General features: G+C 53.9%; 67 protein-coding genes (2 of these 67 only partly in view). 30 read left to right on the top strand and 37 right to left on the bottom strand.

Features of this window, described 5'->3' with window-relative positions:
- The 4 genes from AB4Y96_RS09595 to uvrB all read left to right on the top strand — a co-directional run.
- Positions 1-596 carry the 3' portion of a mandelate racemase/muconate lactonizing enzyme family protein gene (locus AB4Y96_RS09595; protein ID WP_441916958.1) on the top strand. The gene continues 601 nt to the left of window position 1, outside the view, so the window shows 596 of its 1,197 coding nt (coding positions 602-1,197); its start codon lies off the left edge, out of view; it ends in the stop codon at positions 594-596.
- A gap of 140 nt (positions 597-736) precedes the next feature.
- A complete protein-coding gene (locus AB4Y96_RS09590) occupies positions 737-1,906 on the top strand; it encodes an alpha/beta hydrolase (protein ID WP_441916956.1) in 1,170 nt (389 codons plus the stop codon).
- Positions 1,907-2,045: 139 nt separating this feature from the next.
- Positions 2,046-2,303, top strand: a complete 258-nt coding sequence (locus tag AB4Y96_RS09585; RefSeq protein WP_091877980.1) for a SemiSWEET family sugar transporter — start codon at positions 2,046-2,048, stop codon at positions 2,301-2,303.
- Positions 2,304-2,449: 146 nt separating this feature from the next.
- The gene (uvrB, locus tag AB4Y96_RS09580; RefSeq protein ID WP_441916953.1) at positions 2,450-5,272 is read left to right on the top strand and encodes an excinuclease ABC subunit UvrB; all 2,823 of its coding nucleotides are present in this window, start codon (positions 2,450-2,452) and stop codon (positions 5,270-5,272) included.
- Between the two features lie 253 nt (positions 5,273-5,525).
- Here the strand turns inward: uvrB and AB4Y96_RS09575 are convergent, their stop codons facing one another.
- Positions 5,526-6,104 carry a TetR/AcrR family transcriptional regulator gene (locus tag AB4Y96_RS09575; protein ID WP_441916951.1) on the bottom strand — a complete coding sequence of 193 codons (579 nt, stop codon included), beginning with the start codon at positions 6,102-6,104 and terminating at the stop codon, positions 5,526-5,528.
- Positions 6,105-6,221: 117 nt separating this feature from the next.
- Between AB4Y96_RS09575 and AB4Y96_RS09570 the strand changes: the two genes are divergently transcribed.
- Entirely contained in the window at positions 6,222-7,526 is a 1,305-nt protein-coding gene (locus tag AB4Y96_RS09570) for an MFS transporter (protein WP_441916949.1), read from the top strand.
- Between the two features lie 24 nt (positions 7,527-7,550).
- On the opposite strand, the gene AB4Y96_RS09565 is transcribed toward AB4Y96_RS09570, so the two are convergent.
- Positions 7,551-8,108 (bottom strand): CGNR zinc finger domain-containing protein, encoded by a 558-nt coding sequence (locus tag AB4Y96_RS09565; RefSeq protein ID WP_441916947.1) that lies wholly within the window; start codon positions 8,106-8,108, stop codon positions 7,551-7,553.
- Positions 8,109-8,230: 122 nt separating this feature from the next.
- Here AB4Y96_RS09565 and AB4Y96_RS09560 point away from each other — a divergent pair, with 122 nt between their 5' ends.
- On the top strand, positions 8,231-9,118 hold the full coding sequence (locus AB4Y96_RS09560; protein WP_441916945.1) for an alpha/beta fold hydrolase: 888 nt from the start codon (positions 8,231-8,233) through the stop codon (positions 9,116-9,118).
- A gap of 355 nt (positions 9,119-9,473) precedes the next feature.
- Entirely contained in the window at positions 9,474-10,991 is a 1,518-nt protein-coding gene (locus AB4Y96_RS09555; protein ID WP_441916944.1) for a helicase HerA domain-containing protein, read from the top strand.
- Between the two features lie 6 nt (positions 10,992-10,997).
- Here the strand turns inward: AB4Y96_RS09555 and AB4Y96_RS09550 are convergent, their stop codons facing one another.
- Entirely contained in the window at positions 10,998-11,693 is a 696-nt protein-coding gene (locus AB4Y96_RS09550) for an HAD family hydrolase (protein ID WP_441916942.1), read from the bottom strand.
- 140 nt (positions 11,694-11,833) lie between these two features.
- Between AB4Y96_RS09550 and AB4Y96_RS09545 the strand changes: the two genes are divergently transcribed.
- From AB4Y96_RS09545 to AB4Y96_RS09530, 4 genes are all read left to right on the top strand, one after another.
- A complete protein-coding gene (locus AB4Y96_RS09545) occupies positions 11,834-12,742 on the top strand; it encodes a lipid kinase (RefSeq protein WP_441916940.1) in 909 nt (302 codons plus the stop codon).
- Positions 12,743-12,869: 127 nt separating this feature from the next.
- Positions 12,870-13,697 carry a transglycosylase SLT domain-containing protein gene (locus tag AB4Y96_RS09540; RefSeq protein WP_441917016.1) on the top strand — a complete coding sequence of 276 codons (828 nt, stop codon included), beginning with the start codon at positions 12,870-12,872 and terminating at the stop codon, positions 13,695-13,697.
- Between the two features lie 426 nt (positions 13,698-14,123).
- Entirely contained in the window at positions 14,124-14,339 is a 216-nt protein-coding gene (locus tag AB4Y96_RS09535; RefSeq protein ID WP_091877989.1) for a cold-shock protein, read from the top strand.
- Between the two features lie 357 nt (positions 14,340-14,696).
- Positions 14,697-15,131, top strand: coding sequence for a BA14K family protein (locus tag AB4Y96_RS09530; RefSeq protein ID WP_091877990.1), 435 nt, complete (start codon positions 14,697-14,699; stop codon positions 15,129-15,131).
- Between the two features lie 54 nt (positions 15,132-15,185).
- Here the strand turns inward: AB4Y96_RS09530 and AB4Y96_RS09525 are convergent, their stop codons facing one another.
- The 3 genes from AB4Y96_RS09525 to AB4Y96_RS09515 all read right to left on the bottom strand — a co-directional run bounded on the left by AB4Y96_RS09525 (position 15,186) and on the right by AB4Y96_RS09515 (position 17,328).
- Positions 15,186-15,827, bottom strand: a complete 642-nt coding sequence (locus tag AB4Y96_RS09525) for an MBL fold metallo-hydrolase (RefSeq protein ID WP_441916938.1) — start codon at positions 15,825-15,827, stop codon at positions 15,186-15,188.
- A gap of 118 nt (positions 15,828-15,945) precedes the next feature.
- Positions 15,946-16,257 (bottom strand): hypothetical protein, encoded by a 312-nt coding sequence (locus tag AB4Y96_RS09520; protein ID WP_091877992.1) that lies wholly within the window; start codon positions 16,255-16,257, stop codon positions 15,946-15,948.
- A 180-nt stretch (positions 16,258-16,437) separates the two neighbouring features.
- Positions 16,438-17,328: a branched-chain amino acid aminotransferase gene (locus AB4Y96_RS09515; protein WP_441916936.1), complete on the bottom strand. Its 891-nt coding sequence runs from the start codon at positions 17,326-17,328 to the stop codon at positions 16,438-16,440.
- 338 nt (positions 17,329-17,666) lie between these two features.
- Here AB4Y96_RS09515 and AB4Y96_RS09510 point away from each other — a divergent pair, with 338 nt between their 5' ends.
- From AB4Y96_RS09510 to AB4Y96_RS09490, 5 genes are all read left to right on the top strand, one after another.
- The gene (locus tag AB4Y96_RS09510) at positions 17,667-18,170 is read left to right on the top strand and encodes a MarR family winged helix-turn-helix transcriptional regulator (RefSeq protein ID WP_112525781.1); all 504 of its coding nucleotides are present in this window, start codon (positions 17,667-17,669) and stop codon (positions 18,168-18,170) included.
- Positions 18,171-18,241: 71 nt separating this feature from the next.
- Positions 18,242-18,943, top strand: a complete 702-nt coding sequence (locus AB4Y96_RS09505; protein ID WP_441916934.1) for a response regulator — start codon at positions 18,242-18,244, stop codon at positions 18,941-18,943.
- 173 nt (positions 18,944-19,116) lie between these two features.
- On the top strand, positions 19,117-20,412 hold the full coding sequence (locus AB4Y96_RS09500; protein ID WP_441917014.1) for an ATP-binding protein: 1,296 nt from the start codon (positions 19,117-19,119) through the stop codon (positions 20,410-20,412).
- Between the two features lie 86 nt (positions 20,413-20,498).
- Positions 20,499-20,822 (top strand): type II toxin-antitoxin system RelE/ParE family toxin, encoded by a 324-nt coding sequence (locus tag AB4Y96_RS09495; RefSeq protein ID WP_441916932.1) that lies wholly within the window; start codon positions 20,499-20,501, stop codon positions 20,820-20,822.
- Positions 20,815-21,123: a helix-turn-helix domain-containing protein gene (locus tag AB4Y96_RS09490; RefSeq protein WP_441916930.1), complete on the top strand. Its 309-nt coding sequence runs from the start codon at positions 20,815-20,817 to the stop codon at positions 21,121-21,123. Before AB4Y96_RS09495 ends, AB4Y96_RS09490 begins: the two co-directional genes overlap by 8 nt.
- Here AB4Y96_RS09490 and AB4Y96_RS09485 read toward each other — a convergent pair.
- Both AB4Y96_RS09485 and AB4Y96_RS09480 read right to left on the bottom strand, forming a co-directional pair.
- Positions 21,120-21,455: a tRNA-binding protein gene (locus AB4Y96_RS09485; protein WP_112525787.1), complete on the bottom strand. Its 336-nt coding sequence runs from the start codon at positions 21,453-21,455 to the stop codon at positions 21,120-21,122. The two genes, AB4Y96_RS09490 and AB4Y96_RS09485, sit on opposite strands and share 4 nt — an antisense overlap.
- Before the next feature lie 23 nt (positions 21,456-21,478).
- Complete coding sequence (locus AB4Y96_RS09480) at positions 21,479-21,979, bottom strand: YbjN domain-containing protein (RefSeq protein WP_091877999.1); 501 nt, start codon at positions 21,977-21,979, stop codon at positions 21,479-21,481.
- A gap of 573 nt (positions 21,980-22,552) precedes the next feature.
- Here AB4Y96_RS09480 and AB4Y96_RS09475 point away from each other — a divergent pair.
- Positions 22,553-22,726 carry a hypothetical protein gene (locus AB4Y96_RS09475; RefSeq protein ID WP_162730319.1) on the top strand — a complete coding sequence of 58 codons (174 nt, stop codon included), beginning with the start codon at positions 22,553-22,555 and terminating at the stop codon, positions 22,724-22,726.
- A gap of 70 nt (positions 22,727-22,796) precedes the next feature.
- On the opposite strand, the gene AB4Y96_RS09470 is transcribed toward AB4Y96_RS09475, so the two are convergent.
- Complete coding sequence (locus tag AB4Y96_RS09470; RefSeq protein ID WP_091878000.1) at positions 22,797-23,120, bottom strand: accessory factor UbiK family protein; 324 nt, start codon at positions 23,118-23,120, stop codon at positions 22,797-22,799.
- A 163-nt stretch (positions 23,121-23,283) separates the two neighbouring features.
- Between AB4Y96_RS09470 and lgt the strand changes: the two genes are divergently transcribed.
- Genes lgt through AB4Y96_RS09450 form a run of 4 tightly spaced genes read left to right on the top strand, consistent with a single transcriptional unit; the run spans position 23,284 to position 27,228 of the window.
- Positions 23,284-24,135: a prolipoprotein diacylglyceryl transferase gene (lgt, locus tag AB4Y96_RS09465; RefSeq protein WP_091878001.1), complete on the top strand. Its 852-nt coding sequence runs from the start codon at positions 23,284-23,286 to the stop codon at positions 24,133-24,135.
- Positions 24,132-25,226, top strand: coding sequence for a class I SAM-dependent methyltransferase (locus AB4Y96_RS09460; RefSeq protein WP_441916926.1), 1,095 nt, complete (start codon positions 24,132-24,134; stop codon positions 25,224-25,226). Before lgt ends, AB4Y96_RS09460 begins: the two co-directional genes overlap by 4 nt.
- A gap of 53 nt (positions 25,227-25,279) precedes the next feature.
- Complete coding sequence (gene pgeF / locus AB4Y96_RS09455) at positions 25,280-26,074, top strand: peptidoglycan editing factor PgeF (RefSeq protein ID WP_441916925.1); 795 nt, start codon at positions 25,280-25,282, stop codon at positions 26,072-26,074.
- Between the two features lie 2 nt (positions 26,075-26,076).
- Positions 26,077-27,228 (top strand): M24 family metallopeptidase, encoded by a 1,152-nt coding sequence (locus tag AB4Y96_RS09450; RefSeq protein WP_441916923.1) that lies wholly within the window; start codon positions 26,077-26,079, stop codon positions 27,226-27,228.
- A 379-nt stretch (positions 27,229-27,607) separates the two neighbouring features.
- On the opposite strand, the gene AB4Y96_RS09445 is transcribed toward AB4Y96_RS09450, so the two are convergent.
- Positions 27,608-28,489: a DUF2971 domain-containing protein gene (locus AB4Y96_RS09445; RefSeq protein WP_441916921.1), complete on the bottom strand. Its 882-nt coding sequence runs from the start codon at positions 28,487-28,489 to the stop codon at positions 27,608-27,610.
- A 1,132-nt stretch (positions 28,490-29,621) separates the two neighbouring features.
- On the opposite strand from AB4Y96_RS09445, the gene AB4Y96_RS09440 reads away from it, so the two are divergent.
- Together AB4Y96_RS09440 and AB4Y96_RS09435 are read left to right on the top strand one after the other, a co-directional pair.
- On the top strand, positions 29,622-30,209 hold the full coding sequence (locus tag AB4Y96_RS09440; RefSeq protein ID WP_441916919.1) for a hypothetical protein: 588 nt from the start codon (positions 29,622-29,624) through the stop codon (positions 30,207-30,209).
- 298 nt (positions 30,210-30,507) lie between these two features.
- Positions 30,508-31,002, top strand: coding sequence for a hypothetical protein (locus AB4Y96_RS09435; protein WP_441916917.1), 495 nt, complete (start codon positions 30,508-30,510; stop codon positions 31,000-31,002).
- A 10-nt stretch (positions 31,003-31,012) separates the two neighbouring features.
- Here the strand turns inward: AB4Y96_RS09435 and AB4Y96_RS09430 are convergent, their stop codons facing one another.
- The 9 genes from AB4Y96_RS09430 to AB4Y96_RS09390 all read right to left on the bottom strand — a co-directional run bounded on the left by AB4Y96_RS09430 (position 31,013) and on the right by AB4Y96_RS09390 (position 38,058).
- Entirely contained in the window at positions 31,013-31,321 is a 309-nt protein-coding gene (locus AB4Y96_RS09430; protein WP_441916916.1) for a hypothetical protein, read from the bottom strand.
- Positions 31,322-31,384: 63 nt separating this feature from the next.
- Positions 31,385-31,693 (bottom strand): hypothetical protein, encoded by a 309-nt coding sequence (locus AB4Y96_RS09425; protein WP_441916914.1) that lies wholly within the window; start codon positions 31,691-31,693, stop codon positions 31,385-31,387.
- Positions 31,690-32,169 carry a lysozyme gene (locus AB4Y96_RS09420; RefSeq protein WP_441916912.1) on the bottom strand — a complete coding sequence of 160 codons (480 nt, stop codon included), beginning with the start codon at positions 32,167-32,169 and terminating at the stop codon, positions 31,690-31,692. The genes AB4Y96_RS09425 and AB4Y96_RS09420 overlap by 4 nt, the downstream gene beginning before the upstream one ends.
- Positions 32,159-32,380, bottom strand: coding sequence for a DUF7940 domain-containing protein (locus tag AB4Y96_RS09415; RefSeq protein ID WP_441916910.1), 222 nt, complete (start codon positions 32,378-32,380; stop codon positions 32,159-32,161). Before AB4Y96_RS09415 ends, AB4Y96_RS09420 begins: the two co-directional genes overlap by 11 nt.
- 341 nt (positions 32,381-32,721) lie before the next feature.
- A complete protein-coding gene (locus AB4Y96_RS09410; protein WP_441916908.1) occupies positions 32,722-33,309 on the bottom strand; it encodes a hypothetical protein in 588 nt (195 codons plus the stop codon).
- 3 nt (positions 33,310-33,312) lie between these two features.
- A complete protein-coding gene (locus AB4Y96_RS09405; RefSeq protein WP_441916906.1) occupies positions 33,313-34,323 on the bottom strand; it encodes a gp53-like domain-containing protein in 1,011 nt (336 codons plus the stop codon).
- Positions 34,323-34,613 carry a hypothetical protein gene (locus tag AB4Y96_RS09400; protein WP_441916904.1) on the bottom strand — a complete coding sequence of 97 codons (291 nt, stop codon included), beginning with the start codon at positions 34,611-34,613 and terminating at the stop codon, positions 34,323-34,325. Before AB4Y96_RS09400 ends, AB4Y96_RS09405 begins: the two co-directional genes overlap by 1 nt.
- A 58-nt stretch (positions 34,614-34,671) precedes the next feature.
- Complete coding sequence (locus AB4Y96_RS09395; protein ID WP_441916902.1) at positions 34,672-37,656, bottom strand: phage tail protein; 2,985 nt, start codon at positions 37,654-37,656, stop codon at positions 34,672-34,674.
- A 6-nt stretch (positions 37,657-37,662) separates the two neighbouring features.
- Positions 37,663-38,058, bottom strand: coding sequence for a DUF6950 family protein (locus tag AB4Y96_RS09390; protein WP_441916901.1), 396 nt, complete (start codon positions 38,056-38,058; stop codon positions 37,663-37,665).
- A gap of 187 nt (positions 38,059-38,245) precedes the next feature.
- On the opposite strand from AB4Y96_RS09390, the gene AB4Y96_RS09385 reads away from it, so the two are divergent.
- The gene (locus tag AB4Y96_RS09385; protein ID WP_441916899.1) at positions 38,246-38,914 is read left to right on the top strand and encodes a hypothetical protein; all 669 of its coding nucleotides are present in this window, start codon (positions 38,246-38,248) and stop codon (positions 38,912-38,914) included.
- Between the two features lie 5 nt (positions 38,915-38,919).
- On the opposite strand, the gene AB4Y96_RS09380 is transcribed toward AB4Y96_RS09385, so the two are convergent.
- The 3 genes from AB4Y96_RS09380 to AB4Y96_RS09370 are packed head-to-tail and all read right to left on the bottom strand — an operon-like array spanning position 38,920 to position 40,941.
- Entirely contained in the window at positions 38,920-39,516 is a 597-nt protein-coding gene (locus AB4Y96_RS09380; RefSeq protein WP_441916897.1) for a DUF2163 domain-containing protein, read from the bottom strand.
- 17 nt (positions 39,517-39,533) lie between these two features.
- Positions 39,534-40,259 carry a carbon-nitrogen hydrolase family protein gene (locus tag AB4Y96_RS09375; RefSeq protein WP_441916895.1) on the bottom strand — a complete coding sequence of 242 codons (726 nt, stop codon included), beginning with the start codon at positions 40,257-40,259 and terminating at the stop codon, positions 39,534-39,536.
- Between the two features lie 28 nt (positions 40,260-40,287).
- Positions 40,288-40,941: a hypothetical protein gene (locus AB4Y96_RS09370; protein WP_441916893.1), complete on the bottom strand. Its 654-nt coding sequence runs from the start codon at positions 40,939-40,941 to the stop codon at positions 40,288-40,290.
- A 60-nt stretch (positions 40,942-41,001) separates the two neighbouring features.
- Between AB4Y96_RS09370 and AB4Y96_RS09365 the strand changes: the two genes are divergently transcribed.
- Positions 41,002-41,256 carry a hypothetical protein gene (locus AB4Y96_RS09365; RefSeq protein ID WP_441916892.1) on the top strand — a complete coding sequence of 85 codons (255 nt, stop codon included), beginning with the start codon at positions 41,002-41,004 and terminating at the stop codon, positions 41,254-41,256.
- Here AB4Y96_RS09365 and AB4Y96_RS09360 read toward each other — a convergent pair whose 3' ends face one another.
- The gene (locus AB4Y96_RS09360; RefSeq protein ID WP_441916890.1) at positions 41,257-43,680 is read right to left on the bottom strand and encodes a phage tail length tape measure family protein; all 2,424 of its coding nucleotides are present in this window, start codon (positions 43,678-43,680) and stop codon (positions 41,257-41,259) included. It lies immediately after the preceding gene.
- Between the two features lie 132 nt (positions 43,681-43,812).
- Between AB4Y96_RS09360 and AB4Y96_RS09355 the strand changes: the two genes are divergently transcribed.
- On the top strand, positions 43,813-44,490 hold the full coding sequence (locus AB4Y96_RS09355; protein ID WP_441916888.1) for a hypothetical protein: 678 nt from the start codon (positions 43,813-43,815) through the stop codon (positions 44,488-44,490).
- A gap of 113 nt (positions 44,491-44,603) precedes the next feature.
- Here the strand turns inward: AB4Y96_RS09355 and AB4Y96_RS09350 are convergent, their stop codons facing one another.
- The 7 genes from AB4Y96_RS09350 to AB4Y96_RS09320 are packed head-to-tail and all read right to left on the bottom strand — an operon-like array spanning position 44,604 to position 48,373.
- Positions 44,604-45,095, bottom strand: coding sequence for a hypothetical protein (locus tag AB4Y96_RS09350; protein WP_441916886.1), 492 nt, complete (start codon positions 45,093-45,095; stop codon positions 44,604-44,606).
- A 47-nt stretch (positions 45,096-45,142) separates the two neighbouring features.
- Positions 45,143-45,445, bottom strand: a complete 303-nt coding sequence (locus AB4Y96_RS09345; protein ID WP_441917013.1) for a phage tail assembly chaperone — start codon at positions 45,443-45,445, stop codon at positions 45,143-45,145.
- A gap of 17 nt (positions 45,446-45,462) precedes the next feature.
- On the bottom strand, positions 45,463-45,873 hold the full coding sequence (locus tag AB4Y96_RS09340) for a hypothetical protein (RefSeq protein ID WP_441916884.1): 411 nt from the start codon (positions 45,871-45,873) through the stop codon (positions 45,463-45,465).
- Between the two features lie 11 nt (positions 45,874-45,884).
- Positions 45,885-46,376 (bottom strand): hypothetical protein, encoded by a 492-nt coding sequence (locus AB4Y96_RS09335; protein ID WP_441916882.1) that lies wholly within the window; start codon positions 46,374-46,376, stop codon positions 45,885-45,887.
- A 55-nt stretch (positions 46,377-46,431) separates the two neighbouring features.
- Positions 46,432-46,851, bottom strand: a complete 420-nt coding sequence (locus tag AB4Y96_RS09330) for a DUF4128 domain-containing protein (RefSeq protein ID WP_441916880.1) — start codon at positions 46,849-46,851, stop codon at positions 46,432-46,434.
- Positions 46,851-47,333: an HK97 gp10 family phage protein gene (locus tag AB4Y96_RS09325; protein WP_441916879.1), complete on the bottom strand. Its 483-nt coding sequence runs from the start codon at positions 47,331-47,333 to the stop codon at positions 46,851-46,853. The genes AB4Y96_RS09330 and AB4Y96_RS09325 overlap by 1 nt, the downstream gene beginning before the upstream one ends.
- Positions 47,333-48,373, bottom strand: coding sequence for a phage minor head protein (locus tag AB4Y96_RS09320; protein ID WP_441916878.1), 1,041 nt, complete (start codon positions 48,371-48,373; stop codon positions 47,333-47,335). Before AB4Y96_RS09320 ends, AB4Y96_RS09325 begins: the two co-directional genes overlap by 1 nt.
- A gap of 68 nt (positions 48,374-48,441) precedes the next feature.
- Here AB4Y96_RS09320 and AB4Y96_RS09315 point away from each other — a divergent pair, with 68 nt between their 5' ends.
- Positions 48,442-48,654, top strand: a complete 213-nt coding sequence (locus tag AB4Y96_RS09315; protein ID WP_441916876.1) for a hypothetical protein — start codon at positions 48,442-48,444, stop codon at positions 48,652-48,654.
- On the top strand, positions 48,651-48,875 hold the full coding sequence (locus AB4Y96_RS09310; RefSeq protein WP_441916875.1) for a hypothetical protein: 225 nt from the start codon (positions 48,651-48,653) through the stop codon (positions 48,873-48,875). The genes AB4Y96_RS09315 and AB4Y96_RS09310 overlap by 4 nt, the downstream gene beginning before the upstream one ends.
- On the opposite strand, the gene AB4Y96_RS09305 is transcribed toward AB4Y96_RS09310, so the two are convergent.
- Positions 48,876-49,238: a hypothetical protein gene (locus tag AB4Y96_RS09305; RefSeq protein ID WP_441916873.1), complete on the bottom strand. Its 363-nt coding sequence runs from the start codon at positions 49,236-49,238 to the stop codon at positions 48,876-48,878.
- A 69-nt stretch (positions 49,239-49,307) separates the two neighbouring features.
- Here AB4Y96_RS09305 and AB4Y96_RS09300 point away from each other — a divergent pair, with 69 nt between their 5' ends.
- Positions 49,308-49,658: a hypothetical protein gene (locus AB4Y96_RS09300; RefSeq protein ID WP_441916871.1), complete on the top strand. Its 351-nt coding sequence runs from the start codon at positions 49,308-49,310 to the stop codon at positions 49,656-49,658.
- A gap of 2 nt (positions 49,659-49,660) precedes the next feature.
- On the opposite strand, the gene AB4Y96_RS09295 is transcribed toward AB4Y96_RS09300, so the two are convergent.
- The 5 genes from AB4Y96_RS09295 to AB4Y96_RS09275 all read right to left on the bottom strand — a co-directional run bounded on the left by AB4Y96_RS09295 (position 49,661) and on the right by AB4Y96_RS09275 (position 52,828).
- Positions 49,661-50,188, bottom strand: coding sequence for a DnaT-like ssDNA-binding protein (locus AB4Y96_RS09295; protein WP_441916869.1), 528 nt, complete (start codon positions 50,186-50,188; stop codon positions 49,661-49,663).
- A 2-nt stretch (positions 50,189-50,190) separates the two neighbouring features.
- Positions 50,191-50,409: a hypothetical protein gene (locus AB4Y96_RS09290; protein ID WP_441916867.1), complete on the bottom strand. Its 219-nt coding sequence runs from the start codon at positions 50,407-50,409 to the stop codon at positions 50,191-50,193.
- Between the two features lie 6 nt (positions 50,410-50,415).
- On the bottom strand, positions 50,416-50,715 hold the full coding sequence (locus AB4Y96_RS09285; protein WP_441916865.1) for a hypothetical protein: 300 nt from the start codon (positions 50,713-50,715) through the stop codon (positions 50,416-50,418).
- Between the two features lie 60 nt (positions 50,716-50,775).
- Entirely contained in the window at positions 50,776-51,927 is a 1,152-nt protein-coding gene (locus AB4Y96_RS09280; protein WP_441916863.1) for a hypothetical protein, read from the bottom strand.
- A gap of 103 nt (positions 51,928-52,030) precedes the next feature.
- A complete protein-coding gene (locus AB4Y96_RS09275; protein WP_441916861.1) occupies positions 52,031-52,828 on the bottom strand; it encodes a DUF6651 domain-containing protein in 798 nt (265 codons plus the stop codon).
- A gap of 236 nt (positions 52,829-53,064) precedes the next feature.
- On the opposite strand from AB4Y96_RS09275, the gene AB4Y96_RS09270 reads away from it, so the two are divergent.
- Positions 53,065-53,385, top strand: coding sequence for a hypothetical protein (locus tag AB4Y96_RS09270; RefSeq protein WP_441916860.1), 321 nt, complete (start codon positions 53,065-53,067; stop codon positions 53,383-53,385).
- Between the two features lies 1 nt (position 53,386).
- Here AB4Y96_RS09270 and AB4Y96_RS09265 read toward each other — a convergent pair whose 3' ends face one another.
- Positions 53,387-53,747, bottom strand: the 3' portion of a protein-coding gene (locus tag AB4Y96_RS09265) for a DUF4055 domain-containing protein (protein WP_441916858.1). Its footprint extends 1,145 nt past the window's final position; the window shows 361 of its 1,506 coding nt (coding positions 1,146-1,506); the start codon falls outside the window, past its right edge — the gene reads right to left on this strand; the stop codon is at positions 53,387-53,389.

Genomic DNA, 53,747 nt, shown 5'->3' with positions numbered 1-53,747 from the left:
GCTCGAAGGCCGACCTCCTGTTCGGTACGCACGGCCAGATGACGCCCACCAGCGCCGTAAGACTGGCAAAGCGGCTTGAGCCCTATGACCCGCTCTGGCTGGAAGAACCTGTTCCGCCTGATATGCCTGAAAACATGGCCTATGTGCAGCAACACACCTCAATCCCCGTTGCAGCGGGCGAGCGTCTGACGACAAAATACGAGTTTCAGCGGCTGCTGGTGAACCGCGCCGCCAATATCCTGCAAATGAATCTCGGGCGCGTCGGCGGCATTCTTGAAGCCAAGAAAATTGCTGGCATGGCCGAGACATTCCATGCGCAGATCGCGCCGCATCTCTATTGCGGGCCGATTGTCGGCGCTGCCAATATCCAGCTTTCCACTTGCAGCCCCAATTTCCTCATTCTCGAATGTATTCAGGCTTTCGGCGGCTTTCATGCGGAAATTCTCAAAAAGCCCATTCAATGGGAGGAAGGCTACATCATTCCGCCAACAGCGCCGGGCCTCGGGGTGGAACTGAATGAAGCTGTAGCCGAAGCCCACGCCTATGACGGCCATGAACTGCATCTGAACATGGGCCGCGACCCGTTGATCGTCTGACGAAATGGGTGGTTCCATTGTTGGAAAATTGTCACGCTGGTCAGTGATCAGCGTAGCAATTCCATGCCGATGGATGCTTTTAGGTTGCGGTGCGGTCTAAATACTGGTTCTAACTCTGGAATGCAGTTCGGAGTGCGATCATGAACGTTTCCCGCTTGTCGGCCTTTCTGCTCGTCATGCTTGTGCTGACAGGCTGTGGTGGTCGCGCCGTGCTTGGCCTTACCTCCCAGAATATCGTCAAGGCCAATGCTGCCGTGCCGTCCCCCGTGCTGAACAACAAAACGGGTCCGAAAGCGGTCATTCCGATTTTCGTTGCAACAAGCCGCGAGCGTTCGGACAATCTCTCCCTGCCCTATTCATCGAAACGCTCCGTATCGCTCAATTTTGCCCGTGTTGATGTGGGTATTCCGCCCAATCACAAAAGCGGCGAAGTGGAAAAGAGCAGCAGCAAGCCCAATCCTGCCCGCGATTTTGCCGCCACAGCCTTCCAGCCCTATGGCGATAAACGCGTCTTCGTTGACAAGATCAACGCGGAACTGGCCAAGCGCCCGGTGGGCCAGCGCGAACTCTTTGTTTTCGTCCATGGCTACAACAACAATTTTGCCGACAGCGTTTTCCGTCAGGCGCAGTTTGCCTATGATTATGGTCTTCCCGCCGTAGCGGTCCAATATTCCTGGCCATCAGCAGGTTCGCTCGGCCTTTATGTCTACGATCGCGACAGCGCCACCTATGGCCGTGATGGTCTGGCTGAACTTCTGCAACTTGCTGCATCGACCAAGGCGACAAAAATCCTCCTTGTCGGACATTCCATGGGCTCGTTCGTGGTTATGGAAGCCTTGACAAAACTGGCGCAAACCGGTCATCGCGATGTTTTCAAACGCTTTTCCGGCGTTATGCTGGCCGCGCCGGATATCGATATTGATGTGTTCAAGAGCCAGGTTGCCGATATCGGCACGCTGCCCAAGCCCTTTACCGTTCTTGTGTCCCGCGCTGACACGGCGCTCAATTTCTCCGGCCGCATTACCGGCGGGCACCCGCGCGTTGGCGATGGCAGCAGCATTGCCGTGTTGCAGAAACTCGGCATCGTCGTCCTTGACGCGTCGGATCTGGATGGCGGCTCACATGGCGTCTTTGCCAGCTCGCCAACACTGATGAATATGGTGCGGAGCGGGCAGCTGTCGCAGAAGGTACTGGATGGTGACGAAACGCCTGCCGGACAGTCCGTTCTGGCCGACGGAACCTCTGTCATAACGGGTGCCGCATCCCTTGTGATTTATCTGCCAGCCCGTCTTCTGGGTGCCGTTCAATAGTCGGCGCGCAAAAGACACGCGATCAACAATCCGCGATATAAATTTTTATCGCTGCTAGCCGGTTACGTCATGATTTCGCTGTATTTTTTCGAAGAATCCCCTCATATTTCAATTCTCTCATTTTCTGAAAGTTTATTCCGTGGATCAGCATATCGAGCTTGTGGGTAGCCTCGCTGCCTTGATCACCACCCTGTGCTGGGTTCCGCAGATCATCAAGATCGTACGGTACCGGGAGACTGGCAGTATTTCGCTGGTCACCAACGTTTCCTTGGCGCTTGGTGTCCTGCTTTGGCTGTTTTATGGCGTCATGATCAGTTCGTGGCCGGTCATCGCCGCAAATGGTGCTACGCTTCTGCTTATTCTGACCATCCTCGGGCTGAAACTGCGCTACGGTTGATCGGGTTTTCGAGCCTATAGCTCGGACTATTCCAGCCTCGCCCCTGACATTCCTACTGACAACCTTATGTCAGTAGCCTGTCGCTTCGGGTGACTTTTGCAGAGTTGGGTCTTTCCATTTCGCCGGACTCCCACCATATTCAACCCATGGTTAAATCTCCTGACAAATATAACGCAGATGGTTTCGGCGAAGCGCCGCAGTCTGAACTGGAAGGCGCACCGCTTTCCGGCTCGATCAGCGATTGGGCCAAGCAGATTTCCGAGGAAACCGCCAAGGCAAAGCCCAAACCGGTAAAGCCGAAGAAGGCAGCTGCCAAGGAAAACAGCAGTTCCAGAACGTCGCGCGGCACATCCATCGGCGGATCGAGCGATCCCAAGACGCGCGCCGCCGCCGGATTGAACCCGGTCGCAGGGCTCGATATTGCGCTTGAGGATGTGGGTAGTCTGCCGGCTGGTGGAGCAACGGCAACCGTTGCCGCCCTGTCGGCACTGATCGAAAGCGGCAATCCGCTGTTCAAGAACGGGACCGCATGGCAACCGCATCGCCCTGCCCGYCCATCGAAATCCGAAGGCGGCATCGCCATTCGCATGGAAACGGATTTCACACCATCGGGCGATCAGCCAACGGCCATCCGCGATCTTGTCTCGGGCATCGCCGATGACGACAAGACGCAGGTGCTGCTCGGCGTGACCGGCTCGGGCAAGACTTTCACCATGGCCAAGGTCATCGAGGAAACCCAGCGCCCGGCACTGATCCTTGCGCCCAACAAGACATTGGCGGCGCAGCTTTACGGGGAGTTCAAATCCTTCTTCCCCAACAATGCGGTTGAGTATTTCGTTTCCTACTACGATTATTATCAGCCGGAAGCCTATGTGCCGCGCTCGGATACTTTCATCGAAAAGGAATCGTCTATCAACGAACAGATTGACCGGATGCGCCACTCCGCCACCCGTTCGCTGCTGGAACGCGATGATGTGATCATCGTCGCGTCCGTATCGTGCATTTACGGTATCGGATCGGTCGAAACCTATACGGCCATGACCTTCGAAATGAAGATCGGTGACCGGCTCGACCAGCGCGCCCTGCTCGCCGACCTTGTGGCGCAGCAGTATAAGCGCCGCGACATGGATTTCACACGCGGTTCGTTCCGGGTGCGCGGCGATACAATTGAACTGTTCCCAGCCCACCTTGAGGACAGGGCCTGGCGCATTTCCATGTTTGGCGACGAGATTGAGACAATCACTGAATTCGACCCGCTGACCGGCCAGAAGACCGGCGATCTCAGCCAGGTGAAGATTTACGCGAATTCGCACTATGTAACACCGCGCCCGACGCTCAATCAGGCCATCAAGTCGATCAAGGAAGAGCTAAAACATCGTCTTGTCGAGTTGAACGAGGCTGGTCGCCTGCTGGAAGCCCAGCGGCTGGAACAGCGCTGTACCTTTGATCTTGAAATGCTTGAGGCGACGGGTTCCTGTGCTGGCATCGAGAACTATTCGCGCTATCTGACCGGCCGCAAGCCCGGCGAGCCGCCGCCCACTTTGTTCGAATATATTCCAGATAATGCGCTTGTCTTCATCGATGAAAGCCATGTGACCGTTCCGCAGATTGGCGCGATGTACAAGGGCGACTTCAGGCGCAAGGCAACGCTGGCCGAATATGGCTTCCGCTTGCCCTCATGCCTGGACAACCGCCCGCTGCGCTTCGAGGAATGGGACGCCATGCGTCCGCAAACCGTTGCCGTTTCCGCCACCCCCAGCAATTGGGAAATGGAAGAGGCAGGCGGCGTGTTTGCCGAACAGGTTATTCGCCCGACAGGTCTGATCGATCCGCCTGTTGAAGTGCGTCCGGCGAAATCACAGGTCGATGATGTTCTCGGTGAAATCCGCGAAACCTCGGCAAAGGGCTATCGCACGCTGGTGACCGTTCTGACCAAGCGCATGGCGGAAGACCTGACGGAATATCTGCACGAACAGGGTATTCGCGTGCGCTATATGCACTCTGATATCGATACCCTTGAGCGCATCGAAATCCTGCGCGATCTCAGGCTTGGCGCATTTGATGTTCTTGTTGGTATCAACCTCTTGCGCGAAGGTCTGGATATTCCCGAGTGCGCATTTGTTGCCATTCTCGATGCTGACAAGGAAGGGTTCCTGCGGTCGGAAACATCGCTGATCCAGACCATTGGCCGTGCCGCCCGTAACATTGACGGCAAGGTTGTCCTTTACGCCGATCACATCACCGGTTCGATGGAACGGGCCATGGCGGAAACCAGCCGCCGCCGCGAAAAGCAGGAAGCCTACAACACCGAACACGGGATTACGCCCGCCAGCATCAAGAAGAATATCGGCGATATTCTCAACAGTGTTTACGAGCGCGATCATGTTCGTGCGGATATTTCCGGCTTTACTGATTCCGGCGCGATGATGGGGAACAACCTCAAATCGCACCTCGAACATCTGGAAAAGCAGATGCGTGTGGCCGCCGACGATCTCGACTTCGAAGTGGCCGCAAGACTGCGCGACGAAATCAAGCGTCTGCGCGAAACGGAACTCGCTATTTCAGACGATCCGATGGCGCGCGAGGTGGAACTGGAAAGCCCCGTTTCCGGCCGTACCAAAGGCAGGCACAATGCCGGACGAGCCATGCACCGTGTGGTTACGGATGAGAACAGCGATCCAAACTCGCCGCTGTTCCGCAAGCCGCATCTGGATGAAATGGGCGGCGATTCCACCCGGCCTCTGGGTGGCGGTCAGTTCCGCAAGAACACGCTGGATGAGATGACCGTGGGCCGGACAGAGAAACCTGTTCGCGGCGCTGTTCCGGAAAAGCCAGCAAATCCCGGTGCCACCAACCGGAATGACGACGCCATTATCAGGCGCGAGCGCAGCGGTATCGGTTCATACGAAGATGCGAATGATGCGCGCAAGAAACGTCGTCCGGGCAAAACAGGGCGTCCGGGGCGGTAGTTTTGGGCTTATGACGGTGTGTTGCACCACTTATCGCGCGTGGTTCGACAGGCTCACCATGAGGGAGATGGGTGGGTTGCAAGGATAATCGCCAGCATTGCGGAACATCGCGAAGGTTGCAGAACTTGGTTCCCTGCAACCCTCACTCTCCCTCATGGTGAGCCTGTCGAACCACGCGGCAGGGTTATGCAATCCTTTGAATCATCGACATAAATGGCATTGATATCCCCTTCAACGGGAGATATCCCACACCCTATTCCGTCTCTCTCCCAAACGCTGCTTCACCAATCCTGTTGATTTCTTTGGCAAATTCCGGATCGTCCACCGCGTGGGACAGAACGACTGTTCCCACCAGTCCGGCCATAACAGCAATGGCTTTCTCCCGTTGCTTGGCTTTTGTATTCCCGGTCACGGCGTTGATCAGAATATCGAGCAGCGCCTTTGTTCCCTCGGTAAAGCGCGAGCGCACAGGGCCACCACGGCGGGCAATATCCGGCGCGAGAGCCGCCATCATGCAGCTGCTCATTTTGCCCTCGCCATGCGCGTCACCGGTCAGGTAGGATTTGGCAATCGCGGAAAGGGCGTTGTCAGGAGATTCCTCGGAAAGGCTCGTCCATTTGCGGACTGACAGCGCCATGGCCGCTTCGCAGGCCTCGGCAATCAGATCATCCTTTGAATCGAAATGGCCATAGAAGCCACCATGCGTAAGCCCGGCGCTTTTCATGACGTCGGCAACGCCGATTCCATCAAAGCCCTTTTCGCGGAACTGCTGCCCCGCGATCTGTACAATGCGGGCGCGGTTCTGAGCTGCCTGGTCCCTGCTGACGCGCATGAAACATTCCTTCAAAAAAACTGCATTGACAATTTATATGATGACCGTCATCAATAGTCAATGATGATGACCGTCATTTAAATCAATTGTCTATACTCGCCCATCGGGGAAACGAACATGATTTCTTCACCACTTGCCGCGACCCTCGCCCGACGCAATATCCATTATGGCTGGGTGGTCGTTGCCGTCACCTTTCTCACCATGCTTGTTACCGCGGCAGCTGTTGGCGCGCCGGGCGTACTTATAGTGCCACTCGAAAAAGAGTTCGGCTGGACCACGGAACAGATCGCAACCGCCTTTTCCATCCGCCTTCTTTTGTTCGGCCTGATGGGCCCATTCGCTGCCGCTTTCATGAACTATTTTGGTGTGCGCAAAGTTGTCTGCGTGGCGCTCGCACTCATCGCCGGTGGCTCGTTTCTATCCCTCGGCATGACCGAAATCTGGCAGCTTATCCTGCTATGGGGCGTCGTGATCGGCTTCGGCACCGGCTTGACAGCCATGGTGCTCGGCGCAACCGTTGCCACGCGCTGGTTTACGGAGCGGCGCGGGCTTGTGCTTGGCATGCTGACCGCAAGCTCGGCGACCGGCCAGTTGGCCTTCATGCCACTTATGGCCTCCATCAGTGAAAATTACGGCTGGCGTGCCGCCACCATGATGGTCTGCGCCCTGCTCGCCGTCGCTGCGGTTGCGGTATTCCTGCTGATGCGCGACCGTCCATCGGATGTCGGCTTGCCGGCCTATGGCGAAAACGAAGTAACGAAAACTGCTCCGGTAACGGGTGGACTTTTGAGTCTGATCATTATGCCGATCACCACGCTCAAAGAAATCTCCCGCAGCAGCACGTTCTGGGTCCTGTTCGCTACATTCTATATCTGTGGTGCGAGCACCAACGGTCTCATCCAGACGCACTTCGTTGCTCTTTGCGGTGATTACGGCCTCGCCGCAGTGACGGCAGCCAGCGTGCTTGCCATGATGGGCTTCTTCGATTTCTTTGGCACAATCGGTTCCGGCTGGCTGTCCGACCGCGTCGATAATCGCTGGTTGCTATTCTGGTACTATGGCCTGCGCGGTGCCTCGCTGCTCTTTTTGCCTTACAGCAACTTCTCCATCTATGGCCTGTCGCTGTTCGCCATGTTCTATGGATTGGACTGGATCGCCACCGTACCGCCAACCGTCAAACTGGCAACCGATCGTTTTGGCCGCGAAAAGGCCGGTATGGTGTTCGGCTGGGTCTTTGCCGGTCACCAGCTTGGAGCCGCATCAGCTGCCTATGGCGGCGGTTTTGCCCGGACGGAATATGCAAGCTACCTGCCCGCATTTTTCACCGCCGGTATTCTCTGCTTCATCGCAGCCTTGCTCGCCTTGACCATCAAGAAAAGCAGCAAGAGCGACGTTGTCGGTGAACCAGCCATCGCGCACTAAGCGCGACGGGAACAACAAGCTATCCTATTGAGCGACGCGCGCGCGGCGACCGGCAGCTTTGGCCCGGTTGCCGCATGCCTCCATGCTGCACCAGCGGCGCGTGTGGTTCTTGCTGGTGTCATAGAACATGATGCAGCACCGCTCATTGCTGCATTTGCGGACATTCGTGTCTTCGGTGGCAACGAACCGGGCAAAATCACTGGCGATATCAGCCAGAACGCGCTCAGGCCCCTCGGTAACCGGCATCGAGCGGGTTGCCCATCCGCTTCCTGATTTTTCCAGAACTGTCGCGACAGGATGATCCGCCATGCGACGGTTGATATCGGCGATAAAAGCAGGATTAAGCGCGGTGCCCGCAGACAGATCATTTGCCGCCGCGCGCAACTGTTCCCGAAACAATCGTGTTTCAGTCAATGCCGCGTCAAAGCCATGCGTCGCATGTTCATCAGCCGGAATATCCGCCGCCCTTGCCCACTGCATAAAAGCATCGCCGCCGCCGATGAGGTCAACAAGCTCGCCGTCGATGATCTGTGTGTTGACGAAATCCAGCCAGAGGGCATTGCCCAGAAAAATGAACGACATCGCATTTCCTTTCGACTCCAAAAGTAACCATCAAAATTCGATTTGACAAGTTACTTCTTCGCGAGTAACCATTAAAACATAATTTAGACGGTGCAACGCACCACGCAACAGGAGCAAGAACGATGTCACAGTCGAACGAACATGCACGCCCGGTGATCAGTTACCGGACACAGGACGTTGATGGTCTCAATATTTTCTACCGGGAGGCAGGGCCAAAGGATGCGCCGACGCTGCTCCTGCTGCATGGTTTCCCTACATCGTCACATATGTTCCGTGATCTCATTCCATTGCTTGCCGACCGCTATCATGTGGTTGCGCCTGATTATCCCGGTTCCGGTTACAGCGATGCGCCGTCAAACAAGGAATTCGCCTACACATTCGATCATCTGTCCGATATCATTGACGCGTTCACGCAGAAGCTTGGGCTGAAGCGCTATGCAATCTACTCGCAGGACTTTGGCGGCCCCGTGGGTTTTCGTCTCGCTACCCGCCATCCGGAACGCATCACTGCGATTTTCGTCCAGAACGCCGTGGCTCATGAGGAAGGTCTGTCGGAGGGTTTTGCCACCGCCCGCCGCCTATGGGCCAATCGCAATGCTGAAACCGAAGCCGCCATGCGCAGCCATCTCACAATCGGAGACACAAAGGGCCAATATCTCTTCGGTGCAAAAGACCCGACAAGAATCAACCCCGATGCCTGGATGCATGCACAGGACGGCCTTGATCGTCCGGGTATTGCAGATGCCCAGATCGATCTGCTTTACGACTATCAGTCAAACCTCAAGCAGTATCCGCATTTTCAGGCCTATTTCCGTGACCATCAGCCGCCCATGTTGATCACATGGGGCAAGCATGATCCATTCTTCGCACTTGCCGGTGCCAAGGCCTTTGCCGAACAATTGCCCAAGGCTGAACTGCACATTTTCGATGGCGGGCATTTTTTGCTGGAAGATCATGCAGAGGAGGTCGCGGCTCTGATGCGGGAATTTCTTGAGCGCACGTTAGCCTGATTGCAAAGCTAAAGTTCGTGGTTCGTGGTTCGTGGTTCGTGGTTCGTGGTTCGACAGGCTCACCATGAGGGAGAGGGGTGATGCAAGGCTAATCGCGAACATATAATCGCAAACGTAGTAGTACAAAGTTGCGGAATTTAGCTCCCTGCAACCCACCCCTCTCCCTCATGGTGAGCCTGTCGAACCACGAACCACGCTGTATGCCAATGCAAAGCCCATTTCTCGCCATGCTGCACAAAACCATCTGTGGGTTTCCGGGGAGAAGCGACATATCGCTCGCCCATGAGCGAAAAGGAATGCTAAGGAGTTCCGCGCGGTTTATCACGCGCGGAATCACCACCGGTCTGGAGAAGCAATGAAGGTCGATATCGACATGGGGGCGGCGCCCGCAGGCGCAAAAGCCATGCTCGATCTGGAAGAGCTTCTGGCCACGCGCCTTTTGGTGCAGGGTAACTCCGGCTCGGGCAAATCCCATCTTCTGCGCCGCCTGCTCGAACAGAGCGCCCAATGGGTGCAGCAATGCGTGATTGATCCGGAAGGCGATTTCGTCACGCTCGCTGATAAGTATGGTCACGTCGTTGTTGATGGCGCGCGCACCGAGAATGAACTCACCCGTATCGCCGCCCGTATCCGCCAGCACCGGGTTTCCGTGGTGCTCGATCTTGAAGGGCTTGATGTCGAACAGCAGATGCGTTGCGCCGCCGCCTTCCTTGGCGGGTTGTTCGATGCGGAACGCGACTACTGGTATCCGATGCTTGTTGTCGTCGATGAAGCCCAGCTTTTCGCCCCGGCTGTCGCCGGTGAAGTCTCCGACGAAGCACGCAAGCTCTCGCTCGGCGCCATGACCAATTTGATGTGCCGTGGCCGCAAGCGCGGACTTGCCGGCGTCATCGCCACGCAGCGTCTGGCAAAGCTTGCCAAGAATGTCGCTGCCGAAGCCTCCAACTTCCTGATGGGGCGTACCTTCCTCGATATCGATATGGCCCGCGCCTCCGACCTTCTCGGCATGGAACGGCGGCAGGCCGAACAATTCCGCGATCTGGCGCGCGGACACTTTGTGGCACTTGGCCCTGCCCTGTCGCGCCGCCCGCTGCCCGTCACCATTGGAGCGGTTGAAACTTCTGCCCGCTCGTCTAGCCCGAAGCTGACACCCTTGCCGCGGCAAGCGGATGACGCGCATGATCTGATTTTCACCCCCGCCCCGGAAGAACGGCGACCAGTCGTGCGGCGCACGCCTCCACCACCGCAGCCAACACCAACAGCTGACATTCTGGCGCAATTGAGCCAGGCCAAGGCAATGGCCGAAGCGGAAGCACCCGCCATGACACTCTTCCCGGAGATCGATCAGGCTGAGCGCAACGGATTGATTGATGGCGTTATGCAGGAGATGCTTGGCGATCCCGATGCGGGGTTTCGCACCGACGCGGTTCTCTATCAGGATTTTCTCGTGCGCTGCCGCATTCGCCGGGTACCGGGCGAAGCGCTATCCCTGCCCGCCTTCCGCCGCAAGCTTGCCGTCGCCCGTGCCGGTATCGACGGCGAGACCGCACAGAGCGAGCCATGGCAACAGGCATTGGAACTGTCGAAAAGTCTGCCAGATGATGTGCAGGGCGTGTTTTTTATCGTGGCGCAGGCGGCGGTGACGGGAAATCCCTGCCCATCCGATGCAACGTTAGCGCGCGCTTACGGAACCCACTCGGCGCGGCGCGCCCGGCGACTGCTGACCTATTTTGAAGAACAGGGACTGGTGGTGGTCCGCACCGATTTCGCTGGTAACCGCGTTGTTGCCTTCCCGGATCTTGGCTGCGAAACGCTGGCGGGTGATCCCAACGGTCCCGATGACGGCGCGCAGCAACAGCACGCCGCCGAATAGCAATAGCTAGATTTCAGCAAGCAGAGGTGCGAGTGCACCGAGATTCTCGATTTCCCGGAAACGCGGCTCGGCAACCGGCGCATCCACATGTTCAAGCACCCAGGTCAGCCCATGCGGAACATAGACGCCCCAGCCACCCGCCTGAATGGCTGGAACCACATCGGATTTCAGCGAATTGCCGATCATCATACTGCGTTCAGGACCATCGCCATGGCGGCTGAAAATCCGTTCATAGGTAGCCCGGTCCTTGTTGCTGACAATTTCCACCGCATCAAAGAAATCACCAAGGCCTGACTGCGCGAGTTTGCGCTCCTGATCGAAAAGATCGCCCTTGGTGATCAGCACCAGCCGGTAGCGACCCGCCAGTTGTTCCAGCGTTGCTTGCACATGCGGCAGGGTTTCAATGGGATGACGCAGCATTTCGCGGCCAGCCGCCAAAATCTCATTGAGGACCGATGAGGGAATCTTGCCGTCGGTCACTTCCAAGGCGGTCTCAAGCAGCGAAAGCGTGAACCCCTTGATGCCAAAGCCATAGAGATCGAGATTGCGCCGCTCGACTTCCAGAAGCCGGTCCGAGAGGTCAGTCGCATCCGTATAGGGTGCCAGCAACGCTTCAAAATGCTTTTCCGATAACCGGAAGAACTGCTCGTTTTCCCAGAGCGTATCGTCTGCGTCGAAACCGATGGTGGTGAGGGAGGACATTTTCAAACTCTCATGCTGACATCGTATGGCGATCTGTGTAGCGCGCAGCTCAGGCAAAATCCATCCATCTTCATCCCCGCCTTGTTTCGCCACAAATGAAACCCCACCTGCGGCTGACAGCAAGCCGGAGCACCGATCTATTGACCAAAGCCAAACCGCCAAGACGCGCACTCTTTATCGTCAATCCCAATGCACGCAGCGGCAGAAAGCCAATCGATCCTATTCGCAAGGTGCTTGAAACGGGTGGACTGACCCTGATCGATGCTGCACCTGATAAAGACGAATCCATCTCCGATGTAATCCGCCGCATGAAAGATCAATGCGATCTGGTGATCATTGGCGGCGGCGACGGCACCCTGAATTCTGCCGCTTCAGGTCTTGTTGAGACCGGCCTGCCACTCGGTGTCCTGCCGCTTGGTACTGCGAATGATTTTGCCCGGACAATTGGCTTGCCACCCCTGCCCTTGAAAGCTGCGGAGCTGATCCTCACCGCAAAACCGCGTCCTATCGATCTGGGCGAGGTCAATGGCAACCTGTTTTTCAACGTCGCCAGTATCGGCTTCAGCGCGGAACTTGCAGCGGAACTAACCGAAAAGGCTAAAAAACGCTGGGGCAAGCTCGGCTATGCCATTGTCGCTGCCCGCCTTCTCGCGCGGTCACGCCTGTTCACCGCCTATGTCGAGCATGATGGTTCGGTCGAGACGATCAGGACGATGCAGGTTTCCGTCGGCAATGGCCGTCACTATGGCGGCGGCATGACGGTGGAAGAAACCGCAACAGCCGATGATGGGCGGCTCGACTTCTATAGTCTTGAAGTCGATCACTGGTGGCGGCTGCTCGGTCTCCTGCCCAGCCTGCGCAAGGGCACCCATGGACGGTGGGACGATGTTCGCGCCTTCCAGACAACGGAAGTGACCATCAAAACCAGTAAACCACGCGCCGTGAACACCGATGGCGACCTGACCACATGGACACCCGCGCATTTCCGTATCCGCGAAAAGGCAATCAAGGTTTTTGCGCCGGAAACTCCACCTGAGAACGCCGTATAGCGAACAAACAGGCAAGCCAGACTTTCGTCGGCAATTTCTCTGTGCTTTATGCTGAAGAGCATCACGAATGGGGAATGAGGGCTGGGTGAACTGGTTTTATAAGATCGCTCTGGTTGCATCATTCACTATGCTGACCGCATCAGTTGTGCGGGCGGCTGATAATCCTTCCGTATCTGTGCCGGTGCAGCCGCCCGCCCCGACTGTCAGCCAGATTTGTGCTGCCATCGCAACCCAAGCCGATGGCCATGGTGTGCCGCGCGACTTCTTTGCAAGGCTGATCTGGAAGGAAAGCCGCTTTGACGATCAGGCCTTGAGCCCCGTCGGCGCGCAGGGCATTGCCCAGTTCATGCCGGGTACGGCCAAGGAGCGGCAGTTGGAGAATCCATTCGATTTTGCTCAGGCACTCCCCGCCTCCGCGGCGCTCCTGAAGGATTTGCGCAAAACCTTCGGCAATTGGGGATTGGCTGCCGCCGCCTATAATGCCGGGCCAACCCGTGTGGCAAAATGGCTATCGAGCGGCGGGTTCCTGCCGCTGGAAACCGAAGACTATGTGCTTGATATTACTGGACGTCCGGCCGACGACTTTGCCGCTGGCGCAGAGATTGGCGCAGCGCCGCTCAATGCGAAACTGGATTTCGATGTTGCCTGCCGGCAATTACCGATCGTACGGTCTGCCACAGTTTCCATGGCACAGATCAAGCCAAAACCCTGGGGCATCCAGATTGCCGGCAACTTCCGACGCTCCGCTGCCGTGAACCAGATGGAGCGGCTTCGCCGGGCTTTTCCGGCTATTTTGAACGTGCATGAGCCCGTGATCAGCCGTTACCGTACCCCCATGGGCAGGCGTGGCATCTACGCGGTGCGCATCGGTGCTGATACCCGCGGCGAAGCCAACACGATCTGCGCCCAGCTGCATGGAGCCGGTGGCGCATGTATTGTTTTGCGCAATCGTTAGGATTGAGCCGTAAATATTTGACCATTTGGACAGTTTTACTCTTATTCCCGCTTCCACAACCTCAAATTGCAATGTCTGTCACAACCAATACACCGGTACTAGGCAACAATTTTGTGCGACCAAGTATGTCAGCTGCACAGCTGTTCGATATAGTCGCCTAAACGTTGGAAAAACTTTTGCTTGCCAAAAAACACTTATTCTAGCAGTCTTCCAGCGTTCGGGCATCTGCGAACACTGGAAGACTGGAAGAACGGCGCGCCGGAACCGCAAGAATACCGGGTCGGGAGAAATCCCGGCAATGATCGGCTCCTTTCCTGAATTCGAGACTTGCCTGCATGACTTACGCTGGATGTATTTTGCAAAAGGCGACACTACCAATCCCGCAAACCCGGAGGGGAACGCGGTAGTAAGGAAAAGGAACGGAGCATGGCACAGACCGGTACGGTCAAATTCTTCAACAGTGAAAAAGGCTTTGGCTTTATCAAACCGGATGACGGCGCGGCGGACATTTTCGTCCATATCTCCGCGGTACAGGCGTCCGGCCTCACAGGTCTCGCAGACAATCAGAAGGTTTCCTTCGATACCGAGCCTGACCGTCGTGGCAAGGGCCCAAAGGCCGTTAACATCACGGTTTCGGAATAGTTTAGCGGCGCAAGCCGTTTTGGAGCCCCCGGCTAAAATCGGGGGTTTTCCTTGAGAGTGCATACCCAACCGGTCGCGGCGATGGCTGCGCTTCCGCAACGGGAATAGATTTTGCGTGGCTTTGCCCCGAAATTACCCGCTTTCCACCCCCTCCACATATGTTTTGCCATTGATTTGCTAATATTGTCGTGTGTTGTGCCCTGAATGAAGGGAACGAAACTGTGCGGTTTCCGTTCAGCTTGCATTCATTCAGGAGCGTTTAAAACACACATCACGGCTGGCGCCCCCACGAAAGTCCAGCCCAACACGATCAGGCGGTTCGAAAGTTTCGCCAGGGATGCTTCAAAGGAGGCACAGATGTTTAAGAGTATGAAAATTGCCATTCTTGCAACAGCAGCTTTTGCAACGATTGCTGTTCCGCTTGCTTCGTCAGCATCGGCTGATGACTGGGGCTGGCGTGATCGCGGCTACTACCGCCATCATCGTGGCCACCGTGGCGGCGACGCCCTTGCTGCCGGTGCAATCGGCTTGGCAGCCGGTGCGCTGATCGGCGGTGCATTGGCCCAGCCACGCGAACCCGATGTCGTCTATCGCGATTATGATGATCGTCCTGTCTATCGCGCCGCACCGGTTCGCGTTTATCGCGAAGTCCGCCCCGCTTATTATGGCAGCGCGCAGCCATGGTCACAGTCATGGTATCGTTATTGCGCCGACCGCTACCGTTCCTTCAACCCGGAAACCGGCACATTCCGCGGCTATGATGGACGCGAATATTTCTGCAACGCCAACTGATCTCCAGTCAGTGCGACATGCAAAAGGCCGCCGGAGTGATCCGGCGGCCTTTTGTTATGTCAGAAATGGATTGGTGCGGCGCTCTTCGCCAAACCGGCCGCCAGGCCCATGCCCGCAGATAAAGCCGATATCATCACCGAGCGGAAAAAGCTTGTTCTTGATCGAGCTGATCAGTGTCTCATGGTCACCGCCGGGCAAATCTGTCCGCCCCACCGAGCCATTGAACAACACATCACCCACATGGGCGAACTTGGCAGCGCGATTGTAAAAAACCACATGCCCCGGCGCATGTCCCGGACAGTGCAGCACTTCAAAGACATGCGAGCCAAACGAAACCGTGTCGCCATCCACAAGCCAGCGATCCGGCGTGCAATTGCGCACGTCGCCCTGAAGACCATATTGCAGGGCCTTGGCTTCCATCGAGTCGAGCAGAAACTTATCCGCCACGTGCGGGCCAATAATATCGACACCGAGCGCCTCTTTCATGTCCATGGCACCAGCAGCGTGATCCACATGGCCATGGGTAATCCAGATCGCATCAATGGTGATGCCGTTGGAACGGATAGCGTCAAGTACCTGTTGATTGTCACCACCCGGATCAATCAGGACGCCGTGCTTGTCATCGCTGTCAAAAAGGATGGTGCAGTTCTGTTGAAAAGCCGTAACGGGAATAATACCGGCCTGCAATTGTCCCATTATACCTAGGTCCTATGCTCATAACGTCTCGTCAGGCACAAGACTCGTCAAAGCGTCAGCTCAAATGAAAAGGGCGGCCGATAGACCGCCCTAGAAAATCAGTTGCGTCCTGTCCTGATCAGGATTTTGCCAGCGATGTTTTGATGGCGCCGACAATTGCCGTAAGGATAAGACCGCCAACACCGCCACCGGCAACATTGCTGATGATCGAGCCGAGATCAAGCCCCGACGACGCTACTGCGTCTGTTACAGCCGCGGCACCACCGGCGCCAAGGTATTGCGTCAAGTAGCCACCCACCAGTCCACCAACGCCGCCAGCGATTGTATTGCCAGTCGGGCCAAGTGTCAGGTTTTTGAGAATGCCGCCGACAATATTACCGCCGACCGCACCTGAGATAAGTTGGATGATAAGAGGAAGAAGCGCACCCATAATTGACACCCCGTCAACGTTTCGCGCCAGACTCATGCCTGACAACTGGCATGTTGACTAAGTTTTAGGCAATGTCAAACCAGTTGATACCTCAATAAAGAGGTATCAACCGATTGTTTTCGTTAGCAAGCTTGGAAGTATCGGACAGACCGCACCTTATTTGCGGCCGGATGCTCCGAGTTATTCAGCCGCTGCTTTCTTGGGAGTTACTTCGGCGGCATAATCGTTCATCAAGTTGATTGCGATTTCGCCCACCGTGAAGCGATAAGGCCCGATCTCCGAAACAGGCGTCACTTCCGCTGCAGTACCGGTCAGGAAACACTGTTCAAAACCTTCAAGCTCTTCCGGCATGATCACCCGCTCAACGACTTCATAACCACGACGCTTGGCCAGATCGATGACCGTGCGACGCGTGATCCCATCAAGGAAGCAATCGGGCTTTGGTGTATGAATAACGCCGTCCTTGACGAAGAATACGTTCGCGCCGGTGGCCTCAGCCACCTGACCGCGCCAGTCGAGCATCAGCGCATCCGCATAGCCCTTGGCTTCAGCCGCAAGCTTGGAGATCGTGCAGATCATGTAAAGACCAGCGGCCTTTGACTTGGAAGGTGCAGTCTTTGGGTCCGGGCGGCGATATTCGGCCATATCAAGGCGAATGCCCTTGAGCTTCTGTGCCGGATCGAAATAACTTGGCCACTGCCAGATGGCGATCGCCACATTGATCTTGTTGTTCTGCGCCGAAACACCCATCGACTCGCTGCCGCGCCAGGCGATCGGACGCACATAGGCATCCTGAAAACCCTGCATCGCAAGAAGCTTGCGGCAGGCATCATTCAACTCTTCGACCGTGTATGGAACCGTGAACCCAAGAATCTTTGCCGATTCGTGCAGACGCTCCGTGTGTTCATTAAGCTTGAAGATTTCGCCGCCATAGGCGCGCTCGCCTTCAAAGACCGAGCTTGCATAATGCAGGCCATGAGTCAGCACATGAACCTTAGCATCTGCCCAGCGAACGAATTCGCCATTCATCCAGATGTAACCTTCAAGCTGATCAAATGGTACGGATGCCATGTTTTCCTCCAGGCGTTTGATTCCTGATCATTAAACGGGTTTGAGATGACGCCAATTGTTCCCGTTTCACAATTGGTGAACCGTGGCTCCCTACAGCGCCGCATGTTCGCTGAACATGCAAAGGACACTGTCCATTTCGAATAGACGCCTAATCTCTCGCGAGATCAGGTGGCAGCAACAGGCGTTTCGATAAGGAAAATGTCCCAGAAACACTTATTGGCTTTTCGTTTCATTCAAAATGTCGCCAACAGCTTGCCAAAAATTATCAGCAGTCTAAAATTAAGTCAACAAGACTGACATATTATTCGGCGACACATGAACGAGAGCGGGAGCCCTGTATGAAACCTTATACACCAGATCGGCACATTGAGACAGCCCTGACCAAGGAGGACGCAAGCCAACTTGACCTCATCGAGCTGTTTTTCTTTGCCTATCGCGACTTCACCGCCGACCCGGATCTGATTCTGGAAAAGCTGGCTTTTGGCCGCGCCCATCACCGCGTTCTCTACTTCATCAACCGCAAGCCGGGTATGACCGTGGCGGAATTGCTTGATGTACTGCAAATTACCAAGCAAAGTCTGGCAAGGGTGCTCAAGCAATTGATCGATACGGACCACGTCGTGCAGATACCGGGGCCACGGGACCGGCGGCAGCGGGAACTGTACCCCACCATGAAAGGCAGGGAACTTGCACTTGAACTTGCAGCACCGCAATCACGCCGCATTGGCAGTGCATTGGAGCAAATCGGTCTGGCTGACCGGACGGTGATCGAGCATTTCCTCAAGGCGATGGTCAATCCCAGCCAATGGCAACAGATCGACAGCCTGCCACAGGCAGGATAGTTTAGGCCGGATCGGGACGTCCGGGGACCAGGGACGGGCGTAAATGCCCGGAGAGAGAAGGAACGACATTAGTGAGTGAAGAACTTCCGCTTTCAGACGATGCGCCGCACCTGCTCATCGTCGACGACGACACTCGAATTCGCAACCTGCTGTCACAATATCTGTCAGGCAGCGGCTTTCGTATTACGGTGGCTGCCAATGCGGATGAAGCCCGGCGCAAGCTGGCCGGCATTGATTATGATCTCCTGATCCTCGACGTGATGATGCCCGGCGAAAGCGGCGTCGCGCTCACCCAGTCGCTGCGGGAGGAAAAGAACGTTCCCATTTTGATGCTGACCGCGCTATCCGAAACGGACAGCCGGATTACAGGCCTTGAAGCGGGTGCGGATGATTATCTGCCAAAACCGTTTGACCCGCGCGAGCTGATCCTGCGCATCAACAATATTCTGCGGCGCGGTGCGCCAACATCGCAGGCAAAGATCGAGCAGATCGTTTTCGGCCCCTATACCTTCGTTATCGCCAAGCGCGAACTGAAGCGTTCCGGCGAATTGATCCGCCTGACCGACCGCGAACAGGACATCATGGCGATCTTCGCCGCCCGTGCTGGCGAAACCGTGCCTCGGCACGAGTTAACAGGTCAGGAAGGCGATGTTGGCGAGCGGACAATTGACGTGCAGATCAATCGCCTTCGCCGCAAGATTGAAAATGATCCGGCCAACCCAGTTTGGTTGCAGACGGTACGCGGCGTCGGCTATAAATTGAGCGTGGAATAGAGTCCGGATCAACAAATCCGGACGGAATAACCAATGCGCGAGCGGGCACTGATCATATGGCACAAACGGACAGTGCAAAACGCGCATTGGCAGTCAGGCAGCGGCATTGGCGGCGCAGGCGCAGCACGCTGCTCGGCCCCTGGCGGAAATTTTCCCGCTGGCTGGCACAATGGATGCCGAAAAGGCTCTATGCGCGTTCGCTGATCATTATCATTGCACCCATGGTGCTGTTGCAGTCAGTCATCGCCTTCGTGTTCATGGAGCGCTACTGGCAGACGGTGACGCAGCGTCTCTCCACGGCCGTGGTGCGCGACATTTCAGGCATTATTGATGTGATGGACACCTACCCGCAGGACCCGGGTTATGAAAATCTCATCCGCATTGCACGCGAGAAACTGTCGCTCAGCATTTCGATCCTGCCGCCTGATCCCCTGCCCGCACCCGGTCCAAAGCCGTTTTTCTCCATTCTGGACGAGCCGCTGAGCGCCGAGATTACCAAGCAGATCAACCGGCCCTTCTGGATCGACACGATTGGTGATTCCGACCTCGTTGAAATTCGTATTCAACTGGAAGGCAAGGTCCTGCGGGTTTTTGCCCGCCGCAGTCAGGCCTATGCCTCAAACACCCTGATCCTGCTCGTCTGGATGTCCGGTTCAGCGCTGGTGCTGCTTGCCATCGCCATTCTCTTCCTGCGCAACCAGATTAAACCCATTCAGCAGCTGGCTGCCGCCGCCGACAGTTTCGGCAAGGGACGCGCCACACCGCCCGATTTCAAGCCGCGTGGCGCCGAAGAAGTGCGCCGGGCCGGTGCTGCGTTCATTGTCATGCGCGAGCGCATCGAGCGCCAGATTGAGCAGCGCACCACGATGCTCAGCGGCGTCAGCCACGACCTGCGCACCATCCTCACCCGCTTCAAGCTGCAACTCGCTCTTGTCGGCCACAAGGTCGATACGGATGCCATGGAGCAGGATATCGAGGACATGCAGTCCATGCTGGAAGGTTATCTCGCCTTTGCCCGCAGCGAGGCGGAGGAAGAGACAGGCACATTCAATCTGGAGCGCCTTTTTGCCAAGTTGAAGGAAGAAGGCGCCCTTTTGGAACGCGGCTTCAAATCGAACATTCGCGGCGAACCGGAAATTCAGGTCCGCCCCAACGCTTTCTCGCGCTTGATCTCCAACCTCGTATCCAATTCGTTTCGCTACGCCAAAAATGTCGTCGTCAATGCCGACCACCGGGAGGGCTGGCTGAGCATAATCATTGACGATGATGGTTCGGGTATCCCAAAGGAAATGCGCGATGAGGTGTTCAAGCCATTCTTCCGGCTGGATGAGGCACGCAACCAGGATGCCAGCGGCACCGGATTGGGGCTTGCGATTGCACTCGACATCGCCCGCAGCCATGGCGGCGATATCACCCTCGACGAAAGTCCGATGGGCGGTCTGCGCGCTGTGGTGCGCATCCCGGCCTGATTATCGATAGATCAATCGATTCTTGATTATCGATAGATCAATCGATTCTTCTTGAATAAAATACGCCATTGGCGTATTTTACTACGATGAAAATCATCCGAACCAAGCGTTACCTCAAAGATTTGAAAAGGCTTGGTGCTTCGAACGCGGATGTAGTCCGACTTGAGCACGCAATTGCACTGGACCCTTTTTCAGGCGATGTAATGCAAGGCTTGGAAGGTCTGCGAAAGATACGCTTTTCACTTGGCAACAAGGGAAAGAGCGGCGGCGGTCGCGCCATCTATTATCTGATGATTTCTGACGATCTGGTGATCATGATCTTCGCCTATCGAAAATCTGAGCAAGCAGATTTGACAGCGGATCAACGCAAGGCAGCATTGTTAATTCTAAAGGAACTGAAAAATGGCTAGCAAAGAAAATGTTTTCGGCGAAGGCATTCTTGAGGGGCTGGAAGAAGCGCTTGCCTGGAAGCGCGGCAAGATTGGACTTGAGACCGTAAACATCGACTCCATGCCAGCCGAGCGTATCAAGAAAATTCGCAAGCTCTATTCAAAATCTACCAAAGACTTTGAACGCCGCTTCGGAATTCCCGCCGCGACCATGAACAATTGGGAACAGGGCCGCCGGAAACCGGATCCGGCAGGAAGAGTACTTTTAAAAATTATCGAAGAGTCGCCTGAAGTCGCTGAAAAGGCTGCACGCGCCGCTTAAAACAGCTTGCCTCCATTCGGGACCGGTTTGCTGATAGCGGCGAGAACAACGCCGCCTTCCTCATCCGGGAAGCCAAGCGTCAGCACTTCCGACATGAATGGGCCGATCTGGCGCGGCGGGAAATTGACTACCGCCATCACCTGACGGCCCTTCAGCTCGTCCAGCGCATGGTGCTTGGTGATCTGCGCCGAAGACTTCTTGATACCGATTTCAGGACCGAAATCGATCTTGAGCTTGAAGGCTGGTTTACGTGCTTCAGGGAAAGTCTCCGCCTCGACAATAGTGCCGACGCGGATATCCACTTTCTCAAAATCGTCAAAACTGATGGTCATCAGGCCAACTCAAATTGATAGGATCAGGCCGAACCGACCGTCTCGAACAGGATGCTATCGAGCGATTCCCGTGCTGTCGAGCCTGACCAGACAACAAACTGGAACGCCTGGAAATAGGTCTCACAGGCATCGAGCGCGCTGGACAGGAGAACCTCCACCTGCTTGCTCGTTGGTTCGGCACCGCCTGATAGAAGCAGGGACTGGCGATACATGACCGCACCTTCCTGCCGCCACAGATCGAAATGGCCCATCAGCAACTGCTCGTTAATCAGCGACAGCAGTCGCATCACTTCATTGACGCGCGGTTCGCTGACCGCGATATCAAAGGCGCAGGCCAGATGCAGCGCCTCAAAATCTTCCATCCACGAGAAGGAAATCTGGTAGTCCGTCCAGTTTCCCTCGACCGTAATCGCGATTTCATCGTCCCCGGTGCGCTCGAAAGCCCATTCATTGGCATGGGCAACATGTTCAATCACATCGACCGGATGCAAATCACGCGCAATCTCTATTTCCAGAAGGCTCATCGCCACTACCTGCTCAATCGAATCTCATCTGACGCTGTGGGACCACAGCGCACCCACCCAAAGGACACACAACGCTTGAAAACTCACCGGCAGGCAGAACACACCAGCCGGACCACGGATATGAACTTGTTACCCGCCGCATGACCATCGAAACGAATCATGCTGTAATTTCAGTGTATTGATGCTGAGTCCGAGCGCCAGCCCCCTTTGGCCCAAATGGCGCGAATGGGTGTGGACAGAAGTTCCGAAAATGATTCACGAGCAGCCTTTAACTGACTCTAAGAAAACGATTTTCGGCGATTTCCACCTGTTGATAATTTGTTAAGATTTATTTTGGGGACAGCGCATTGGAATGCCGAAATACAGCAAAAAGCCCGGTGGTAACGCCCCTGCCCACCACCGCTTTTGTCAAAGGTGATTCATCGGCGCAAAAAACAGCTCACCCGGATCAAGACGAACAGGCATTCATCGGAGCCGTCGACAGGTAATTTTTGCCTCTGTCAGATATTCGTCACATCGTCGATACGCAGGCCACCTAGACTATCAATCGGTTTCATCCAAAAGGAGACGGCAATGTCCACAGAACCGAATGCGACAGTAACCGCTACCCAGAAAAACGACGATGGTCAGTGGTATTATGTCATCACTATTGACGACGAAGCGGGCGACAAGGTCGGCCCTTTCGAGACCGAAGAAGAAGCAATCGCAGCCGGTGAAGAGGAACTGGCCGATAGCGCCGAGGCTTGATCAGTCGAAATGATAAAAAGCCCCGCAATTGCGGGGCTTTTTATTTGATCTCAGACGAAACGATTACGCGTCAGTCTTTTTTGGCGCGGGTGCCAGATGCCGCAGGCTTTGCCGGCTTGGCCGCATCACCAGCGGATTTGTCTTTGCTGCCAACCAGCGCTTCAAGCGCTTCGATGCGGGCGAGCAGCGCCGTATTTTCGGCACGGGCGCGGATAGCCATTTCACGCACGGCCTCGAAATCCTCGCGCTGCACCACATCCATGGTGTTGAGCAGCCGCTCGGCCTGCCCACGGAATGCAGTCTCGACTTCGCGGCGAACACCCTGCGCTGCACCGGCGGCGTCGGTCACGAGCTTGGCCAGTTCATCAAGAACGCGGTTTGATCCATTGGTCATGGCAGATACCTCTGTTGCTTTCCCAATCAAATAATCGCCGCAGCAGGCGATTGCAAGCGAAGGTCATAATTGCACAAATGTTACCGGATAGGCGTCTTGACGCTGTTCCTGCCCTCGCGCATGGTCCGCGCCGATAAACCATGCTGATTACGGAGTGCCTATTGTGAGCGAAATTCTTGTCCCGACGATGGCCGCGATCGCATTTCCCAACATCGATCCGGTGATCTTTTCCATCGGGCCATTCTCCGTACACTGGTATGGACTAGGCTATGTGGTCGGCATTCTCTTCGCATGGTGGTACGGTAAGAGGCTCATCAGCAAGCCGCGCCTCTGGGCCAATAATACACCGCCCATGAAGCCGAATGATCTCGATGACTTTGTTCTCTGGGCGGCGCTTGGCGTGGTTCTGGGCGGGCGCATCGGCTACATCCTGTTTTACGATCTTGCCCGCTACATCCATAGTCCGCTCGATATATTCAAAGTCTGGGAAGGCGGCATGTCCTTCCATGGCGGTCTCATCGGCACCACGCTTGCCATGATCTTTTTTGCCCGCTCGCGCAGGATCAACGTCTTCAGCATGATCGACACCATCGCCGCTGGTGTGCCTGTTGGCCTTGGTCTTGTCCGCGTTGCCAATTTCATCAACGGCGAGCTCTGGGGCCGTATGACCGATGTGCCCTGGGGGATGATTTTCCCGACGGGCGGCCCTTTTGTTCGCCATCCAAGCCAGCTTTATGAGGCAGCGCTTGAAGGTATTGTTCTCTTCACCACGCTCGCTTTGCTGATTTTCTATGGCCGCAAGCTGAAAAGCCCGCGCTTTATCGGCGGCGCCTTCATCACCGGTTATGGCCTGTCGCGCATTTTTGTCGAATTCTTTCGCGAGCCTGACGCACAGCTTGGCTATCTCTATGGCGGCTGGCTGACAATGGGTATGATCCTTTCAATCCCCATGGTGCTCGTTGGTGTCTGGGCGCTTCTCACAGCCCGCAATCCGGAAGTTTCCACCGGGCGATGAAGCTGAAACAGCGCATTACGAGACAGATCGAGTTGGGGGGGCCAATCAGCGTTGCCGACTATATGGCGATGTGTCTGTTCGACAAGGATGCGGGCTATTACACCACGCGCGAACCATTCGGTCGCGAGGGTGATTTCATCACGGCGCCAGAAGTAAGCCAGATGTTCGGCGAGCTTATCGGTATCTGGTGCGTTGGTGCCTGGCAGGCGCTGGAATCGCCAGCCGAATTCGTCCTATGTGAGATCGGCCCCGGACGCGGGACATTGATGAAGGATATTTTGCGGGCGGCTTCAAAGCTTGCACCGGATTTCATTAAGGCTGCGCAGATCCATATGGTCGAGATCAGCCCGCGCCTGACCCAGATCCAGAAGGAAACGCTCGATACATCCGCGTTTGGAATCCAATGGCATGAACAGTTCGGCGACTTCCCATCCGGCCCGCTTGTGCTTGTCGCCAATGAACTGTTCGACGCTATTCCTATCAGGCAATACGTGAAGTCTGGCGGGCGTTTCGTTGACCGTACGGTGGCAGTCGATGCAACAGGCGATCTTGCATTCGCAGCTGGCTCTGGATCAATCGACACAGCGCTTCTACCTGCCGATCATGCCACTGCTCCCGATGGAACTGTTTTCGAAATTGCCCCGGCCCGCAGCGCGCTGATGCAGGAGATTGCCGAACGTGTGAACCGCGAACGCGGCTCGGCACTCCTGATAGATTACGGCCATCTGCAACAGGGTTTTGGCGATACACTGCAGGCGCTCAGCCGCCATAAATCTGTTGATGTGTTTGAGGAGCCCGGTGAGGCCGACCTGACCACCCATGTGGATTTCGCCATGCTTGATAAGGCCGCCCGTTCCGAGGGCTGCAAGACCGACGCCATGACCCAGGGCGATTTCCTGATCGCCATGGGATTGCTTGATCGAGCCGGTGCCTTGGGCAACGGGAAATCCGCTGATTTTCAAGACCAGATTCGCGCCGATGTCGACCGTTTGGCAAGCCCCACTCAGATGGGTACGCTGTTCAAGGTGCTTTGCGTTACAGAGCCGGCCACACATTTGTTTCCATTTGAATCCATAGACGGAAGCAATTGACTTCGCGTCGCTGCTCCACCACCATTCGCAGCCTTGAGAAAGAGCAATCCGGCATGATCACGTCCGAAAAACCAGTAGCGTTGCAGTCTTCCCTGCTGGGGTCCCCCGAGAAAGATCGAATCGCTCACGGGTTTTTTACCCGTATAGGCGGTGTTTCTACCGGCATCTATGCCGGACTGAATGTCGGCAGCGGTTCCAATGACAATCAGGACCACGTAGCGGAAAACCGCCGCCGTGTGGCCCAGTCGCTTGGTACTGATCTGTCGCGGCTCGTGACTGTCCATCAGGTACATTCGCCTGATGTCATTACAGTAACTGGCCCCATCAGCGGCGAGCGGCCCAAGGCTGATGCCATGGTGACGGCCACCCCCGGTATCGTCATAGGTTCGCTGTCTGCCGATTGCGGCCCCATCCTGTTTGCCGACAGGGATGCGAGGGTCATCGGTGCGGCCCATGCGGGCTGGCGCGGCGCCATTGGCGGTGTGCTCGAAAACACAATCGATGCCATGATTGCCCTTGGTGCAAAGCGCGCCAACATTCAGGCTGTGCTCGGCCCGACAATCGGCCCTGATAATTATGAGGTCGGCGCGGAATTTTACGATCAGTTTACCGGAGCCAATCCATCCAATGACCGCTTCTTTCGCGACTCGCTGAAGGAGAACCACAAGATGTTTGATCTGTGGGCCTTTATCACGACGCGACTGCAAGACGCCGGCGTCAACGCCGCGGCGCTGCAAAAATGCACCTATGCTGAAGAAGATCAGTTCTTCTCCTATCGGCGCACCACCCATCGCAAGGAACCGGACTATGGTCGCCAGATCTCGGCGATCACAATTCTAGAGGAATAATTATGGCCCTTCATTTCGAGCCCGAGGAATTTGCCGCACGCCGCGACCGCCTGATGATGGTGATGGCAGAGCAGAAGCTCGACGCCATGCTGCTGTTTGCGCAGGAAAGCATGTACTGGCTGACAGGCTATGACACGTTCGGCTTCTGCTTCTTCCAGTGCCTCGTGGTCAAATCCGATGGCAGCCATGTGTTGATGACCCGTTCCGCCGATTTGCGTCAGGCACGTCAGACCTCGAATATCGAAAATATTGTGATCTGGGCGGATCGCGACAATGCCAATCCGGCTGCGGATTTGCGCGAACTTCTCAATGACCTCGATTTGCTCGGCAAACGGATCGGCGTTGAATACCAGAGCCATGGCCTGACCGCCGCCAATGGCCGCAAGCTTGACGAACAGTTGGCCGCTTTCGGGCAGATCGTCGACGCGTCAGGTCTTGTTGACAAGCTGCGCGTGCTGAAAAGCCCTGCTGAAATCGTCTATGCGCGCAAAGCCGCAGAACTTGGCGATGAGGCCCTCAATGCGGCCCTGAAGCTCATCAAGGCAGGCGCTGACGAAGGTGCTATTCTCGCCGCCATGCAGGGCGCTATTTTCGCCGGAGGCGGCGATTATCCAGCCAACGAGTTTATTATCGGTTCGGGCGAGGACGCGCTCCTTTGCCGTTACAAAGCAGGACGGCGCAAGCTGACGAAGAACGACCAGTTGACGCTGGAATGGGCCGGCGTCTATCGCCACTACCATGCGGCGGCAATGCGCACCGTCTTAACCGGCAAGGCTTCGAAGCGTCATCTGGAGCTTTATGATGCGGCCCGCGAGGCACTTGAGGCCGTCGAGGAGGCCATGACACCGGCTTCAACCTTCGGCGATGTGTTCGATGCTCATTCCCGCGTGATGGAGGCTCACGACCTGACACGCCACCGGCTCAACGCATGTGGATATTCGCAAGGCGCCCGGTTTACGCCCTCATGGATGGACATGCCGATGTTCTATTCCGGCAATCCGGAGCGCATACAGCCCGATATGACGCTCTTTGCCCATATGATCATCATGGATTCCGACAGCGGCACAGCCATGACACTGGGCCGGACTTACCTTACAACCAATGGAGCGGCCGAGCCACTTTCACGCCAACCTCTTGACTTGATCGTAAAGTAGACAGGATTTCGTATAAGATGCTGAAAATAAACAATAAAATTGGCATCTTACCCGCACCTGCAGCGATTTAACGACCCTTGATTTCATTGACAAATCCGGGCCGTTACCCGCACCTTTTTGGACCCAAGAAGTGCGATAGAAACGACGAGCAACAACATCCTGCCTGTCAGTCTTGCTCCATTTGGTATTGGTCGTAAGAAAACCGCAGCGCTCCATGACATGGGTATCACGCTGTTTTACAGATTGGTTGAGAATAGCAAATTCAGATTGCTGGCTCGGCGGCATATCTAGGATGTCAGGGAATCGGCCGAAGGCAGCAACCCTTGAGACTCGTGAGACGTAACCACACAAAGTTGCGCCCCATAGAGGATCTAGATTTTCATTGATAGGATGATTCCGATCTTTCCACTTTTGCCTCGTTGAATTGATGAGATTTTAGAAAAGCTTCCATAGTCTTTACAGGCGTGAGATTTTTAGGTCCAAGAGTTACATGTACGATCATCGATTTATCGCTGCTATCTAGATCGAACGTACGAAAAGGCTTCAACATCTTTTGGGTAGGATGCATGCTAAAAACCATGCTGAATCCAGGAAGGAATGGCACGAAAAGCCTCCATTCAAGCTCTTCTCGAAATGCTGGGTGTTTGTATTGGAATACCTCATCTAGAATTGAGCGGATAACCTCCGAGACAAAATCACGCAATTTGTCGCGAGTTTCAGCAGCATTTTTTTCAACCTGCTCATCAGTTAGACCAGCCCTAGCCAGTAATGACGGTGTTTGATTATTAAAGGCGCCTGCATGCGAATGTCGCTCAATAAGGTCCACTAATGGGCCAAGTCTCTCCTTTGCGAGTGCCTCGTTGTATTCTATTTGAAACATCTGGCAACGCGGTCTCCCCTTGGAATTGGCAGCCCACTTCGCTAACTTTTCAACGTCAAAACCGATGCTTACTCCATGACCGTCATCCGCATAACCGCGCCATTGGCTCAACATATCGCCATCACTTGACAAGCAGAATCCTAATCCGTCGGCTCCATTATAAATGCTCTCTACGTGTTGCATTGCTTCGTTCACGTCCCATAACGCAAATCTCTGATCTGCCTTACTTCGAGACCGCTCGACGCAAGCTGCTTTCAGGACTTTAAGCGCCCAAATGCCTTCCTGTGAATCATTTGATTGGGTGAGCGATGACAATCGTAAGGTCGAATTTGATATGATGGAATGGAACGTTGCATTGCTGCAATAATGATAAATCGCCATTTAATCTCACCAGTAGGTTTCTATTATAAATATTAGACGAACAATCGACAAATGTCTTCAGTAACCCCAAACAAGCAGCTGTTGAGATACTTCTGAGCACCGTTTACGATCCCTGAAGTACAACCGAGCAGCACAGCAATTGCGCTGGAATATTCCGCCTGGGATGGCAACTGGTAGGGTGCTATGTTGGGGAATTGTACGATGTAATAGTAGCAGACTAACTTGCGATTCTTAACGCAGAGCTATCATATCAGTGAGGGTAGGGAGCCGAATCCACGACCGTCGGCATTAAAAAACGATTCGATAGCACAATAAGTTACAATTGTTCGCTTAGTGCCAAAATCATACGCATTACGACAAGTTGGTGAGATTCACCTGCGTAGAATGAATTTACCTTATATCCAGTTGATAAATTTTCTTACCTATACGTCAGAATTTTAAAGGTACTTTGTTCACTTACGGGACAGAAATTATATATATTTCGATATCTCTATTGACGTAAACGTCAAATTTTTATAGAAAATAGAACATGATTTCACCAGCTTAGGCTTATGATAAGAGAAATACACTCAACTTAAACATGGGTAAGTTGCAAATTTGTCTCGTAATGAAAAATGCAACGGAAGCATCTTTCCAACCCATGAAAGTGAGACTAGTATCATTTCAACACAGGTACGTTAGTTTCCGGTTGACTTTTTTGTGTCTAGAAGTTAACGGCCCCGTCTTTATAGAGTCACAATGACTGCCTATATAGGACGTAGACCTGTCTGTAGCATATTTCGTTAAGCTTGAAACGGCACACTACGTTTCAAGTAAACCAAGGAGCAAGTAGATGAATGAGAGCATGACGATCGACCGGCTCGACTCCATTCTCTTCAATGAGGGGAGAGAGCTTATTAACATAAAGTTTTTCCCCGGAACCGACCGCGGATTAACAGTGTCTCAGCTGCGAGATTCTGCGGCTGAGGCCTTGGATTCTGTAATGAAGGGTGGCTGTAAACACGTGCCTCCGGTAACAGGAAAGCAAGCGGCAAGACTTGAGGATTTTTAATTCTTTAGTTAAAGCTTGATTTCGAGCATAGAATCATAACGGCTCAAGTTTCATACTTGGGCCTTTTTTTTGACTGATGTGATGCGTAAGAAGCTGATTGATACATTTGCTGGCCGAATTGAACTGCCGATCGAGGTGACAGAAGCCAGCGATGTGCTGGTCAATTTTGGTATTCAAGATGAGATAATTCTTTCGCCAGCCGATACAGATCCCGGCAAAGTGCGGGGAATATTCTATCAGTTCACCAAACATCCAGCTGTTTATGCTGCTCCTCACCTCGTTACACTTATCGTGTATAGCCAAAATGTCGATCTTGGCTGGCAGCGTCTTATTTGTTGCAAAGAACTAATACACCTTTGTGACGGTAAAGATGAACGCACTGATAAAGTGGAAGAAGTCTCAAGCCTCGTCGAAAAACTTCTTGGTCCACTGTCAACTGAGGATTACGGATTGGCCGACTTGATGGCCGCCGTAGATAAATTGGCTATTTACCAAGCTTTAGCTATCTTATTTCCTCTGGCAGCGAGAGATGTAGCGATCCTAGCGATGGACGCTGGAGAGCGAACTATTGACGAAATCGTGGAGTGGGTACAACTACCTCCTAAGCTCGTGGAGCTAGTTTTAAGTGAAGAATGGCCCGGCCTGATGGAAGCGATTGTTGATTGCTAAAACGGACAATTTTTACTATCCACGCACAAGATCGAGAGAGCCAGAACTGGTTCTCCTCCGATACGAGCCACCGTTAAAGGCTCATGGAACCCGCAGCCCCCATTAATCACAAACACTACAAACCCCAAGATCATCGCTGACACGAACAGCCACATGATCTTTGTCAGAACGCCGTTCACCTTCTCAATTTTCTTATCCCGACCATTGAATCTGTTGTCCACGTTCTTTCGCAGATAAAAAGGTGGTTAGTGTAACGCAGATGAAATTTTCTTTGTTTGACGGGGGAGTCACAATTTCAATGAAAGTCATTGCCTTGCTGGCGATCGCTGCTTTGTTAGTGGCAAGCCCCTCAGTTGCCGCCCGTATTGTCGACCCTGAGCAGAGCGCCAAGTGCGATAAAATGGCCGCGAAAATCGTGGACGCGCTAGGCGCAACTGTCACAGAAAGACGCCTTGGCTACTACGCGTTAAAGATCGAGAGTTTTGAAAAGCTTGGTTTTGTCTGTGACAGAACCAGCGAGTTAAGGCAATTTGATGGAATTGAAATCTCTTACGATGAAGGAAACGCGCCACCAAACGCATGGTGGAGTATCCTCGGTATAGCGGGTGAAGCATTCTCGGGGTTAAAAAAACGAGACGTCGTCGAACTTGCAAAATCCTGTCTCGCTGACGCGAAGAATGAACAGTCTTACGGAAACGTATCTCGCCCGAAGATTGCGATTGAATGCCAACTTAGTACAAAAACAGGCGAGCCGTTGTTTGTACGGATATTTCCAAAAGCAGAACAAGATTGAACAGACCTAATTAGAATTGCTGCCTTTTTCCCGGAGCTAACGCGGCCAATACTGCATCAAGGCGCCTATTGGTTTCTCGCGTCCCCTCCCGCATTTCATCGCGTAGTTCCTTGATCGCATCATCGGTCCGCGTCTGCTGCCCATCGTGATCTACACGGCGCACATACTCGTCGCGAACACGATTGATCCGGTCATGGAGCGCATTGTCTCCTGCCTCGCGCGAGGCTGTGAGTGAGCGAAAGGCAGCGATAATTGTCCCGCCCAGGAAGGTGAACAAGCCCGCAGAGATGCCGATAAGCCACTGTATATCTTTGTCCATCACCAGCACTTCCTTGTTCTGCCGAATGCATTGTGTGCGGCGATGCCCTGCCCCGCCGGAACGTCATTTCCCGCTAGGTAGACCGCTGTTGCCGGTTTGACTGTGATCCTTTGCCAGCCCGCGCAACTCGGTGGTGCATTCGTCTGGCATGCCGCCAAGCTCGATACACAGAGCAACAGCGTCGAGAGAATTGATAATCTCATTGGTTTTTGCCCTTTCCTGATAGGCTTGAGCTGCATCAATGGCAGCAGTGATTGCAGCCTGTTCAACGCCAGCGTTCTTTCCATAGAAATAGATGGGAGCAGATGCGATCAGAGCGCCGAGAATGGCGCCGACGATCACTTGCCAGTATTTGAGCGCCGCGAGGATCATCGGCTGATCCCTTCAAGGCACAGCTTCTTTTCGTCCATGCGGCGATTGATCAGCCCCTGCACTTTCCGCCCGCCTGCATTGACGTAGAGCATCAACGCGTTGCACGCCCCGCGCAGATCCCCGGCATTGGCAAGGCGCGCCATGCTGGATCGGCAGAAGGTCGGAACACCGATGTTGTACGAAGCGGACAGGAACGCGACGTAAGGCTTGGCAGGAATCGCGTCAGGCGCTTTGAGACAAGCTCGCATGCCCGTCTCATAGTCGACCAACGCCGCGCCGAACTGTTCTCTGCATTGCGCCGGCGTGTACTGATCACCCAGCTTCACGCCGCGCGTCTCGCCAAAGCACACCGTGGGTATGCCGACGATATCGAGATAGGCTTTCGTCTTCATACCTTCCTTGCCGCCGATGAAGCTCACTGCGAGCGCCCCGGCGACGGTCAGGCCGATACCAGCCTTTTTCAACCTACTTGTCATTGGAAAGTCCTTTCTGCGCCACGAGGCGCGCGATAAAGGCAGCTGCGACCGTGATCAGGGTCAGAACCGCAAAGATGCCGGGAGGGATTGGGAGAACGCCGTCAAGCAGCGGCAGTATCGCTTCAACGCCTGACAACAGGCCAGCAAGGATCATCAGACGGATGGACCACGCACAGCGCAGTACACCCCGCCAGTTGTGGACGGGTTTCATGGTCATTCTCTTGTTTTGAAAGAAACTCGGCTATCAGGAAGTCAGGAAGGCCCAAATGGAACCACTGCAGGCGAATACCGTTTATCCAATTCAAACATTGGAGGTAATTCAGATGCTTACAGCAGCAGTACTATGGTGGTTGGGTGTTCCGCTTATAGTTGTGATTCTGATATTCTTTTTCTTCTTGCGGAGGCGATGAGCCCCGGCCCCGACTGTGGAACCAATCTCAGATCAGGGGCGTTTGAAATCTAGCGAGTAGCATGGAAACCCCCGTTGACGGCCACTCGTAGAGACCCGGCGATGAACTGAAGACGCGTGGCCGGGTCTCGCTTTTCCCCGAATTAGAGCGTGCTCGCTGCGGCAAAGAACTCATCAATCTGGGCTGACGTGAACGATAATGCGTCAAAACCGGCTAGCAGCATTTCATCACTTCGAAGAAATGATCCACTGTCCGCATAAGCCGCGCGCGTGCGAACATCCTGTGCGGAAACCCAAACCTCAACCTGTTCAAGCAAGCCCGCATCGATGAGTTGCAAGCGGAATTGACGGCGTGAAAGCCTATCTGGAATGACAGGCGGTACGGGCGGCGGATCGTAAACCACCACTTTGCCATCAACCCATCTGCGCCGCCCGCTATTGCTGATCAATTCCTGCCATTGTTCATCGGTGATTTCAATTGCATCTACAGGTATCAAGCAATCTGGATTGGCCACATGCCCCACGACAGGCGGAATTTGCTCCGGATCATCTTCCGTACCAACGATGGGAGCGGATGGGTTGGCTTCGTCGTCGGTTGGTTCGGGTACAGGGCCATATCGATTGCGCTGCGGCCATGGGCCAAAGACCGGTGAAAGCCTGCATCCATGGACATCTTCAGAATAAAAAGCCGTTGGCAAACCGTCATCGGTGAAGATTGCAAATTTGAGCATAATCTAGAATCCTACAGCCATGAAAATGAATGGAAGGTTGCCCTGTGCTGTTACTGAACCCGCATTAATCACACGGCATCTGGCATCAAACGATGCAGAGATAACGTTTGAGGACGTAATTTGATAAGTGAACGCTGGCGTTCCGGGATTGTATGTGGTCATGCAAGAAACTGCTGCGCATATCGTTGGAAATGCAATCGGGAATGGTTGCGCAAAATCGGTGGCAGCGTTGTTCACCGATCCCCACTGAACGATCAAGCCCGACGGGAATCTGTAATAGCCATTCCCAAGAAGGCTTTTGGTAATGCCAAGCGCTGCTAAAGCGGTATTGCCGTCAGTTGCCGCAATTAGCGTCTTAATGAATGTAGAAATGCCAAGGGTGGTTTGCGCTGCACTCGCATTTGCATCGTCAAGCAATGTCCGCGCATATGACGTCAAATCAGTCAAAGTGGCAGAAGATGCCCCATTGAGATAAGGCAGCTTGTCGGCAGCGGCTGTGCCAGCGATATTGACAGATGCACGGCCCGCCGCCGTGAAGTCAGTCAGCGCCATGGTCGCCGTACCCGTACCATACGGCAACTTGTCAGATGCCATGGTCAGGCCGAGGAATGAACGTGCCCACGCCTTGAATGCAACTGTCGCCATCGTGGCCGAGCCAGTGAAGTACGCAATCGTATCTGTTGCGGCAGTTAAACCGGCAAAAGCTGTCAGCAAAGGCTGTGTCAATATCTTTCGCACAGCTGCAAGCATGACCGAGTAGCGGGAACTGTCTGGCTGCCAACGGATATAGTAGCTCGATCCGGCAGGAAGTGTGGCACCGCGCCAGTTATCCTTGAGCGTGATTGATGTATCGCTGTTGACCGTGTCAATACGCGCGCCGGGATAACCATCACTTGCGAATAGATCACCCGCGCGGATTTCGTCGGTGCTCCAGAACGTACCGACACCGGTAACGATCTTTGTACCCACTGTGACTGAGGCTGTACCAGCGGTGATATCAGGATTGTCAGCCATCAGTGCGCCTTTCCTGTTTTCTCGACAGGTGTTGCCCTGGAGAGTTCGGCGATTTCACCACGCACCTCTTCAAGGCCCTTGTTGGCAAGGTCGAGCTTGTCTGTGAGGTCTTTTGTCACTTGCTGCTCACGCCGCAGAGCGGCGCGGAGAATGACGACACGCGTTTTGTAAAATTCAATCAGCGCGTAGGCTTCTTCGGCTTCATCAACGAGGATGATCGCGGGCTCACTCGGCGCCACCATCTCCTCAATGCTTTCGACTGATGGTGCATTTTCGTCTTGTTTTGACATAGGCTCTCCTCCCCGCCGTGGCGGGTGACTGTCGAAGTTTGAATGTTGAGATGAGTGGTTAGCGCTTCCACCAAAGGGCGGTCAGCGTGACATTGAAGATGTTGGTGTTTGGATTACCAGGTAGCGGCCCGAGACCTTGGGTCATTTTCGCCTGAAACGTATTACTGCCAGCCGAGTTCTGACCGAAGAAGAAGTCAATGGCAGCCATTGGAGTGTTCGGGTTGTTGATCACAAAGGCCTTTGAATAGACTGTCACACCAGTCGTCGTGTTGATGACCGAAATCTCGTAGGTCGTTGCGCCGCCAGCAAATGGGCTGAATGAACCGGACCACTGAATTTGCATCAGTGATCGATTGGGAGCCAGCATGTCAGAAGCAGTCAGATTGACGACATGATTCCCGGTGCCACCAATTGTATCATTGTTGACCGTTCCGCTGGCCGTGGTGAAGCCCGTCACGCTGTTGATGCCAAGATTGCTTGTGCCGACAATCAGATTGCCGATCACTGCTTCGCTGATGTCGACCGCACCTAAAGAAGCCGACAACGACACCAGTTTGTTGACCCGCAACTCATCGGCAAAGAGAACGCCACCCTGAATAATAAATGGTCGACGCTTTGCACCAGCTTGCACCACATAGAACGTGTCGGCGGTTATGCCGACTTCACTGGTGCCACCAGCTATCGCGCTTAGAAACAAGGCCGCCTGCGATGCTGGACCAGTACCATTCGCCGCAACACTCAATCCAGCAGTTGATTGCGCTCCAGCCTGAGTTGCCACCTGTTCAAATCTGAGAATTCCATTGGCGTAGAAGTTACCAACACGAGCTTCGGTCACATTGACCCGATTGGTAACAGCGGCAAGGCCCGTACCCGGATCGTAAACAGTTGCCGACAGTGTGTCCGTTATCTGGGAAAGCGCATCGAGCCCCTTCGATGGATCATTCACGCGAGCCGTTAACTGGACAACCTGCAACACCGCAGCCGCAGTATCTGACGCAACGACTGTGATCTGATCTGAAAAGCTGGCACTGAATGCGCCAACTGTTGCCGTGATTTCCTTTCGGTCATCAAACGATTGAGCGCCAGCCTCTGCTACCAGATCATTTAACCGCTGACGCTCTTCATCCCCAAACCGGATAGATTTGCCAATCCAGTCAAGTTTGGCATTCAGGCGCTGCAGGACGCCGTCGACGACACCCGGCATATAGACAGTTTCACGGCTGGTCTTGATGGTTGTGGTGATCCAAGGAGTATAGGTCTTGAAACGATCCGGAACCGTCGTAATTGTAGCTTGTGCGTCATAGAACACACCGGACTGCACATCCTTTGAGGTGATGAAACCTGCTCGACCTGGCTCGTCGCTGCCTAATTCGGGCTCCGAGGACTTATCGTGAAACTCAACAGTTGTTCCGGTAATGCGATAGGAAAAACGAACTTCCGTTATTGTTGGATCGTCGGGCGCTTGCCAGTCAAACCGAAGTGCGGGTTTTTCAAAACCATCCTCACCATTGATCACCCCGACTTCCACTTTGAAATCTTGGATTGTCGAAAGGATTGACGGATTGATCGGCGGTGACGGCGGAATAATGATCGGACCCGGATCAATGTCGCCGTCTGAATAGATATCTGCGCCAGTCTCAGAAAGCACGAGAGTGAATAGGAAACTCTCATCGGATCGCCATTCCGTGATCAGCCAAGTCTTGCCGTCAAACGTAACCCACTCGCCCTCCTGTACCTTCAAGCCAACGCGGCGACTGACAGGAACTGTCGCCTGTCCGCCCTTGCGGTTCTGTCGATATCGAATGTTCAGCAGATACTGGCCGATATCCGGGTCGGAAACCTGCAGGAAGTCATTAGAAGTCTGCCTGCGCCTTCCGTCAGCGGCAATGTCTGCGTTCACAACAATAGGCTTCAAGCTTTCCGCACCCCACTGGCTTTCGGGCGAGGTAAACTGACCGGACATCATGTTGTACATTTCAAAGGCGGATTTGCGCTTGCTGACTTCCTGCGCACGGTCAATCGGGATATCCGCTGCGGCAATGTCCAAGACCGGGATTTGCGGTGCGCCGGGGATGACACCCGACAGACCACGACGGTTTAGACCGTAGCCCGCCATGGCGTCATCGAACTCTTTCAGGATTTCGGTATGATCATCGTCACCCTGAACATAGATGGCGCTTTGATAGGTCGGCTTGCCCTTCCTGATGGTGTCACTGACATTCATTGCGGCGAAATAGGACGATAGGTCGAGCTGTCCCATCGACTTACCTTCGCCGATCAACGTCCGGCCTGAAACCTGACCCTTGAGGCCAATCTGATAGTTCAATCGTTGCACAGCAGGGTTTTTGCTGAATTCCCAAGTTGCAGGGTTGTCGAGCCGGTGCGAACCCGAACCGCCTGCGACTGTGCTGTCTTTTCGCGGATCGTAGAGACGGAGGCCACGCAGGATAAAGCTGAACTCGGGCGGTCCCTTTTCGAACTTGTCCGCATTGTATTCGCGATCAATAGCGACGTAGCAAAGACCTGCGCAAACACTCGTGGCCTGCCACTTCCGACCGAGAAGGTTTGTGACTGATACAAGTTTGGTATCAACACCCTGCCCCGGACGGCCATCATAGAAACGGATCGTGATCTTGTCGTCAAAGCCATCGACGCCAAAGCATGCTGTTTCGTTGCCAGTGACAGGCTTGGGCACCAGCGTCTTTTTCTCACCATAGAAATAGATGCCGTCGAGCCCATCGCACCAGCCGTTCGACAGCACATAGATATCACTGTTGAACTTATTTCCTTTGCCATACTTGGCATAGAATATCCGGTGGCCTTTCGTCATACCGGTGCCGAACATTGCGCCAACTGGCACATCGGCGCCGTATTGGATTTCGCCTTGAACCGCTGAGTATTTGCGCTGCTTTGGCCGGTTGAGATAGCTGAACGCCAGCTTGGCGCCAAAGGCAAGCGCACCCGAAATGAGCGTGGTCGCTAATGCCGAGCCAGCAAAAAGCGCGGCGCTGATTGCACCGGCAATGGCAGTAAAAATTGGCATGAATGCTTATCCTGCGCGGAACGCTGCGATGCAGTCGCTCAGGTTGTGATAGGACTGGCCATGATCGGTCTTGGTGACGAACCGTGAGCCGAGACAAATCCCGACGTGCTCATGGGGACCAAGCTGAAGGATAACAATGTCGCCCATACGAGCAGCAGCGGGCGCACACGGCTCCACAATCGTTTCGAAGAACGTGACGAGTGACTTATGACCGCGCTTGCGCAGTGCTTTCTGTGCGCCAAGGATCGTTCTGTAATCCTTGGAATAAGTCTTCCGGTGATCGGTTTTCGCAAGTGCATCGATCATGGCAATACCGAGAAAGAAACAATCCGCTATGCCGTAGGTATACGGCTTCGCCATCTCCGCACGAAGCGTAGCTGCAACAATCTCAAATCTGGTCATGGAAGGTATCTTTCTTGCGAGAGCAGCCAAACAAACGATCAGAGTTCCGTCTGGACACTCCCCATGAGAATGCTAAACTTTGTTCATGGGTACATCAAAGACCGTAGACGGACGGATATTCTTCCCCGGCAATCCTTGGCCTCAGGGCCACCGGATTGTTTCATGTAAATGGGTTGGAGCGGTGGACATGGTGTTGCGCGACGGAACGGAAAATGAGTACGATCCGGTTTTGGCAATTGGTTTTGATCTCGTCACAGCGAAGTATTATGAAGCGGACGGTACACATATCGTTGCCGAAGAAGATGATGACGTCGACAGTGATTGGGAATCCAAAATTGCCTGGAACAACTATGGCTCTTGTTGGATGGGGATGAGCCAGTCGAGCTCAAGTCCCGGTATCATTGTTTCCGATGGGACAGTGCCGTTCGATTTCAGATTGCCGGAATACTCGTTCGAAGCGGACCCTCTACCTATCAATTGGGACAACTATTTTGATTGTCAGACATTCGGAACCTACCTTCTGGGACATGATGCAGTGGCAGACCATCGGATTCATTTGCACAATCGACAAGGCGACGATACCTACACGTTGGAATGGGGCGGTCGCATAGCCTTGGCATATGGAGGTGAGACGGAGTTTAAGTACAATTTCAATGCCATAGTGAGCGGTGTGGCGCTGGACGCCATCAGTCTGTGGGCTTTTGACAGGACCATCGCACGTGATTATTACGGCATAGATCTTGATGTGTCGCTGACACCTGAGGCTTACCTTGCCCCATTTGTAAAAGCTCCTGAACGCTTCAGCTTCGAAAAGCGAAACGGCACTCTATATGCGGTGCCGAAAACTAATATATAAGCCACTCAACCAGATTTTTGGCCCCATTCAACCGGCTGGCTACCGGTGACGGATGCGTATTCTAGACAAGTATCTGTCGAGAGGTTGTCGAACTGCTGCTCTTCCTGAGACCGTTTTACCTGTGTCGAGCCGCGCGCCGAACGCCCCGGCGGCTGCAAGTCAATGGAAAGCGTAAGATTGCGTTCGCCGCCTTCCGAAATCGCGCTTTTGTTGAACTTTACCTTGTCGATTTCATAAATACTCGATGCGAGTACGCCCAAGACCTGATCGGTAGCTGGATCGCCGCAAAGATGGGCAATGATCACAGGAGCATTGAGGTAGTTGAATTCCTCGATCTTCGCGATGGCATCATTCACATCAGCGGTCGGGATGTTGGAGAAGGTAATCGTCCGAGTGGTAACTGCCACGCCAAGCGCGCTGCTCATTGACCCCGCAGAAAGAAACCTGTTCGGAATGTAGGTCAGGCCGTTGTAAGTGAACGGACGTCCTCCCCGGTGATAACCCACGGTTCTTCCGGGGAGATCAAAGCGGATCAGATCGAGGCGGCGGATTTGCCCGCCATCGACGGCCGCCTGAACGGCAGGATCAAGCACTATACTCATCTATTTTCCAATAAAGGTTATGGTGTCTCAGGCAGGTCAAAAACGACTACGTCGTCCATCAATTCTCTTGCTCGAGCAACAATTTCTCCACACGGATTTGCGATCATCGTGCAACCAAAACTGAGCCATCCATCAGCGTTTGTACCCACGACATCAGAGGCAATGACCCACGTTCCTGTGTTACGCGCTGTCGTTTGAAACTGTTTAAGGGCTGGCTCACGCCATAAAGGGGCTTTGTGAGGACGGAGCATCATATTCATTGGACAACAAATGATTTGTGCACCTTGATGTACAAGCATTTTTGCAGCATCCGGATAATCAAGATCTTTGCAGATGTTCACACCAAATTTCCAGCAGCCTGATTTCCAAACAGGGAAAGCTGTTCCTGGCAGACACCCATTCTCTCTCGGATGGCTTTTCGCATAATTTCCTAATAGGCGTCCCTCCCCGAACACAAATGCACTATTGAAAACACCTTCCTGTCGCCGTTCGAAATAACCAAGTACCGCCTTTGTTTTCCCTGTAGAACGCTGAACAATATTCTCAATTATGGGATCATCAATCGACAAGGCACGATATTGAGTGAGTTCCTCGGAATATGAGTGTCCCTGTAAGAAGGACTCCGGAAAAACTGCAAGATCAATGCCCTCATTTTCTGCCCACCGCAGATCGGCAAGCACAATTTTACTCGTGGCCTCAGGGTCATCAAAGATGGCGGTTCGTTGAAATGCTGCAATTCTCAAGTTTCATCCTCGGTTTTGCGACTCAGGCTCAAGCGTAGAATACCTCAGTTGCCGAGAAACTTGGTTCACGCGCAGCCCATGATTTCGGCCCCTGCCAGCTACCGGGATCAATCTGCATAGTGCAGGATGGCTTTTCGAAATGAACAGTGCAAGGCAGTGTGAAGGTTTGTAGGTCGAGTGCATACTTGATCGGTAATGTGCAAGTGCCGGATGCGTTTGCTGTCGCAGCGGAAGTGATCGCATGAAGAGAGCGCACTGTGGGCGTCTTGCGAATCTCAACATAGTCACCAGGTGAAAGCCTGAAACCCGCCGGAAGACCGCTGACTGTGATCAGAAGCGTATTCAATATGGATTGAAGTACCGCATCTCCATTGAAAGCACCGCCGCCCTGTTTTGTGCCAGACAGCGGCTTTCCGGTGTCCATCAGAACAGGGCGTGGGCGCATTGCATCGTAGGCCGCGAAAACCTCGCCATCATCCCCGGCCTGCATCATGAATGCGCGCATCTGGCCTTGCTCGATATCGGTCAGAGCGCCAAGCCGGAAACTTGCCGTCCAATATGGCGTGCCGAACGTCTGAGATTCAGTCTTGCGGCTCTCCATACGGTTCGTATCGCGTGGACGAACCGGCTTGAAATCACATTCAACGAACTTTGAAGAAGGCAGCGTGATCAAGGTAGGCATTGGCACTCCCGTGAGATAGTTTGGCTGTTATTGACGGCGGAATCACCAAATGAGGATCAGATGACTATTTCCAAAGTTCGATTGAAGAAAATCGTACCCTTGAATGACCGGTACAACGCTGAGTTTGAACTCGCTTACAAAGATGCTTCGCTCGGGCAGGAATATTTTTCCAGTATCATCATCGGTATTCCGTTGAACCCGGAACTGACCTACGCAGAAATATCGACCTATGCATTTGATAAGCTGTGCGACGTTGTCCGTTCATGGTCTACCATCAGCGACGATGTCGTGTTTGACTTGATCGAAACAGCCTAATTATCGAGGATTGCCACCAGCATTATACAGGTCCTCACGTTGCCGTTCGCGTTCGGTCACAACCTGCACAGCAGCGTTTTGCCCTTCCGATTGAGCAACATTTTTAACGTATGCTTGAAGGTTTCCATCGTTGTCGACCGACACACCAACTGTCACACGCATGTTGCCTGACTGATTGCTGTTCGCAGCAGCGCCAGTGCCAGCGGAGACTCCGAGGCGACCAGAACTATCCCGCTTGAGCGGCATGATTGCTTCTGGACCTGCTTCGCCCATAAGGCCCGTTCCATTGGCAAACTTGAACAACGTCGGGCTGTTCACAATGGAATTGGAGAATGCACCGCCCTTAGCGAAAGCTTGCACGCCGCCCGAGAAGGCACCCCCATCAGCCATTCGCATTCCGGCCCAAGGATCGGATGAAGCAGAGGAACCGCTTCCACCGAATAGACTACCGAGGAAACCAAGAATTCCGCCGCCGCTACCAGAATCGGCAGTACCAACCTGAAACAAGGCATCAAGCACATCGTTGAGCAGTTTATCGGTGATCTTATCCAACACGCTGAGTGCTGCATCGCCGAGACTTTCGAAGACTGACTTTCCGCTCTCGATGCCTTGAATGAACGTCGACGCAAAGTCACCGGCAAGTGCACGGGCTTCCTTCAATTTCTCATTTGTACGGATCAGCCCAGCTTCATAGGAATCGAAATCTACCGGCAGCCCTGCGCCTTTGAGCGTAGATGCGATTGTCTGGTCAATTGGTGATCGGAACATCTGCTGCCGTTCGAACATGAGATCGGCCTGAAGTGTGGCTTTTGCAGCGGCAGTAGCATTCTTTTCGTATGCGTCTACCTGCTCAAGGAGCGCTTTCGTTTGATCTTCAGTGAGTGAGCGACCCTTTGCTTGGCTCTTCTGAAGCAAGTCAAGTTTGAACCTGAGCGTGTCTTGGGCAATTCCGGTAAGACCGGCCGTGTCGGCCTCAAGTTTGCTCTGTTCCACACGATCCTGTGCAGACTTCAATAGTCGGTCATAGGCTTGTTTGGCAGATTCGATTTCGCGGGCTGCTTTGGCCGCTCCCACGTCCTTTGGAATAGCGAAAGACTCTTGGTTTGGCTTGTCGGCCGGAATGGGAGTATTTTCCATTCGCACCTGTTCATCAATACGAGCAAGGGCATCCTGATATGCTTGATAGGCAGAATCCTTATCCTCGCGATTGGAAGCGCGATTGACCGCAACTTCGTACTGATATTTGGCGAGTTGCCTATCATCGAGTTTTGGCAGCGAGATGCCTGCCAGTTCGCGCATCGCTGCTGTGAATTGGCTGATCTGCTCAATTTGTGCCGCGGCGACACCGCCAAGGAGTCCTATCGTTGCACGCGCGGCAGCCGCCTTCTGTTCAGCACCTTCTAATGCTCCAGCCAATTTGATTGTTTCATCACCAATCTTCGTAAGACCAGCCGGATTAGTATCCACGATCTGATTGACCTGATTGTAGAATTCCTGAAAGTCTGGCCGACCCGCAGCAACTTCAGTGCGCAGGCGCTTGATAGCATCTTCAAACGGTTTGAATCTTGTCGCGACACCGTCGTAACTGGCGCCACCGGTAATTGCAGAGCTGAGAAGAACCTCGCTGGAGAAAGCTCGCGCGGCGTCTTTCGCAGCCTTTTCCAGTACTCCGGTTTGCTCACGAGCATTCGCAGCAAGCAAAGACGTGCTTTCCTCGGTGTAACGCTTAAGTCCCTCGGTCGCTCCAGGCCAACGATCTGCAATTTTCTGGATGAGTTCTTGATGCTTTTCCAAGGCCTCATCGACAGTCATGAGCGATTTGGGTGCCAATAGAGCATACGTTCCTGCAGCCACACCAGCGGCAGCTATTGCTGCTGTTACAAGCGGAAATCTGGTTGCCAAACCCACAATGCCCTCGCCAAGGGCTTTTAACGACCCGCGCAGGCCACCCGGCCCCTCTTCCAGAGCGCTGTAAATCTGACCAGCTTGAGAAGCGAATATCTGCATTGCCGGGGCGCCAAGTGCAAACATCGTAATGACGTCATTGCCTTGGCGAGAAAGGTTCAACAATTGGTTTGCTGTCAGTTTCGAAGAATTGCCGACACGCCCAAGGGATGAATTTGCATTGTCGAGTTGCTTGCTGAACGCGCCAAATTCCGATGCGTTGCCAATGCCTGATCGAAAGTTTAGCGCTTTCAATACCCGCGCGGAAAAGCTCTCGGCTTCGGATGCAGTTTCTCGCAGTTTCTGAGTTATTGGCCCGGTTCCGATAGCGACCTTAGACAAAGCAGCCGGAGCAGTTGTACCAAGTTTATTGACGGCCTGCTCAGCAACTGCAGAACTTGCAGCCAATTTATCCAGATCAACGGTGGCGCGCACGGCTGGCCCGCTGTCAACGGCCAAGCCAAGACTTGCTATGGTCATCTATTGATCCTTTAACTGTGTCAGATATCCTCCACCGAATTCGCTTCGGTGCGGCCCTGAACAAGATGATAAACTATCGGGGAATGGCAACGTTCAAGCGTTGATCAGCTCCATCCGTGAAGGGATACAAACATGAACCGAACTGAGTTTGAGGATCGTTTGTTATCGGCAATTGAGGTGCTGAAAACCCTTAGCCCTCAACAGTTCTACGATGAAAAATACGATGAGTATCATCCCGTGCGAAAGGAGATCGCGATCCTCATACAATCGCTCGAAATTGATCCCGCTGTCCTAGCTGCATTTCTGCAGAAGCATCCACAAAATGATGGATGGTTACCCGAAAACCCACATGAACTCAGCTCCATGTCGGTCATAGACGTTCACAGTCGACTGATCAGCAATGTATCCGGTGACCGCTGGGTTGATGGCGCACTGTTTAAGCCCTTTCAATCAGGTTCTCTGACCAAAGCCTTAGAGATACTATTCGAAAACCTATCTGAGCTTGCGTCGCACACTGTTCAGATCACGGATAAAGACAAAAGGGACTCGCCCGGATCAAGAAATGATGCGCTTTTAGATGATGCCAGAGAACTGGTGACTAATCGGCGATGGGCAGCCGAAATACTGATGCAAAATCCGAAAGGACACTTTCTTCCGCTTAATACGCTTGTAGCGTTCGACTCTGACCAACGAGGAATTATCCACGTCTGTTGGGCCACTCTAATGTTCAGAGATGACTACATCTATATCACTGTATATGACATCGAGACGCTTGATTTCAGGCATGCCTTGGTAAGGGTCAAGAAATAGATTTCAGCCTAATCCTACGAGCCGCTCAATCCACTCAAAGACAAGCCCCCGAAGACTGACGCGAATCCCCCACCCTGTTTTTGCAGGTTTCACGTTCCAACTATCGGCAAAGCTCAATTCTTATAGCTGATGCTGACAATGGCTGACTGCCCTGTCTGAGAATAGTAGCCTTCCATAGAACCCTGTTTCCAAGAAGCGGTGGCACCAAAATCCTTTTTATCAAGGGTGTTCGGAGTGCCTAAGCGCGCAGTTAGATCATCCAGTAAACCGGTTGGATCACCAACACTATACATACATGCCTTATGAGCATTTGGCCCCGTTGCGATCCAGAACGATAGACTTCCATCGCGTTCCCCTTCTCCGCGCCGCCATCCTATCGCGTCGACGGTACCGCCATTGTAGGCGAGGAAGCTGGTACGCCATTCATGGGTATCCGCTTCACTCATTCTTTGCCAACCTAAATGATCGCCTTTCCCGGACGCATCTGAAACTGTCGATGAGCTGCAAACATCGACCAGTTGTGCAGCGGTGAGAGTTTTAGGCAGTGCAGCGGCATCTGCAGCGAGAACTAGGATGCATATAGGAACAAATAGAATACTGCGCATTGTTGCTCTCTGGGTTCGCGTTTAATTCAAACCATCGCATCACTTATCTAGAACAGAGCATCAAACAATTCCACAGTCATTGGCCTTGATGACACAACGTCTTTGCTTTCGTCCTCAGATGCGTTGAGCAGGATCATCTTCTCCATGTCCATTGCGCTCAATGCGCGCAATTCCCATGGTGCAAGCGTTTCGCCAGACAATCTGGCCCATGCGTCGATTTCTACATGACCGATTGGCAGGTAGCTGTAGCCATTGTGGAAGCGCTTACGGTCGAGATAGACGAACCATTCCCAGACGTGTTGACCGGCGGCGGGAATGCGCGGCCGCCGATTAACGTGGTTATCGCGTATAGCCTTTCGAAGCGCTGCTATGAGCGCTTCAAAAAAACCGCACGCTTACCAGCCTTCTTCTCGACCTGCTCACGAATGAATGGGAAGCGGGTAAAGAGGCGGATCGCATTCTCTTCCGAGTAAGGAAGATCGGCGCCATCGAGAACGATTGGCGACCAGGAGATGACACTGGCCGCGATGATCTTGAGCGTTCTCTGCTCAAAATCCTCGGCTGTGGCCGCTGCAAGGTCTTCGTTGTTGATGCGCTCATTTGTGATTGCCTGAATGGCTTTCCGTTGGCGCTCGCTGTCTGGTCCGGCGATCTTGATCGAGATGCCGATTGGCTGACCGGCAGGATCCTTGATCTCAACGTCAATGCCCGATTCCTGCGCATCTTTCAGGCTATCGAAAGCGGAGAGATCGTTGATCTTCTGTGTTTTGGTATTCATGTACGATCTCCTTACGTGGCCGAGGCCGCGACTTTCACGATGTTGGTGTTGATTTCGACCGTGGAATTGAGGCTCTGCACGGTATTTGCCGCGCCGCCTGCTTCCTGAGCGGAGGTGACAAGGCCCATGAAATACCTCAGCGAGTTCTTCGGTGCTGCACCAACGGCCGGCTTATCGTTAAGTTCGATCTTGAACGGATAGTTCTGGTCGGTCTTCTCAGCAGCAATGAGCGCGATCTGACCGGGATCACTCGCCAAGACAGCGAAGACGTTCTGCATCTGGCCTGCGTTTCTTGTGCCTTTTTGTTTCACGTCCCGCTTGCGGTCAATGAGCTGCGTCGTGATGAGCGCGGCGGCATCGCCGAATGCGCCCATCTGGGTCCAGTCTTTAATTTCAGTCCAAGTGATGGCTGTGAAATCAGCCGCGACAACATCGACGTCGGGAAGGTCCACCGCAGGGCCGACATAAATTCGGCATCCGGCGACCGGGTACAGATTGGCCATGGTGGCCTCCTTTTGCTTTGATTATCCTTGCCGAAGGGATGGGAACGGCTTTGCCTCAGAGATAGGCAACCCAGTCGATCGAGACTGGTATCTGGATGCGGTTGGTGTCCTGGATTGGACGTTCGACACTTGGTCGCTTGTCGATGCGGACTGGACCGGCAGCGGTTTGCAACTGTGTGCCTTCCGCAAAGTGGCTCGCAATCTGGCCAGCCACATCATTGGGCCTTACCGCGCCCTGCCCTGCTGGGAAAACGACTGTCACCTGCAGGATGCCTTGATACCGGTTTGGAGAGCCCGGCGTGATGCAGATGCGCTCATTACCGTTCGGGATGTAATAGGCTTTGAGATAGCCCGATGATGGCGGTGTGAAAGGTACATCGGGGTAGGCAATCGGCAAGACAGGCGACAACACCAGCCTCGAAAGATGATCGAGCAGCGCTTCCGGGATAATTCCCTCAATTGTTGAAGCAGCCATCATGCATTCCTTGCTGCGACGCGCGCCTTGGCCATCTCTTCGGCCCTCTCGACGATAGCTGGCCAACGCTGTGCGGCTGTTCGAACGAAAGCGTAAGGCGGCTGATTGTAAGTCCGTCCAAGGCTGTCCGTGCCTTCAAATCCGTATTCAAGCCGGAGCGAATAGGCCATGCCATACGACGCCATGATTGTGTCGCCCAACTCCGCCCCGGCAATGGAAGCGTCAACCGCGCCCATTGCGAATGGCTGGGCAGGTGTATCGGGCGCCTTTCGGATTGCATCTTGCGGCGGCGTATTGATGCCTACCTGAAGCGATGCAACGTGATGACCGAGATCATGACGGTTCAAACCGCCCTGCTTGTTGGTCTTCTGCATTTCCTCAATCACCATGCTCGCCGATGTGCGAAACACAGCGATCAGGCGCTTGTTCGTTTCGAGCGTCCAATCGGAAACAATTGCTGAGAATGAACCCTGTTCGGCCATCAGTCCAAATCCGCAAGAAAGTCGATCTTAATGCTCATGCGACAGCGGCAATTAACGATTTCAGATGCTGGCGCACTTGGATCACCGGGATACTGAAGCAATGGACCATTGGAAGATTGAAACGGCGTTCTGAAACTAACTGTCTGCCCGTTCATCCCTTGATGAGTATCGCGGACCCGACTGTCGCCAGCAGTATGCCAAACACGCTGCACAACACTTTCAGCAACCGCTCCGCTATCGATCAACTGGCGATAAGCCTCCATTTGGCTTTCATTGAATGCGCCCATCGTCTCGGTACGGGCAATCGTTTCGCCACGGAGCAGCAAAAGCCGGTTGGCGTATTGCTGTGTCGTCATGCGGTCGACTGTTTCAACCGGGATTGGCTTGCCGGTAGAGATTGCTTTGCGCACCGTTGCATCGAAACGTTTGTCTCGGCGTCCCCGCGTCAGATAATGCTTCAATTGCTCGGGGTCGCCCGAGAGAAGCTCACCACGCGCTGTAGCAACGTATTTCGCCTGTGTGCTCGTCAGACCGACGATACCGCCTTCACGGCGTCCTGTTGCCCGGCTGAGGCGGCCAGCAATATCAAGCGCTACGGCGCGCGGTCCCCGTCCCGCTTCAAGCCCTTCTGTCAGGTAGGTACTTATACCTACTCGCTGATCGGCGATGATGTCTCTGATCAGGCTTGTGCTGTGGTCTCGAAGCCAAGCTTCTGCCCGATGGTTGCGAGTATCGAAACGCACAACCAGCTTTGCGCCGTCCGGTTCGCGAACCATTGGCATACTTGAGACAGTTGATACGCCGCCGCCCTCGAAAGCCTGAGCCATGGCTCGATCTAGCGGACGAAATGCTGCCGGGTCGAGATAAAGCGCGTCAATCGCCCCTGCGATATCGTTTCGCTCAAGCCTTTCCACAATCCGCTTGATCTGGATGTTCGACTTGATGTCGGCAATGCTCTCCATGAAGGCATTGCGCAGGAGAGGTTCGAAGTCGGCAATAAGCTGCTCGAACTTCTCGCGGGGGGAAAGGCGCTTGAGCATATTGAAACCCCTTTATCCCATGTTAGGCTGCGTAGCACCGCAGCGACCCAGTTTAGGGAGAACCACCAATGTCAAGAACGATCACGAAAGCCGCAATCTATGTGCTTGGGGCGATCCAGTTGCTTGTCGGTCTTTGGTGCATCGTGTTTGCGGAATCCATATTGCACCAACTCTTTGGCACTGCCGGCATAGGCTTTGGCAGCGTCACATTGGGAATAGGCGCAATTCTGACCCGAATGGATGAACACGCGGCGATGTCTAAACTAAGTGCGCCCCAATGAAGTACACAATGCTCAATCTGTTTGCCGCGCAGATTTATTGGGGCTTTCTGGCATTGGCAGCGGTGATGTGCGCAGCGGTTACGTGGAGCTATTTCACGGAAGGAAGCGACGTATACAACAATACCCCGATGCTCATCGGGTTGTATTTTGCTGCCAGCCTGATTTGTCTGCTTGGGTTTGCGCTACGGTGGGCAATTCGCTGGCTCGCCAAGTTTATCTGATTACGCCCTCGCCTGAATTTCAAAATACACCACAATCCCTGCCGGATTGAGCGGCATGACCCGTACAATTGTGTGCTGCGCTCCAACGATTGAAAGTCGGTCGGTTGTGGTCGGAACGATTGCCAGTCCCTTTGCAGCCACATAAACCTTTTTATCGGTCGCCTTGACGAGTGTTCCGTCGATATCCTTGTTGTCGAACTTGAGCACTGCAAGCGTGCATGGATATGACGTGATGACAGGCTCGCCGGGATCGTAAGCAGGACCGGTGCCCGGCGTCTCGCGCACGATCTGGCCGGTCATGCCGAACTTATCGAGCAGCCGCAGAGCTGTGTTCTGTGATTTGGCGTAATCAAACTTCAACATTAAGATACCTGCAGTCTGAATAGGAACTGCGGCGGAGGTTCGATCGTGTTCACATGGGATGAAATCACAATGGAGATCGAACGCATCATCGCTGCGCGTAAATCAGAATATTTGCCAGCCACAGTTCAAAGTGCTGCCGATTTTATTTCATTCGCGAGAGATCGGCTCCAACCGCCTGACGATATAGGTCCCGGCTACTATCCTACAATTTGTCTAAGTTGGTCATTCACAAAGCCATTGCCAATTGAACTTGAAATTAACGTGGATAAATTTGAGTTATATCAATTCGCTGATAGGAAGACTGACATACGGCATTTTGACCACATTCCGGGACAACCTGTTCCCAGCGAACTCGCTGCTTTGTTAAGCAGGACGGTTGACACGAAACTGCTTACAGATAATGACCGATTGACACACTAGGATTAAGCTCTGAATGCCTGTCCGACCAAGGCATTCCCAGCTCCAGCGCGAAGCAGCGTTCCGATCAGATCACGGACGATCAAAAGAACAGGGCGCGCACCGTCGGCCGATGTATTTGCATTGAGGTATTCAGTCTCAAGTTCACCGACTTTCTCACGCTTCACCTGTTCGGATGCAACAAAGTCTGGCGACATGGAGCCGGGCGAAACCAACTCACGCAAAGCAACCTCTGCCGTTGCGTATTTGATCTCGATTGGCACGTCATCCGGCGATACTGCCCAGCCTTCGCGATCAACAGCGCCATAGCGGGGCCATGCAAGAGCTTGGGGCCTGCCTTTCAGCTTGTATCCCTGCCATTGATAGGAAACCGTCAGGAACGCGCTGGCGCGGATAATGGCGGCTTCTTTGAGAGCATTATCGCCGGTCCAAGCGGCATTACCTCGTGTCGAGTGATAGGCATCGACGCTGGCAACATCCCAGAACGCATTTGCATTCGGCAATCCGACACCGGTTTCAACGATCATGGCCATATTCAATCTCGATCTGCGATGCGAAGCAGCTTCATCTTTACGCACTCCAAGTCCCAAAGACACGTTCCACCATCGGCGGCCGACGAAGCGAAGTATTCGTCACCATTCTTGTCGACGCCGATCACCATGACCCGCTCAAGTTGGCTCACGGCTTTCGTGAGCACTCGGTCAGGATCGATATCGAGTGTTGTTATGACCGGCAAATCGACAACGTTGCTCATGGGGGATTAGACCGGGTTCGTTGCAAGTTCTTCAAGCGCGGCAGTAATTTCGTCCTTCTTGGCCGGTATCTTATCGCCCAGAAGCTTGGATGCGGCAGACTTGAACGACATGAATGGCGTGCCGTCATCGAGCATTGCCAGCACTTCAAGTACCGTCTTCGCGCCACCGTCAGAAGGAGCAGCAGGCTTCTTGGCTTTGCCGTCGAGCAGTTCATGAAAATCCGGATCGAAATCCACTTCATTGATGATGACGAAATCGCCCTGATCATCAGACCATGGCTTTACCTGAATAGTTGCGTTCGACATTGCGAACTCCATTGTAGCGAGGGAGAGGAACCGGGGCCGAAGCCCCGGCGATCGTTCGGATCAGCCCAGCAGCGCAGCCATGTGCTCAGGCTTGACGGCTTTCACACCCCAAGCGAGAGACACTTCATACTGCATCTGGCGGTACTGCGGGTACATGGCCACTTCGAAGGTCAGGCCGGATTCAGGATCGGTGACCAAAGTACGGTCGCGAGCCAGATCACCCTGATCAGGAAGTGCTGGTGCACGGGTCGCCAACGCAATGGCAGAGCGTGCAAAACCAAGGCTGCGAGCCGAAGCAGCAGCGATGGTGATTGCGGTTGCAGCAGCCGGAATCGCCTTGCGAAGGCCCGGCGCGGCCAAAGTGATCGTACCACCGTTGGACACATCAGCGTCACCGACTGCAACGAGGTACTTGGTTGCATCACCGGCAAACGTGATCACATCGCCCTGAATGAAGGTGCCAGTGCCAGCAGATGCCAGAGTAATGACAGTTGCACCCACGGCAGAACCAACAGCATTGGTTGTGGCAGCAGCACCAGTACCGGCAGTAGCAGTTTTCACCTGTCCGGATTCGCGGATCGCAAAGCCATGTACATCGAGCAGCACACCACGGCGTAGAAGAGACGTGTCTGCCGCTTCATTGGCCTTGGATAGCTGGGTCAATGTCCGCATGTTCGCCCCGGCAGATGTATCAATGACCATCTGAAGGTCACTCAGCGGAGCGCCGTTATCCGAGAGAATCTTGCGGACCTGAGCAGTGTCAGCAAGGTTTGTGGCGAATGGCGTTGTGCCAGGTGTGCCGTAGGCGCGGGATGCATTGATATGCAGCGCGGCGAGATCGCTTTCAACTTCATTGACGAGGGTGCGCATGGCCTGTGCGAACTGATCGCGAAGGATGATGTTGTAGCTTGCGCCATTGTTGTCGAGGGCAAGCTTCTGCTCACCGTTCCAGCGAACCGGTACGCGGCGAGCTTTCGTGATGGTCATCTGCACGTTACCGATTGTCTGATCGCCATCATCCGGCGGGGTAACCCCGGGAGTGATGTCTGTAGCAACGGAGGCTGGAGCAACAGGAGACATAACAGTCTGGCCCACTGCGGCGCGTTCAAATGTCATATCCGACGACACGGCGGGAATGAAGCCGACCAGTTCGCGAGATACGACATCCAGTGCGTTGTATAGCGTCGGGAAAAGACCCGTAATAGTGTTCATGATAATTGCCCTTTCTAGGGATGATAAGACGATGTTTGGGGTTGGTTGGGCTATCCAGCCCGGAACACCGCCACCTATCCGGGTCGCGGCAAATCAGTAGATTTCACTCGGTCACGGTGAAACCTTCCTTCATCTTGGAGGCGCGGCTTGATGGGTCGAGACCCTCAAATTCCGTCCTGCTAATGGATTTTGTACCATTGCCGCCGCCATTGCCGGGTTTGGCACCGCCACCGGAATTTCCTGCGCCTTTAAGAATTGCATCGCGATGTGCATAACCATCGATGATGGTTTCAAGCGCCTCGTCGAACTCGGCAATTTCACCGGGTTTGCTGCGAGAGTAGATCTTGTTGCCCGCCGCATCATAAGCAACGGTCTTTCCATCCTCGACTTTGAAACGGCCACCGAACTGAGCCTGAAGTAAGTCCGCAGGGATAGCCACTTTGTCAGAGATGAATTTCGAGCGGGAGAACGCACCACCGATTTTCTCCCCATAGAGATCGTCGCGTAGTTTATCGCGTTCGGTCTCCAGCGTTTTGATTTGCTCGCCACTGGCTTTGGCTGCCTGTGCAACCTGCTCTTCCGCAGCCTTTTTTGCAGCAGCTTTGATTTCTTCGACCTTGCCGGCAGTGACCAGTTCGCCATCTTTCAGGTTCTTGACGGTTTCCAGCGCTTTGCGGGCGGCCTCTCCATCGTCAATACCTTCGAAGGCTTTGAGCTTGGCTTCGGCAGCTTCTTTTGCTTCCCGATGCGTCTTGGCTTCGCCGTTGAGGCGCGAGATCGTTGCGACGGTAGTTACCGCATCAAACGCGGCTTCCTTGCCGTCGTCATGGAGGTAGACAGGTTTACCGTCTTGAATCTCGGCAAACGTCTTGCCTTCAATCGTTACAGTTTTGAGTTTCATGATCGTGCTTTCTGGTCATCCGACCGGTGTATTGGGCAATCCAGCCCATGCGCCCGCTCGCATCCGCGAAGCGGGCAATTTGCGATACAAATTGGAATGGGATGGCGCCCCGAACACACAAACAATTAGCTTGGAGATCGAGCATAGACTGGCGGAAAACCCTACCGTATGCTTAGGACCAACAGCGGAGACTTTTCGTGCGAGTTCGGTCATGTATTGTAATTTTAGCGATTGGTATGACCACATCGGCAATTTCTCAAGAACGCGCCGATTACTCGCTTACAAGCGCATATAAACTTCTTGAATGTTCGGCTTACTACGGCGTGAGAAATGAGATTCACAAACCGGACGAACACAAACCCATATTCGACTATGGTGGGCATTCGCGCTTGTATAGAAAAGAAGGTGAACTCCACCTCGTTCAAGCTGGTAAATCCATAAACGATGCCGAGACGATCGTTCCAGTGTTCATCAGTATTTCAACCGCACTTCTGTTAAACGAGTCATACATCGTCTCGCTGATTTACGCGAAAAAATGCAGTGGCATGATATTGTGACTCATGCCGAAATCGAATTTCGCCTTAAGGAAATCGCTCCGGTCGCATCATCGTTATTGTCATCGCCGGGTATTTCGCCAAGGATGAGTTCCATGTCGTCTTCGGCCTCATACTCCGGAGAGAGGATATTCCGGCGCTTGGCCTCGCTGATCGTTGCATCGCGCGAAATCAGGCTATCCTTCTTCATTTCAAGAACGACCTTCATTGCGTCGACACTATCGGTTTCAACGTCAAAGTCAGTGTGAACAGTGACTTCGGCTTCATTTGTCTCGTTCAACCAAAGCGCTGTAAGCCGCATTGCATTTTCAAGCGCATCCTTGAGGTTGAATGCCCATGCCTGAATTGCGCTGTTGCCCTTCTGG

This window comes from Phyllobacterium sp. TAF24 (assembly GCF_052113785.1).
Taxonomy (GTDB): Bacteria; Pseudomonadota; Alphaproteobacteria; order Rhizobiales; family Rhizobiaceae; genus Phyllobacterium.
This window is presented reverse-complemented; position numbering and strand designations above follow the sequence as displayed.

Excerpts from the sequence above, each read along its gene's own strand:
- AB4Y96_RS09445 (WP_441916921.1), bottom strand. The coding sequence starts at position 28,489 with ATGGCGATTTATCATTATTGCAGCAATGCAACGTTCCATTCCATCATA.
- AB4Y96_RS09410 (WP_441916908.1), bottom strand. The coding sequence starts at position 33,309 with ATGCTCAAATTTGCAATCTTCACCGATGACGGTTTGCCAACGGCTTTT.
- AB4Y96_RS09560 (WP_441916945.1), top strand. The coding sequence starts at position 8,231 with ATGTCACAGTCGAACGAACATGCACGCCCGGTGATCAGTTACCGGACA.
- AB4Y96_RS09425 (WP_441916914.1), bottom strand. The coding sequence starts at position 31,693 with ATGATCCTCGCGGCGCTCAAATACTGGCAAGTGATCGTCGGCGCCATT.
- AB4Y96_RS09440 (WP_441916919.1), top strand. The coding sequence starts at position 29,622 with ATGCGTAAGAAGCTGATTGATACATTTGCTGGCCGAATTGAACTGCCG.
- AB4Y96_RS09460 (WP_441916926.1), top strand. The coding sequence starts at position 24,132 with ATGAAGCTGAAACAGCGCATTACGAGACAGATCGAGTTGGGGGGGCCA.
- AB4Y96_RS09470 (WP_091878000.1), bottom strand. The coding sequence starts at position 23,120 with ATGACCAATGGATCAAACCGCGTTCTTGATGAACTGGCCAAGCTCGTG.
- AB4Y96_RS09360 (WP_441916890.1), bottom strand. The coding sequence starts at position 43,680 with ATGACCATAGCAAGTCTTGGCTTGGCCGTTGACAGCGGGCCAGCCGTG.
- AB4Y96_RS09520 (WP_091877992.1), bottom strand. The coding sequence starts at position 16,257 with ATGGGTGCGCTTCTTCCTCTTATCATCCAACTTATCTCAGGTGCGGTC.
- AB4Y96_RS09420 (WP_441916912.1), bottom strand. The coding sequence starts at position 32,169 with ATGACAAGTAGGTTGAAAAAGGCTGGTATCGGCCTGACCGTCGCCGGG.
- AB4Y96_RS09295 (WP_441916869.1), bottom strand. The coding sequence starts at position 50,188 with ATGGCCATGATCGTTGAAACCGGTGTCGGATTGCCGAATGCAAATGCG.
- pgeF (WP_441916925.1), top strand. The coding sequence starts at position 25,280 with ATGATCACGTCCGAAAAACCAGTAGCGTTGCAGTCTTCCCTGCTGGGG.
- AB4Y96_RS09385 (WP_441916899.1), top strand. The coding sequence starts at position 38,246 with ATGGTGTTGCGCGACGGAACGGAAAATGAGTACGATCCGGTTTTGGCA.
- AB4Y96_RS09535 (WP_091877989.1), top strand. The coding sequence starts at position 14,124 with ATGGCACAGACCGGTACGGTCAAATTCTTCAACAGTGAAAAAGGCTTT.
- AB4Y96_RS09430 (WP_441916916.1), bottom strand. The coding sequence starts at position 31,321 with ATGGACAAAGATATACAGTGGCTTATCGGCATCTCTGCGGGCTTGTTC.
- AB4Y96_RS09370 (WP_441916893.1), bottom strand. The coding sequence starts at position 40,941 with ATGCCTACCTTGATCACGCTGCCTTCTTCAAAGTTCGTTGAATGTGAT.
- AB4Y96_RS09485 (WP_112525787.1), bottom strand. The coding sequence starts at position 21,455 with ATGACCATCAGTTTTGACGATTTTGAGAAAGTGGATATCCGCGTCGGC.
- AB4Y96_RS09480 (WP_091877999.1), bottom strand. The coding sequence starts at position 21,979 with ATGAGCCTTCTGGAAATAGAGATTGCGCGTGATTTGCATCCGGTCGAT.
- AB4Y96_RS09400 (WP_441916904.1), bottom strand. The coding sequence starts at position 34,613 with ATGTCAAAACAAGACGAAAATGCACCATCAGTCGAAAGCATTGAGGAG.
- AB4Y96_RS09570 (WP_441916949.1), top strand. The coding sequence starts at position 6,222 with ATGATTTCTTCACCACTTGCCGCGACCCTCGCCCGACGCAATATCCAT.
- AB4Y96_RS09515 (WP_441916936.1), bottom strand. The coding sequence starts at position 17,328 with ATGGCATCCGTACCATTTGATCAGCTTGAAGGTTACATCTGGATGAAT.
- AB4Y96_RS09490 (WP_441916930.1), top strand. The coding sequence starts at position 20,815 with ATGGCTAGCAAAGAAAATGTTTTCGGCGAAGGCATTCTTGAGGGGCTG.
- AB4Y96_RS09495 (WP_441916932.1), top strand. The coding sequence starts at position 20,499 with ATGAAAATCATCCGAACCAAGCGTTACCTCAAAGATTTGAAAAGGCTT.
- AB4Y96_RS09300 (WP_441916871.1), top strand. The coding sequence starts at position 49,308 with ATGGAGATCGAACGCATCATCGCTGCGCGTAAATCAGAATATTTGCCA.
- AB4Y96_RS09540 (WP_441917016.1), top strand. The coding sequence starts at position 12,870 with ATGCTGACCGCATCAGTTGTGCGGGCGGCTGATAATCCTTCCGTATCT.
- AB4Y96_RS09525 (WP_441916938.1), bottom strand. The coding sequence starts at position 15,827 with ATGGGACAATTGCAGGCCGGTATTATTCCCGTTACGGCTTTTCAACAG.
- AB4Y96_RS09325 (WP_441916879.1), bottom strand. The coding sequence starts at position 47,333 with ATGGCCGAACAGGGTTCATTCTCAGCAATTGTTTCCGATTGGACGCTC.
- AB4Y96_RS09270 (WP_441916860.1), top strand. The coding sequence starts at position 53,065 with ATGACCACATCGGCAATTTCTCAAGAACGCGCCGATTACTCGCTTACA.
- AB4Y96_RS09555 (WP_441916944.1), top strand. The coding sequence starts at position 9,474 with ATGAAGGTCGATATCGACATGGGGGCGGCGCCCGCAGGCGCAAAAGCC.
- AB4Y96_RS09530 (WP_091877990.1), top strand. The coding sequence starts at position 14,697 with ATGTTTAAGAGTATGAAAATTGCCATTCTTGCAACAGCAGCTTTTGCA.
- AB4Y96_RS09335 (WP_441916882.1), bottom strand. The coding sequence starts at position 46,376 with ATGGCCAATCTGTACCCGGTCGCCGGATGCCGAATTTATGTCGGCCCT.
- AB4Y96_RS09355 (WP_441916888.1), top strand. The coding sequence starts at position 43,813 with ATGAACCGAACTGAGTTTGAGGATCGTTTGTTATCGGCAATTGAGGTG.
- AB4Y96_RS09395 (WP_441916902.1), bottom strand. The coding sequence starts at position 37,656 with ATGCCAATTTTTACTGCCATTGCCGGTGCAATCAGCGCCGCGCTTTTT.
- AB4Y96_RS09310 (WP_441916875.1), top strand. The coding sequence starts at position 48,651 with ATGAAGTACACAATGCTCAATCTGTTTGCCGCGCAGATTTATTGGGGC.
- AB4Y96_RS09305 (WP_441916873.1), bottom strand. The coding sequence starts at position 49,238 with ATGTTGAAGTTTGATTACGCCAAATCACAGAACACAGCTCTGCGGCTG.
- AB4Y96_RS09330 (WP_441916880.1), bottom strand. The coding sequence starts at position 46,851 with ATGGCTGCTTCAACAATTGAGGGAATTATCCCGGAAGCGCTGCTCGAT.
- AB4Y96_RS09365 (WP_441916892.1), top strand. The coding sequence starts at position 41,002 with ATGACTATTTCCAAAGTTCGATTGAAGAAAATCGTACCCTTGAATGAC.
- AB4Y96_RS09285 (WP_441916865.1), bottom strand. The coding sequence starts at position 50,715 with ATGTCGAACGCAACTATTCAGGTAAAGCCATGGTCTGATGATCAGGGC.
- AB4Y96_RS09575 (WP_441916951.1), bottom strand. The coding sequence starts at position 6,104 with ATGCGCGTCAGCAGGGACCAGGCAGCTCAGAACCGCGCCCGCATTGTA.
- AB4Y96_RS09320 (WP_441916878.1), bottom strand. The coding sequence starts at position 48,373 with ATGCTCAAGCGCCTTTCCCCCCGCGAGAAGTTCGAGCAGCTTATTGCC.
- AB4Y96_RS09510 (WP_112525781.1), top strand. The coding sequence starts at position 17,667 with ATGAAACCTTATACACCAGATCGGCACATTGAGACAGCCCTGACCAAG.
- AB4Y96_RS09565 (WP_441916947.1), bottom strand. The coding sequence starts at position 8,108 with ATGTCGTTCATTTTTCTGGGCAATGCCCTCTGGCTGGATTTCGTCAAC.
- AB4Y96_RS09390 (WP_441916901.1), bottom strand. The coding sequence starts at position 38,058 with ATGACCAGATTTGAGATTGTTGCAGCTACGCTTCGTGCGGAGATGGCG.
- AB4Y96_RS09350 (WP_441916886.1), bottom strand. The coding sequence starts at position 45,095 with ATGCGCAGTATTCTATTTGTTCCTATATGCATCCTAGTTCTCGCTGCA.
- AB4Y96_RS09280 (WP_441916863.1), bottom strand. The coding sequence starts at position 51,927 with ATGAACACTATTACGGGTCTTTTCCCGACGCTATACAACGCACTGGAT.
- AB4Y96_RS09380 (WP_441916897.1), bottom strand. The coding sequence starts at position 39,516 with ATGAGTATAGTGCTTGATCCTGCCGTTCAGGCGGCCGTCGATGGCGGG.
- AB4Y96_RS09275 (WP_441916861.1), bottom strand. The coding sequence starts at position 52,828 with ATGAAACTCAAAACTGTAACGATTGAAGGCAAGACGTTTGCCGAGATT.
- AB4Y96_RS09450 (WP_441916923.1), top strand. The coding sequence starts at position 26,077 with ATGGCCCTTCATTTCGAGCCCGAGGAATTTGCCGCACGCCGCGACCGC.
- AB4Y96_RS09415 (WP_441916910.1), bottom strand. The coding sequence starts at position 32,380 with ATGAAACCCGTCCACAACTGGCGGGGTGTACTGCGCTGTGCGTGGTCC.
- AB4Y96_RS09340 (WP_441916884.1), bottom strand. The coding sequence starts at position 45,873 with ATGAATACCAAAACACAGAAGATCAACGATCTCTCCGCTTTCGATAGC.
- AB4Y96_RS09475 (WP_162730319.1), top strand. The coding sequence starts at position 22,553 with ATGTCCACAGAACCGAATGCGACAGTAACCGCTACCCAGAAAAACGAC.
- AB4Y96_RS09550 (WP_441916942.1), bottom strand. The coding sequence starts at position 11,693 with ATGTCCTCCCTCACCACCATCGGTTTCGACGCAGACGATACGCTCTGG.
- AB4Y96_RS09405 (WP_441916906.1), bottom strand. The coding sequence starts at position 34,323 with ATGGCTGACAATCCTGATATCACCGCTGGTACAGCCTCAGTCACAGTG.
- AB4Y96_RS09435 (WP_441916917.1), top strand. The coding sequence starts at position 30,508 with ATGAAAGTCATTGCCTTGCTGGCGATCGCTGCTTTGTTAGTGGCAAGC.
- AB4Y96_RS09315 (WP_441916876.1), top strand. The coding sequence starts at position 48,442 with ATGTCAAGAACGATCACGAAAGCCGCAATCTATGTGCTTGGGGCGATC.
- AB4Y96_RS09290 (WP_441916867.1), bottom strand. The coding sequence starts at position 50,409 with ATGAGCAACGTTGTCGATTTGCCGGTCATAACAACACTCGATATCGAT.
- AB4Y96_RS09500 (WP_441917014.1), top strand. The coding sequence starts at position 19,117 with ATGCCGAAAAGGCTCTATGCGCGTTCGCTGATCATTATCATTGCACCC.
- AB4Y96_RS09590 (WP_441916956.1), top strand. The coding sequence starts at position 737 with ATGAACGTTTCCCGCTTGTCGGCCTTTCTGCTCGTCATGCTTGTGCTG.